The 55384-nt window shown below is 74.5% G+C and carries 52 protein-coding genes, 1 tRNA gene and 1 pseudogene (2 of these 54 only partly in view); 39 read left to right on the plus strand and 15 right to left on the minus strand.

What is annotated here, in order from left to right; genetic code table 11:
• Positions 1 to 923 carry the 3' portion of an EAL domain-containing protein gene (locus LPA42_RS09415; RefSeq protein ID WP_077935696.1) on the plus strand. It extends 979 nt beyond the left edge of the window, so the window shows 923 of its 1902 coding nt (coding positions 980-1902); its start codon lies off the left edge, out of view; it ends in the stop codon at positions 921 to 923.
• Between the two features lie 329 nt (positions 924 to 1252).
• Positions 1253 to 2710 (plus strand): endo-1,4-beta-xylanase, encoded by a 1458-nt coding sequence (locus LPA42_RS09420; protein ID WP_198956419.1) that lies wholly within the window; start codon positions 1253 to 1255, stop codon positions 2708 to 2710.
• A gap of 56 nt (positions 2711 to 2766) precedes the next feature.
• On the opposite strand, the gene LPA42_RS09425 is transcribed toward LPA42_RS09420, so the two are convergent.
• Positions 2767 to 3651: a hypothetical protein gene (locus LPA42_RS09425; RefSeq protein WP_077935698.1), complete on the minus strand. Its 885-nt coding sequence runs from the start codon at positions 3649 to 3651 to the stop codon at positions 2767 to 2769.
• Positions 3652 to 4055: 404 nt separating this feature from the next.
• Between LPA42_RS09425 and ssd the strand changes: the two genes are divergently transcribed.
• The 8 genes from ssd (at position 4056) to LPA42_RS09465 (ending at position 10913) form a co-directional block, all read left to right on the plus strand.
• Complete coding sequence (gene ssd, locus LPA42_RS09430) at positions 4056 to 5111, plus strand: septum site-determining protein Ssd (RefSeq protein WP_198956422.1); 1056 nt, start codon at positions 4056 to 4058, stop codon at positions 5109 to 5111.
• A complete protein-coding gene (locus LPA42_RS09435) occupies positions 5108 to 6358 on the plus strand; it encodes a TadA family conjugal transfer-associated ATPase (RefSeq protein ID WP_077935700.1) in 1251 nt (416 codons plus the stop codon). Before ssd ends, LPA42_RS09435 begins: the two co-directional genes overlap by 4 nt.
• On the plus strand, positions 6355 to 7503 hold the full coding sequence (locus tag LPA42_RS09440) for a type II secretion system F family protein (protein ID WP_228986489.1): 1149 nt from the start codon (positions 6355 to 6357) through the stop codon (positions 7501 to 7503). The genes LPA42_RS09435 and LPA42_RS09440 overlap by 4 nt, the downstream gene beginning before the upstream one ends.
• Positions 7503 to 8240 (plus strand): type II secretion system F family protein, encoded by a 738-nt coding sequence (locus tag LPA42_RS09445; RefSeq protein ID WP_077935701.1) that lies wholly within the window; start codon positions 7503 to 7505, stop codon positions 8238 to 8240. Before LPA42_RS09440 ends, LPA42_RS09445 begins: the two co-directional genes overlap by 1 nt.
• A gap of 50 nt (positions 8241 to 8290) precedes the next feature.
• Complete coding sequence (locus LPA42_RS09450) at positions 8291 to 8458, plus strand: DUF4244 domain-containing protein (RefSeq protein ID WP_077935702.1); 168 nt, start codon at positions 8291 to 8293, stop codon at positions 8456 to 8458.
• A gap of 128 nt (positions 8459 to 8586) precedes the next feature.
• Entirely contained in the window at positions 8587 to 8904 is a 318-nt protein-coding gene (locus tag LPA42_RS09455) for a TadE family type IV pilus minor pilin (protein ID WP_077935703.1), read from the plus strand.
• 92 nt (positions 8905 to 8996) lie between these two features.
• On the plus strand, positions 8997 to 9356 hold the full coding sequence (locus tag LPA42_RS09460; RefSeq protein WP_228986490.1) for an Rv3654c family TadE-like protein: 360 nt from the start codon (positions 8997 to 8999) through the stop codon (positions 9354 to 9356).
• A gap of 186 nt (positions 9357 to 9542) precedes the next feature.
• On the plus strand, positions 9543 to 10913 hold the full coding sequence (locus LPA42_RS09465) for a DUF4157 domain-containing protein (RefSeq protein ID WP_077935704.1): 1371 nt from the start codon (positions 9543 to 9545) through the stop codon (positions 10911 to 10913).
• A 398-nt stretch (positions 10914 to 11311) separates the two neighbouring features.
• Here LPA42_RS09465 and LPA42_RS09470 read toward each other — a convergent pair whose 3' ends face one another.
• The 3 genes and pseudogenes from LPA42_RS09470 to LPA42_RS09480 form a co-directional block, all read right to left on the minus strand.
• A complete protein-coding gene (locus tag LPA42_RS09470; protein ID WP_077935705.1) occupies positions 11312 to 11890 on the minus strand; it encodes a hypothetical protein in 579 nt (192 codons plus the stop codon).
• 143 nt (positions 11891 to 12033) lie between these two features.
• Positions 12034 to 12240, minus strand: coding sequence for a hypothetical protein (locus tag LPA42_RS09475; RefSeq protein ID WP_043961488.1), 207 nt, complete (start codon positions 12238 to 12240; stop codon positions 12034 to 12036).
• A gap of 140 nt (positions 12241 to 12380) precedes the next feature.
• Positions 12381 to 14755: pseudogene (locus tag LPA42_RS09480) on the minus strand (DEAD/DEAH box helicase); the annotation flags it as partial.
• 184 nt (positions 14756 to 14939) lie between these two features.
• On the opposite strand from LPA42_RS09480, the gene LPA42_RS09485 reads away from it, so the two are divergent.
• The 7 genes from LPA42_RS09485 (at position 14940) to LPA42_RS09515 (ending at position 24033) form a co-directional block, all read left to right on the plus strand.
• The gene (locus LPA42_RS09485) at positions 14940 to 15296 is read left to right on the plus strand and encodes an STAS domain-containing protein (protein ID WP_043961490.1); all 357 of its coding nucleotides are present in this window, start codon (positions 14940 to 14942) and stop codon (positions 15294 to 15296) included.
• Complete coding sequence (locus LPA42_RS09490) at positions 15296 to 15730, plus strand: ATP-binding protein (protein ID WP_043961491.1); 435 nt, start codon at positions 15296 to 15298, stop codon at positions 15728 to 15730. The genes LPA42_RS09485 and LPA42_RS09490 overlap by 1 nt, the downstream gene beginning before the upstream one ends.
• A gap of 376 nt (positions 15731 to 16106) precedes the next feature.
• Positions 16107 to 18491: a sodium-translocating pyrophosphatase gene (locus LPA42_RS09495; RefSeq protein WP_077935707.1), complete on the plus strand. Its 2385-nt coding sequence runs from the start codon at positions 16107 to 16109 to the stop codon at positions 18489 to 18491.
• 125 nt (positions 18492 to 18616) lie between these two features.
• Entirely contained in the window at positions 18617 to 19159 is a 543-nt protein-coding gene (locus LPA42_RS09500; RefSeq protein ID WP_077935708.1) for a hypothetical protein, read from the plus strand.
• The gene (locus tag LPA42_RS09505; protein ID WP_077935709.1) at positions 19150 to 19773 is read left to right on the plus strand and encodes a hypothetical protein; all 624 of its coding nucleotides are present in this window, start codon (positions 19150 to 19152) and stop codon (positions 19771 to 19773) included. Before LPA42_RS09500 ends, LPA42_RS09505 begins: the two co-directional genes overlap by 10 nt.
• 362 nt (positions 19774 to 20135) lie before the next feature.
• Positions 20136 to 22964, plus strand: a complete 2829-nt coding sequence (topA, locus tag LPA42_RS09510; RefSeq protein ID WP_077935710.1) for a type I DNA topoisomerase — start codon at positions 20136 to 20138, stop codon at positions 22962 to 22964.
• Between the two features lie 103 nt (positions 22965 to 23067).
• Positions 23068 to 24033, plus strand: a complete 966-nt coding sequence (locus tag LPA42_RS09515; RefSeq protein WP_228986491.1) for an endonuclease domain-containing protein — start codon at positions 23068 to 23070, stop codon at positions 24031 to 24033.
• An 86-nt stretch (positions 24034 to 24119) separates the two neighbouring features.
• On the opposite strand, the gene LPA42_RS09520 is transcribed toward LPA42_RS09515, so the two are convergent.
• On the minus strand, positions 24120 to 25436 hold the full coding sequence (locus LPA42_RS09520; RefSeq protein WP_077935711.1) for a D-arabinono-1,4-lactone oxidase: 1317 nt from the start codon (positions 25434 to 25436) through the stop codon (positions 24120 to 24122).
• A gap of 225 nt (positions 25437 to 25661) precedes the next feature.
• Here LPA42_RS09520 and LPA42_RS09525 point away from each other — a divergent pair, with 225 nt between their 5' ends.
• On the plus strand, positions 25662 to 26258 hold the full coding sequence (locus tag LPA42_RS09525; protein ID WP_091279391.1) for a TetR/AcrR family transcriptional regulator: 597 nt from the start codon (positions 25662 to 25664) through the stop codon (positions 26256 to 26258).
• 16 nt (positions 26259 to 26274) lie between these two features.
• Here LPA42_RS09525 and LPA42_RS09530 read toward each other — a convergent pair whose 3' ends face one another.
• Complete coding sequence (locus tag LPA42_RS09530; protein WP_077935722.1) at positions 26275 to 27483, minus strand: amino acid deaminase/aldolase; 1209 nt, start codon at positions 27481 to 27483, stop codon at positions 26275 to 26277.
• Positions 27484 to 27662: 179 nt separating this feature from the next.
• Here LPA42_RS09530 and tmk point away from each other — a divergent pair, with 179 nt between their 5' ends.
• The 6 genes from tmk to LPA42_RS09560 all read left to right on the plus strand — a co-directional run bounded on the left by tmk (position 27663) and on the right by LPA42_RS09560 (position 33554).
• Positions 27663 to 29948, plus strand: a complete 2286-nt coding sequence (tmk, locus tag LPA42_RS09535) for a dTMP kinase (RefSeq protein ID WP_255378716.1) — start codon at positions 27663 to 27665, stop codon at positions 29946 to 29948.
• Positions 29948 to 31222, plus strand: a complete 1275-nt coding sequence (locus LPA42_RS09540) for a DNA polymerase III subunit delta' (RefSeq protein ID WP_077935723.1) — start codon at positions 29948 to 29950, stop codon at positions 31220 to 31222. Before tmk ends, LPA42_RS09540 begins: the two co-directional genes overlap by 1 nt.
• A 123-nt stretch (positions 31223 to 31345) precedes the next feature.
• Positions 31346 to 31675 (plus strand): YbaB/EbfC family nucleoid-associated protein, encoded by a 330-nt coding sequence (locus LPA42_RS09545; RefSeq protein ID WP_043961499.1) that lies wholly within the window; start codon positions 31346 to 31348, stop codon positions 31673 to 31675.
• Position 31676: 1 nt separating this feature from the next.
• A complete protein-coding gene (locus tag LPA42_RS09550) occupies positions 31677 to 31982 on the plus strand; it encodes a hypothetical protein (protein WP_043961500.1) in 306 nt (101 codons plus the stop codon).
• Entirely contained in the window at positions 31982 to 32659 is a 678-nt protein-coding gene (locus LPA42_RS09555) for a hypothetical protein (RefSeq protein ID WP_043961501.1), read from the plus strand. Before LPA42_RS09550 ends, LPA42_RS09555 begins: the two co-directional genes overlap by 1 nt.
• Positions 32660 to 32714: 55 nt before the next feature.
• Complete coding sequence (locus tag LPA42_RS09560; protein WP_077935724.1) at positions 32715 to 33554, plus strand: regulatory iron-sulfur-containing complex subunit RicT; 840 nt, start codon at positions 32715 to 32717, stop codon at positions 33552 to 33554.
• Positions 33555 to 33560: 6 nt separating this feature from the next.
• Here the strand turns inward: LPA42_RS09560 and LPA42_RS09565 are convergent, their stop codons facing one another.
• Entirely contained in the window at positions 33561 to 35378 is a 1818-nt protein-coding gene (locus LPA42_RS09565; protein ID WP_228986502.1) for a metallophosphoesterase, read from the minus strand.
• Positions 35379 to 35535: 157 nt separating this feature from the next.
• Here LPA42_RS09565 and LPA42_RS09570 point away from each other — a divergent pair.
• From LPA42_RS09570 to LPA42_RS09600, 7 genes are all read left to right on the plus strand, one after another.
• Positions 35536 to 35609, plus strand: a tRNA-Thr gene (locus LPA42_RS09570).
• Between the two features lie 406 nt (positions 35610 to 36015).
• Positions 36016 to 36294: a hypothetical protein gene (locus LPA42_RS09575; protein ID WP_144082520.1), complete on the plus strand. Its 279-nt coding sequence runs from the start codon at positions 36016 to 36018 to the stop codon at positions 36292 to 36294.
• 220 nt (positions 36295 to 36514) lie between these two features.
• Positions 36515 to 37438: a hypothetical protein gene (locus LPA42_RS09580; protein ID WP_077935727.1), complete on the plus strand. Its 924-nt coding sequence runs from the start codon at positions 36515 to 36517 to the stop codon at positions 37436 to 37438.
• Between the two features lie 6 nt (positions 37439 to 37444).
• Positions 37445 to 37759 carry a hypothetical protein gene (locus LPA42_RS09585; RefSeq protein WP_043961506.1) on the plus strand — a complete coding sequence of 105 codons (315 nt, stop codon included), beginning with the start codon at positions 37445 to 37447 and terminating at the stop codon, positions 37757 to 37759.
• Complete coding sequence (locus tag LPA42_RS09590; protein WP_228986492.1) at positions 37756 to 38406, plus strand: hypothetical protein; 651 nt, start codon at positions 37756 to 37758, stop codon at positions 38404 to 38406. The genes LPA42_RS09585 and LPA42_RS09590 overlap by 4 nt, the downstream gene beginning before the upstream one ends.
• Positions 38407 to 38445: 39 nt before the next feature.
• On the plus strand, positions 38446 to 38706 hold the full coding sequence (locus tag LPA42_RS09595) for a hypothetical protein (RefSeq protein WP_077935728.1): 261 nt from the start codon (positions 38446 to 38448) through the stop codon (positions 38704 to 38706).
• Between the two features lie 52 nt (positions 38707 to 38758).
• On the plus strand, positions 38759 to 39298 hold the full coding sequence (locus LPA42_RS09600) for a DUF4240 domain-containing protein (RefSeq protein WP_228986493.1): 540 nt from the start codon (positions 38759 to 38761) through the stop codon (positions 39296 to 39298).
• Here the strand turns inward: LPA42_RS09600 and LPA42_RS09605 are convergent, their stop codons facing one another.
• A complete protein-coding gene (locus tag LPA42_RS09605) occupies positions 39299 to 39784 on the minus strand; it encodes a GNAT family N-acetyltransferase (RefSeq protein WP_077935730.1) in 486 nt (161 codons plus the stop codon).
• A 127-nt stretch (positions 39785 to 39911) separates the two neighbouring features.
• Between LPA42_RS09605 and LPA42_RS09610 the strand changes: the two genes are divergently transcribed.
• Complete coding sequence (locus LPA42_RS09610; protein WP_144082521.1) at positions 39912 to 41183, plus strand: serine hydrolase; 1272 nt, start codon at positions 39912 to 39914, stop codon at positions 41181 to 41183.
• A 66-nt stretch (positions 41184 to 41249) separates the two neighbouring features.
• Here the strand turns inward: LPA42_RS09610 and LPA42_RS09615 are convergent, their stop codons facing one another.
• Complete coding sequence (locus tag LPA42_RS09615; RefSeq protein WP_077935732.1) at positions 41250 to 41867, minus strand: pyridoxamine 5'-phosphate oxidase family protein; 618 nt, start codon at positions 41865 to 41867, stop codon at positions 41250 to 41252.
• Positions 41868 to 42078: 211 nt separating this feature from the next.
• On the opposite strand from LPA42_RS09615, the gene LPA42_RS09620 reads away from it, so the two are divergent.
• From LPA42_RS09620 to LPA42_RS09630, 3 genes are read left to right on the plus strand one after another with little or no spacing between them, the layout of a single operon-like run.
• Positions 42079 to 42585 (plus strand): DUF2231 domain-containing protein, encoded by a 507-nt coding sequence (locus LPA42_RS09620; protein ID WP_077935733.1) that lies wholly within the window; start codon positions 42079 to 42081, stop codon positions 42583 to 42585.
• Positions 42582 to 43181: an Hsp20/alpha crystallin family protein gene (locus LPA42_RS09625; RefSeq protein WP_077935734.1), complete on the plus strand. Its 600-nt coding sequence runs from the start codon at positions 42582 to 42584 to the stop codon at positions 43179 to 43181. Before LPA42_RS09620 ends, LPA42_RS09625 begins: the two co-directional genes overlap by 4 nt.
• A gap of 14 nt (positions 43182 to 43195) precedes the next feature.
• Positions 43196 to 44329: a glycosyltransferase family 9 protein gene (locus tag LPA42_RS09630; protein WP_077935735.1), complete on the plus strand. Its 1134-nt coding sequence runs from the start codon at positions 43196 to 43198 to the stop codon at positions 44327 to 44329.
• 45 nt (positions 44330 to 44374) lie between these two features.
• Here LPA42_RS09630 and LPA42_RS09635 read toward each other — a convergent pair whose 3' ends face one another.
• Complete coding sequence (locus tag LPA42_RS09635) at positions 44375 to 45313, minus strand: glycosyltransferase family 2 protein (protein WP_255378717.1); 939 nt, start codon at positions 45311 to 45313, stop codon at positions 44375 to 44377.
• Positions 45310 to 47280, minus strand: a complete 1971-nt coding sequence (gene rfaE2, locus LPA42_RS09640; protein ID WP_077935736.1) for a D-glycero-beta-D-manno-heptose 1-phosphate adenylyltransferase — start codon at positions 47278 to 47280, stop codon at positions 45310 to 45312. The genes LPA42_RS09635 and rfaE2 overlap by 4 nt, the downstream gene beginning before the upstream one ends.
• 101 nt (positions 47281 to 47381) lie before the next feature.
• Here rfaE2 and LPA42_RS09645 point away from each other — a divergent pair, with 101 nt between their 5' ends.
• Positions 47382 to 47933 carry a type 1 glutamine amidotransferase domain-containing protein gene (locus LPA42_RS09645; RefSeq protein ID WP_043961515.1) on the plus strand — a complete coding sequence of 184 codons (552 nt, stop codon included), beginning with the start codon at positions 47382 to 47384 and terminating at the stop codon, positions 47931 to 47933.
• A gap of 61 nt (positions 47934 to 47994) precedes the next feature.
• Positions 47995 to 49665 carry an MDR family MFS transporter gene (locus LPA42_RS09650; RefSeq protein ID WP_077935737.1) on the plus strand — a complete coding sequence of 557 codons (1671 nt, stop codon included), beginning with the start codon at positions 47995 to 47997 and terminating at the stop codon, positions 49663 to 49665.
• Positions 49666 to 49752: 87 nt separating this feature from the next.
• On the opposite strand, the gene LPA42_RS09655 is transcribed toward LPA42_RS09650, so the two are convergent.
• The gene (locus LPA42_RS09655; RefSeq protein WP_077935738.1) at positions 49753 to 50244 is read right to left on the minus strand and encodes an NUDIX domain-containing protein; all 492 of its coding nucleotides are present in this window, start codon (positions 50242 to 50244) and stop codon (positions 49753 to 49755) included.
• Positions 50245 to 50300: 56 nt separating this feature from the next.
• Here LPA42_RS09655 and LPA42_RS09660 point away from each other — a divergent pair, with 56 nt between their 5' ends.
• Positions 50301 to 51950 carry a fatty acid--CoA ligase gene (locus tag LPA42_RS09660; RefSeq protein ID WP_077935739.1) on the plus strand — a complete coding sequence of 550 codons (1650 nt, stop codon included), beginning with the start codon at positions 50301 to 50303 and terminating at the stop codon, positions 51948 to 51950.
• Between the two features lie 220 nt (positions 51951 to 52170).
• Here LPA42_RS09660 and LPA42_RS09665 read toward each other — a convergent pair whose 3' ends face one another.
• On the minus strand, positions 52171 to 53196 hold the full coding sequence (locus tag LPA42_RS09665) for an NADPH:quinone reductase (RefSeq protein ID WP_077935740.1): 1026 nt from the start codon (positions 53194 to 53196) through the stop codon (positions 52171 to 52173).
• Between the two features lie 140 nt (positions 53197 to 53336).
• Here LPA42_RS09665 and LPA42_RS09670 point away from each other — a divergent pair, with 140 nt between their 5' ends.
• Entirely contained in the window at positions 53337 to 53516 is a 180-nt protein-coding gene (locus tag LPA42_RS09670) for a hypothetical protein (protein WP_144082522.1), read from the plus strand.
• A 55-nt stretch (positions 53517 to 53571) separates the two neighbouring features.
• On the opposite strand, the gene LPA42_RS09675 is transcribed toward LPA42_RS09670, so the two are convergent.
• The gene (locus LPA42_RS09675; protein ID WP_077935742.1) at positions 53572 to 54708 is read right to left on the minus strand and encodes a glutathione-independent formaldehyde dehydrogenase; all 1137 of its coding nucleotides are present in this window, start codon (positions 54706 to 54708) and stop codon (positions 53572 to 53574) included.
• An 88-nt stretch (positions 54709 to 54796) separates the two neighbouring features.
• On the minus strand, positions 54797 to 55384 hold the 3' portion of the coding sequence (locus LPA42_RS09680) for an HAD family phosphatase (RefSeq protein ID WP_077935743.1). The gene runs 75 nt beyond the window's last position; 588 of the gene's 663 nt are visible here — the last part of the coding sequence; the start codon falls outside the window, past its right edge; it ends in the stop codon at positions 54797 to 54799.

Genomic DNA, 55384 nt, shown 5'->3' on the forward strand with positions numbered 1-55384 from the left:
GCTTCGGCAGCGGCGTGCTCGCCACTGGCTTCGACCTGCTCGTCGACGGCGAGCACGCGGCCCGGGACGCGCGCCGCGACACCGCCTCCGTCGTCGTGCTCGACCAGCCGGTCGCGGACGGCGAGCGGACGGCCCGGTGCCGCTCCCGTGTCCGGCACGCGGTCTCGGCCAGCAGGTTCGCCCTCTACGCCCAGCCCATCGTCGACCTCAACCTCAACCAGGTCACCCGCCACGAGATCCTCCTGCGGGTGCGCAGCGACACCGGGGAGCCGGTCGCGCCGGTGGCCTTCCTCGACATGGCCGAACGCGTCGGCGAGATCCTCGCGGTCGACAAGTGGGTCGTCGACCACGCCCTGGAGTTCATCGGCCGGGGCGCGCAGACCTCCCACTACCAGGTCAACATCTCGGGGAAGTCCCTCGCCGACCCGGGACTGCTGACCTTCGTGACGGAGGCGATCGACCGGTACGGGGTCAAGCCGGAACGCCTGACGTTCGAGATCACCGAAACGGCGCTCATCGAGAACCGAAACGAGGCGCTGGCGTTCGCCCGGGGGATCAGGGCGGCGGGCTGCCACCTGGCGCTCGACGACTTCGGCACCGGATACGGCGCGCTCGCGCACCTGAAGTACCTTCCGGTGGACCTCGTCAAGATCGATGGAACGTTCATCGTCGACCTCTGCCGGTCGCCGGCGGACCAGGCCGTGGTGTCGAAGCTCGTGGAGCTGTGCCAGACGCTCGGCATCCGCGTCGCGGCCGAGTACGTGCAGGACGACGCGACCGTCGAGCACCTGAAGAGCTACGGCGTCGACTTCGCCCAGGGCTACTGGACCGGCCGACCCGAGCCGATCACGGTGAGCCAGGACGCGGTGCAGACGGTCGAACTCGAACTGCGGTTCCCGCCGCAACACACCGCTCTCGGCTGAGCCGAGGCGCGCGGCCCCGTGCCTTGCGCCGCGCCGCGCGGCCTCGCCCTTGCCCCGCGCCGCGCGCCGAAAGTTTCGGCTTCTGGCGGCGGGATCGCCGTGCCCGGCAGGGGTCGTGCCGCCTGGCGGGCTTCCGGCGTGCCGTGAGCACGGTGGAGCGGTGGGACCGTGCTGGCCTTGCGCCGGTTGGCCATCGACGTTGACCGATCACCCGGTTGCGGGTATGTTGCAGTCCAGTTACGGCAGTTTCCGAAAGTTTCGGAAATGGGCCGTGAATCCGCGCTTCCTTCCAACTTTGCGCATCGTCGATGGATATGCAAAGGAGTGTCATGAAACGTCTACTGAGCAACGGCCGCCGCCGCGCGGTGGTGGCCACCGCCGCCAGCGCGCTGGTGCTGGCCGGTGCGGCGCTGGTGGTGCCCAGCCTGGCCCAGGCCGCCACCACGCTGGGGGCCGCGGCGGCGCAGTCGGGCCGCTACTTCGGCACCGCCATCGCCGGGGGTCGGTTGAACGACTCCACGTACAGCACCATCGCGGCGCGTGAGTTCAACATGATCACGGCCGAGAACGAGATGAAGCCGGACGCGACGGAGCCCAACCAGGGCCAGTTCAACTTCTCGGCCGGCGACCAGATCTACAACTGGGCCACCCAACGTGGCCTGAAGGTCCGGGGGCACACCCTGGCCTGGCACGCCCAGCAGCCGGGCTGGATGCAGCGCCTGAGCGGCAGCGCGCTACGCACCGCCATGATCAACCACATCAACGGCGTGATGGCCCACTACAAGGGCAAGCTCGCCGCGTGGGACGTGGTCAACGAGGCGTTCAACGAGGACGGCAGCCGCCGCAGCTCCAACCTCCAGGGCACCGGCAACGACTGGATCGAGGTGGCGTTCCGCACCGCCCGGGCCGCCGACCCGTCGGTCAAGCTCTGCTACAACGACTACAACATCGAGAACTGGAGCTACGGCAAGACGCAGGGCGTCTACCGGATGATCCAGGACTTCAAGTCCCGTGGCGTGCCGATCGACTGCGTCGGCCTGCAGACCCACTTCACCGGCGGCAGTTCCCTGCCGAGCAACTTCCAGACCACCCTGTCCAGCTTCGCCGCGCTCGGCGTCGACGTGGCGCTGACCGAGGTCGACGTCACCAACGCCTCCACCACCCAGTACGCCGGCCTCACCCAGGCCTGCCTGAACGTGCCCCGCTGCATCGGCATCACCGTCTGGGGCGTCCGCGACAGCGACTCCTGGCGCTCAGGCGAGAACCCGCTGCTGTTTGACGGTGGAGGCAACAAGAAGGCCGCGTACACCTCGGTCCTCAACGCCCTCAACGCCGCCGGCCCCGGCCCGACCGGCGGCCCGACGTCCACGCCGACCGCCACGCCGACCACGCCGCCGCCGTCCGGCGGCGCCAACCGGATCGTCGGCAGCCAGTCGGGCCGGTGCATCGACGTGCCCAACGTGTCGCAGAGCGACGGCACCCGCGTGCAGCTCTACGACTGCCACGGCCAGAGCAACCAGCAGTGGACGTACACCGCGAGCAAGCAACTGACCGTCTACGGCAGCAAGTGCCTGGACGCCAACGGCTCCGGCAACGGCGCGGCGGTCCAGATCTACAGCTGCAACGGCCAGGCCAACCAGCAGTGGAACGTCAACTCCAACGGCACCATCTCGGGTGTCCAGTCCGGCCGCTGCCTCGACGTGTGGGGCACCGGCAACGGGCAGCAGGTCCAGCTCTACGACTGCCACGGGCAGGCCAACCAGCAGTTCCGCCTCGTCGCCAACTAGCGAGGTGCGGTGGCTCACCGCCGTGGCTGATGCCGCGACGGTGAGCCACCGTCGTTTCAGCGCACCACGGCCCGACGCGTCTCGGGCTCCGGCTGGAAGCAGGCCAGCGCCCACCCCCGGTCGTTCGTGACCACCCACGGGTGCCCGACATAGGTCTGCTGCCGGTACGACTCGCCCGGCCCCAGCGTCCGGTACTGCCGGCGGCGGCCGTCCCAGTCGAGCCAGTACACGACGACCCGCTCGCGCCGGGCGTTGACGAAGTCGACGTACGTCGAGCGACCGCCGCTGGTCGACCGCAGGCGCGACTCCGCAGACGGCGGAAGCGCCTGCAGCTCCGCCGTACCCGCCTGGGTGGGCTGCGGCCGCGGCCCGGTCGTCGCCGGGGCGGGCCGGCTCGTGGTCGCGCGGGTGGTCGGGGTCGGGCCGGTGTCGCGGGGCCGCCCGGTCGACGGGCGGCTCGACGCGGAAGCCCGGGCCGACGACGAGGCACGGTTCGACAGCGACCCCAACGCCGGCGAGAGGGTGGGGGTGGGCGTCGCGCTGTCGGTGGGCAGGCCCACCCGGATCGGCTCCTGGGCGATCGGCCCCGGCTGGTACGGCTGGTAGGCGTTGAACAACGGAAGCAGCGTGATGACCAGCGTGGCCACCAGCCCGACCGCCACGGAGGTCAGCACGAGGGCCAGCTGCGGCCCCTCGCTGCCGTAGGCGCGTCTCGACGGCGCGGACGCCGGCTGGGCGGCCGGTGCCGCCCCCGGCCCCGCCCCGGTCCAGCCGTCCCCGACGGAAAACGCCTGGTAGGGCGCGGACGGCAGAGCCGCGCGCTCCACCGACGGCGGCACCCAGCCGCCGATGCGCAGGCGCGCCGCCGTCCCGGCGCCTTCCCCGGTGCCCCTGGAGATGTCGAGCCTGCGCCGATCGTCGAAATCGTTTGAGTGGGTCATGGCCCCGATCCGCGCACGGTGCCGCTCGAAACAGCGGCACGGAGGACCGAATTATGCGAAATGGGTTCCCCAAGGTCAATGGTTGCCGGGGGGAATTCTGCCCCGGCCGTCCATCGGGCACCCGGGCCGGCGGCATATTCGGGCGCGGGGCGCGCGACGGAACCCACGCGCCTGCCGCGGCCGACCCCTCCGACCTGCGCCGCTCCGGCCCGCCATAGCAGATCCACTGGGCTTTCGGGCGTTGTCCACAGTGCCCCCGGTTGTCCACAGGGAAGCCATCGTGGGCGGCCGGTCCGGGCCCCACCCGGCACGCTCTCCGGCAGCACCCCCGAGCCCAACTGCTGGAGGCCGCGATGCCACCACCCCGTACCCCGCTCCCACCGCGCCGCCGACTGCCCCTGGTGGTGACCTCGGACGACGGCCTGCTCGACGACCTGCTCCGGCTCGCCGCCGCAGGCGGCACCGAGGTCGAGGTGGCCGCGGACCCGGCCGCCGCCCGGTCCCGGTGGTCACCGGCGCCGCTGGTGCTGGTGGGCGACGACCAGGCCCAGCCCTGCCTGCGGGCGCGACTGCCGCGCCGGTCGCGCATGGTCCTGGTGGGCCGGACGGGGCAACTGGACCCCGGCTGGGAGATCGCCGAGCTGATCGGTGCCGAACACGTCGCCACGCTGCCGGCCGCCGAGCCGTGGCTGGTGGACCGGTTCGCCGAGTGCGCGCCGGACCGCGCCGGAGACGGCGTGGCCCGGGTCGTCGCGGTGCTCGGCGGCCGGGGCGGCGCCGGAGCCAGCATCCTCGCCGGCGGGTTGGCCGTCACCGCCGCCCGGGCCCGGCTGCGCACCCTCCTCGTCGACGCCGACCCGCTCGGCGGCGGACTCGACCTGGTGCTCGGCTGGGAACAACTGGACGGGCTGCGCTGGCCGGCGCTGACCGACGCCGACGGCCGGGTCGACCCGCCGGCACTGGTGCGGGCCCTGCCCAGCCGCGGCGACCTGGTGGTGCTCTCCTGGGACCGGGGAGACCCCCTGCCGCTGCCCGCCCCGGCCATGGCGGCCACCCTCGACGCGGCCCGACGCGGGCGCGACTTCGTCGTGGTCGACGTGCCCCGGCACCTCGACGACCCGGCCGTGCTCGCGTTGCAGGCCGCCGACCAGGCGTTCCTCGTCGTGCCGGCCGAGCTGCGGGCCACCGCTGCGGCGGCCCGGGTGGCGGCGGCCGCCGCCCCGCACTGCGCCCAACTGTCCGTCGTCGTGCGGGGCCCGGCGCCGGGCCGGCTCAAGGCCGTCGAAGTCGCCCGCGCGCTGGGCCTGCCGCTGGCCGGCACGCTCCGCCCCGAGCCGGGGCTGTGCCGGGGACTGGAGCGCGGGGAGGCCCCCGCCGCCGACGGGCGCGGCCCCCTCGCCGCGCTCTGCCAGCGGATCGTCGGCGAGCTGACCGGCGTCCCGATGCCGGGTGCGGCGTGAACGGCCACGCCGACGGTGAGGAGATCGCCAGCCGGGTGCGGCAGCGCTTCGCCGCCACGGCCGCCCCGGTCACGCCGGCGGCGGTGGTCTCCGCCGTCCGCGCCGAGCCGGCGGCGGCGGTCCTCGGCGACACCGCCGTGCTGCGCATCGCCGGCCGGGTGCACGACGACCTGGTCGGCGCGGGCCCGCTGGCACCCCTGCTCGCCGACCCGGAGGTGACCGACGTTCTCGTCAACGGCAACCGGGTGTGGGTCGACCGGGGCCAGGGCCTGCACCAGGTCGCGGTGCCGGTGGGCACCGTCGACGACGTACGCCGCCTGGCGCAGCGCCTCGCCGCCGGAGCCGGCCGTCGCCTCGACGACGGCTCCCCGTACGCCGACGCCCGGCTGCCGGACGGCACGAGGTTGCACGCCGTGCTGCCCCCGGTGGCCACCGACGGGCCCTACCTGTCCCTGCGCACCTTCCGGCAGCGCCCGTTCACCCTGGACGACCTCGTGCGGCAGGGCACCGTGCCCCGGCCGGTCGCCCCGGTGCTCGCCGCCGTGGTGGCCGCCCGGCTCGCGTACCTGGTGGTGGGCGGCACCGGCTCCGGCAAGACGACCCTGCTCAACACCCTGCTCGGGCTGGTCCCCGGCAACGAGCGGATCGTGCTGGTCGAGGACGCCGCCGAGCTGCGCCCCCTGCATCCGCACGTGGTCGGACTGCAGGCCCGCACCTCCAACGTGGAGGGTGCCGGCGCGGTCGGGCTCAGCGACCTGGTGCGGCAGGCGCTCCGGATGCGCCCCGACCGGCTCGTCGTCGGGGAATGCCGGGGCGGGGAGGTCGTCGACCTGCTCGCCGCGCTGAACACCGGCCACGACGGCGGCGCGGGGACGCTGCACGCCAACGCGCCCTCGGACGTACCGGCCCGGCTGGAGGCGCTCGGCATGCTGGGCGGGCTGCCCCGGGCCGCGCTGCACGCCCAGGTCGCCGCCGCGCTCCAGGTGCTGCTCCAGGTCCGCCGGGGCGCGCGGGGCCGCGTCCTGGAGTCGGTCTGCCTGCTGCTTCCGGACGGCCCGGACCGCCTCGTCACGGTCGTCCCCGCCTGGGTACGCGGCCACGGCCCCGGTCCCGCCGCGCAGGCCCTCGGCGTGTTGCTGCGGGAGCGGGACGTGCCCGTCCCGTCGGTCCTGGGTGAGGCGTGGCGGGGCGGCACCGAACGGGACGGCCGGGCCGGGGCCCCTGCCCGCCACGGGGAGCCCGGGTGAGCACGACCGAGTGGCTGGTGGCCGCCCTCCTCGTCGCCGCCGCTGCGGCCGTGGTGTGGCCGATGCGCAGCAGCCGGGCCAGGAGACGCGCGCTGCTCGGGCAACCGCCCCCGCACCCGGCGGGGGGAGCCGGCGCGCCGGACGCCGGTCGGCCGGTGCGGGACCCCGCGCCGTCCGGTGCCCGACCGGCCTGGGCCACCGTCGGCCCCTGCACCCCGGGCCCGCCCTCCAGCCGGTCCGGCCCGACGGGTCACCGTCCCTCGTCCGGCCCGGCGGGTCACCGTCCCTCGCCCGGTCCGACCGGTCACCGTCCCTCGGTCGGCCCCGCTGGCGCTTACGGTCCGGCGGAGCCCGGCGGACGGTCCGGCCCGCCCGGTCGGCGTGATCCGCGCAGGCCGGCAGGCGCCCTGCTCCGATCCGAGACGCCGCCCCACCCGGGCCCGTCCACGGTTCCGCCGCGCGACGGGGCGGGCGGCGGTGGGCGTGCCCGGCTGTCGGTGGCCGGTCTCCGGTCGCTGCACGTCCCGGCCTGGCTGTCGGCCTCGCCTCGGCGGACCCCGCTGGTCGGGGGCGTGGCGGGTGCGGCGTCCGGTGCCGTACTGGCCGGGCCGGTGGCCGCCGTGGTGGTCGGCGCGTACGGGGCGCTGGCCGTACGTGGTCTGCTCCGCAGGCGGCTGGTCCGGCAGGCGCAGCTCGCGCGGCGGCGCAGCCTGGACCAGCTCTGCGCCCTCGCCGCGGACCTGCGTGCCGGCGTTCCGGTGCTGACGGCCGCCGCCTCGCTGCCCGTCGACCCCGCAGCCGCCGACCGGCTCGGGCGGCTGGCCCGCGCGGCGGTTCAGCTCGCCGACCGGACCGGGGCACCCCTCGCCGACCTGCTGGAACGCATCGAGGCCGACGCGCGGGCCACCGATCGGGGACTCGCGGCCGCCGCAGCGCAGGCGGCCGGGAGCCGGGCCACCGCCTGGCTCCTCGCCGCGTTGCCCCTCGGCGGCATCGGGCTGGGGTACGGGGTCGGCGTCGACCCCGTCGCGGTCCTGCTGCACACCCCCGTCGGTGGTGGCTGCGCGGTGGCGGCCGTCGTTCTCCAGCTCGCGGGCCTGTTCTGGGCCGAACGGCTCGGCGCGGCACCGGACGGGAGCCGCTGATGTCCCGCCATGCGCTGGCCGCCGGCTGTCTCGCCGTGGCGGCCGTGCTCGCCCTGTCCGTCCGTACGCGGGCCGACCCCGCCCGGCGGCTGCGCGGCCTGAGCCGGCGGAACGAGCCTGCCGGGCGGTCGCGCCCGGCGTGGTGGCCCGACCCGGTACGCCTCGGGGCAGGGCTGGCCGGGGCGGCGGTCCTGATCGTGCTGGGCGGCTGGTCGGGACTGCTCGGCGGCGCCCTCGCCGCCGTCGTGGCGGACCGGGGACTGCGCCGGATCGAGCCGCGCGTCGCCCGGGAGCGGCGGCTGCGGGAGGCCGCCGACCTGCCCCTCGCCGCGGACCTTCTCGCGTCCGCGATGCGGGCCGGGGCACCCGTCGACCGTTCGGTGCTCGCGGTGGCCGAAGCGCTCGGCGGACCGTTTGGGGACCGCCTCGGCCGGGTCGGCCGGACCCTGCTCCTCGGCGGCGGCTCCGAGGAGGCGTGGGCGCATCTCGCTGCGGTACCGGGGGCCGAGCGGCTGGCCGCGGCGGCGCTGCGCTCGTCGAGCAGCGGTGCCGCCCTCGCCGGCGCGCTGACCCGCCTGGCCGACGACCTGCGCGCCGACCGCTCGACCGCCGCCGAGGCGTCCGCCCGCCGGGCCGGTGTCCTCATCGTGCTGCCGCTGGGGCTCTGCTTCCTGCCGGCCTTCATTCTCGCCGGCCTGGTGCCGGTGATCGTCGCCGTCCTCGGCGACGTGCTCTGAGCGCCGTCGGCCGACCGGCCGCGCGGCGACAAGTCGAGAAAGGAACACACATGCGAAAGCTGCTCGTCCGCCTGCGCGGCGACGCCGGCATGAACACCGCCGAGTACGCCGTCGGCACCCTCGCCGCCGTCGCGTTCGCCGGCATCCTGCTCAAGGTGCTGACCTCGGGCAACGTCCAGTCCGCGCTGACCGCCGTGATCGACCGGGCACTGAAGTGACGCCCCGCCGGCAGGCCGTGCGCGATCGGGGTACGCCGGAGCGGCAGCCAGCATCCGGTCGACGTGGTCGTCGGGCGCGGCGGCGTCGACTCCGGCGGCCCCGGGAGCGTGGGTCGTTCACGGCCGAAATGGCCGCCGGCCTGCCGGCGTTGCTGCTGCTCCTGCTCGCCGGTCTCACCGCCGTCAACGCGGTGGCGACGCAGGCCGGCTGCCTCGGGGCGGCCCGGGAGGCGGCGCTCGCCGCCTCCCGGGGCCAGCCCGGCGTCGCGGCGGGCGAGGCGGCGGCACCCGCCGGAGCCGACGTCTCGGTCTCGGTGGGCGGCGAAAGGGTCACCGCGTCGGTACGGGCACCCGTGCGCGCCCTCGGCGCTCGGCTGCCCCTCATCACCGTGACCGCTACGGCGGTGGCCGCCGTCGAGCCCGGCGCCCCGGGCCCGCAGTCGTGAGGACCCGCTCAGTCACCCTGGGCGCACCGGCCCGCGCAGCGAGCGCTCCGGGCAACGGGCGGTCCGGCGGGGCCGAGACGAGCGGGACGACCGTGGGTCGGCGGTGCGGCGGCGATCGGGGCGGGGCGACCGTGTGTCTGCTCGCCGTCGGGCTGGTGTTCGTGATCGTCGGCGTCTTCGGCGCGGCCGTCGAGGCTGCCCGGGTCGCGCGCCAGCGGGCCGCGGTGGCGGCGGACTTCGCCGCGCTCGCCGCAGCGGCGCAGGCGCTCACCGGCGGCGAGGTGGCCTGCGCGTCCGCCGATGCCGTCGCGCGGGCCAACGGGGCGCGGCTGACCGGCTGCCGGCTCGACGGGCTGGACGCCGTGGTGGCGACGGAGGTGACCGTCACGCCGGTGCCCGGCCTCACCCGGGTCGCCATGGCGACCGCCCGCGCCGGCCCGGTCAGGGCATGACGCATCGACAGCGCGGCGCGCGCCCTCAGGGGCAACGGGTGTGCCCCGGCGGCTCTCGCGGAGCGGTCTTCCGCGCGCTTAGGTGGGATGACGAAGATCGCCCGGCTCGTCCCGGCCGGCTCGTCGCCCGAGCCAGGCCCCACCCGTCCGAACCGGTCCCGCGGAGCCCGTCGAACGGAGACGATCATGCACGCACGGCAGGACCCGGATCGGCAGCGCCGGCTGGGCTCAGCGTCCCTGACGGGACCCGTCCGGGACGCGGAACCGGCGGCAGCCCACCCGGCCTACGCCGACCTGGGGCCGGACGCCCTCACGCCGGCCGCGCTGCCGGCGCTCCAGCGCGCCATCGGCAACGCCGAGGTCGGCCGCCTGCTGGCCGGAGGGCAGCCGGTCCAACGGTCGACGGTGCCGGAGGTGCTGCGTTCCGCGGGGACACCGCTCGACGAGACGACCAGGGCCGACATGGAGGCCAGGCTCGGCGCCGACTTCTCCGACGTCCGGCTGCACACCGGCACGGCGGCGGAGCAGTCGGCCGGCGAGATCGGGGCACGGGCCTACACCTCGGGCAACCACGTGGTGATCGGCCAGGGCGGTGCCGACCGGCACACCCTCGCCCACGAGCTGACCCACGTCGTCCAGCAGCGCCTGGGCGCGGTGGACGGCACGGATCACGGCGACGGGCTGCGGATCAGCGACCCGTCCGACCGGTTCGAGCGGGAGGCCGAGGAGACCGCGGCCAGGGCGCTGTCAGCGGCACCTCCGTCCCCCGCCGCCGAATCGGAGCAGCACGACGCGGACACCGGCGGGCACGAGGTCGGAGCGCCGGCGGTCCAGCGGATGATCGCTGCGGGGGACCCGGCGGACCCCACCCTGCTGGAGTCGAACGATGTCCCCACCTATCCGGCGTTCGCGGGCCTTCCCCAGACGATGATCGCCCAGTTGCAGACGCTGGCCGACGACGACGAGTGGTACCACGTCGAGGAGGCGCTGGCGGTGGTGCGGAACACGTTGACCGGTGGGATCAACGTGGTCAGCCGGGGAGAGGCCAACTTCCTGCGTGACCTCGCGAGCCAGCGCGGCCAGGTGTCGGCCTACGACCCGGACATGACGCCGACGGCGCAATCCACGCTTGCGAGCGTCGGCGTGCCCGCCAACGCGGTGATGCTTCACCAGGCGTCCATCACCGCGTTCGGCAACCACGTGCCGCACACCGACATCTTCGTGCCGCACCCAGGGCCGTGGACGAAGCTGGCGCCGCCGAACGACCTCGCTTCCTGCCTCGACGAGGTGATGGGGGCCGCAAGCCATGCCTATGTGCTGACCGACAACGAGCCCGGCCAGGGGTTTGCGCAGGGCGTCATCGACGGCATCAACAGGGTCAACAGCGGCAACGCCAGCCTGCCCGGCTACGTGCCCCTGACCTTCACCGTCAGGGAGTTCAACGTGCCGGAGGGCACCGAGGTCGAGCTCGGAAACCCGGACTTCGACCGGACCCGAGTGCCGCTCCAGACCCGGCACAGCCCCAACTACCGGCTGATCCACATCTCCCGCGCCTGAGCGCCGGCCTGCCGGTGCTCGTCTTGCCGGAGTCGGCCCACCGATCTGCATGAGCGCCCGCTGACCTCCTCCTGGCACCTGTGCCAAAGTCGCTCACCCGGCCTCGGCGTAGGTGTGAGCGGGCGGGCAGGCAACAAGATCGTGCTCGATCAGGGAAGGAGTGGCCTCCCACCCCGCCGGCGGAGCGTCGCGTTCCCGCCTGCTGCCGTGGCCCTGGACCCGGCCCGGCCGACGTCCTGCGCCTGGCCGAGCAGATGGGAGTGGTGGTGTGGGCCGTCCCGGCCCGGCCCCGGCCGCTCAGCGGAGCCGGGACCGAAGGCCGGCGGCGGGGCCGAAAGCCAGCGGCGGGGCCGAAGGCCGTCGGACCGGGATGACGTCGGGCCAGCAGCGTCCCCGGGTCAGCGGCCCTGGAGAGCGTCCAGGCCGATCGCCATGGCGATCACGAGCCGCCGGTCGATCTGCGGGTTGTGCACCTCGACGACGTACCGGTCGCGCAGGCCCCACTTCTTGATGACCGAGAACACCGGCTGGCCGCCGGCGGTGAAGTCGAAGTGGTACGGCAGCCAGGACAGCGAGTCGACGAACCGGCGCAGCAGCGCCACCGGCATGCTGCGTTCCTGGCCGGTGATCTGCGGCAGGCCGGCCTGCTCGACGTGCCACGTGGACCGCAGCAGCGACTGGGCGAAGTCCTTGCGGAACAGCCCGATCGGGGTGCCGGCGTGGTCGGTCACGTCGTACGTGGCGCCGAGGTCCAGCCGCTGCCGGGCCTTGAAGCCGAGCAGCGGCTGCTGCTTGCTGTCGTCGGTGTAGATGGTGACCTGTTCCTTGAACGCCAGCCGCTTCTGCTGGGCGAACGCCAGCAGTCCGCCTTCCGAGCCGTCGGGGGCGACGGAGTGGACCTCGTACTGGTTGACCATCATCCGGATTCGCTGCCGGACGTGGAACTGCTGCTGGTGCTGCAAGGTGTCGAGCTGCATGAGATTTCCTCCAAAGGGTCGCCGGAGTCTCGCACAGCCCGCCGACAACCGCCCGGCGGCCGACAACCGCCCGCGAACCGACACTCGCACAGCCCGCCGGCACCCGCCCCGCCGGCTGACGGCCGCCGGCCCGCTGGCAGCCGTCAGCGCCCGCCGTCGACGGTGGCCTTGAGCGCCCACGCGTTGAGCACCTGGTGGATGCCGCGCAGCCGCTCGTTGATCTGTTCCAGCCGCTCCGCCTGGGCGAGCGTGGCCATGGCGGCACCGAGGGCGATCTGCTGGTCGGGGGTGAGGTGTTCCTGGTCGATGGTGTAGAGCAGGTCGACGGTCTCGGCGATGGTGTCGGCCACGACTCCTCCTCCGGCGGCTGGAAACGGCGATCTCAGGGTAGTGGGGCGGGTGCCTGACATGGAAGCGCTCCCATGCATCAATGCCCACTAGGCCTTTCGGTCATGCACGCCTTCCGATACCGGCCCGTCCGGCACGCCGGCTATTCGGAGCGTCGGTCACCCTGCCGGGGCAGCGCGGCCCCCGGCGCGGGCAGGTTGGCCAGCACCACGTCGAGCACCCGGAGGGCGCCCGGCTTGGACAGCGGGTTGTTGCCGTTGCCGCACTTCGGGGACTGGACGCAGGACGGGCACCCCGCCTCGCAGCCGCACTCGGCGATCGCGTCGCGGGTGGCCCGCAGCCACTGTGCGGCCGTGCCGTACGCCCGCTCGGCGAAACCCGCCCCGCCGGGGTGCCCGTCGTAGACGAAGACGGTGGGGGCCTCGGTGTCCGGGTGCAGCGCCGTCGACAGCCCGCCGATGTCCCACCGGTCGCAGGTGGCCATCAGCGGCAGCAGCCCGATGGCGGCGTGCTCGGCGGCGTGCAGCGCCCCGGGCACGTCCGCCGGCTCGACCCCGGCCGCCGCCAGCGACTCCGGGGAGAGGGTGAACCAGACGGCGACGGTGCGCAGCTCGCGGGCCGGCAGGTCCAGCGGGCGGGTGTCGATGACCTCGCCGGAGGAGATCCGGCGTCGCTGGTACGACACGACCTGGCTGGTCACGTCCACCTCGCCGAGGAAGAGCCCGACGGGCCCGGCGTCGACGTACGAGCGGATTGACGCCACGGTGAGGGAGGTGACGTCCCTGGCGTGGGTGGACCAGTCGGGCTCCTCCGGGTGCACCAGCGCGCACCCGTCGTCGAGGTCCAGCGAGTCGACCACGTAGGACACGCCCTGGTGCAGGTGGACCGCGCCGGCGTGGACGAGGAAGTGGGCCGATCCGCCGTCGACGGTGCCGAGCAGCCGCCCGGTGGCCGCCTCGACCACGCAGACCGGGGCGCCGCCCTCGCCGCGCAGGTCCACGTCGGGGCGTTCGCGGTGCCGCCAGTACCAGCCGGTCGGCCGCTGCCGCAGCGCGCCCGCCGCGACGAGCGAGTCGACGGCCTCCTTCGCGCCGTCGCCGAAGAGGTCCAGGTCGGCGGGGGTGAGCGGGGCCTCGGCCGCCGCGCAGGCGAGCTGCGGGGCGAGCACGTACGGGTTGGCCGGGTCGAGCACGGTGGCCTCGACGGGGCGGCCGAACAGGGCCTCCGGGTGGTGCACGAGGTAGGTGTCCAGCGGGTCGTCCCGGGCGACGAGCACGGCGAGCGCCTCGTCGCCGGAGCGCCCCGCCCGCCCGGCCTGCTGCCACAGCGACGCCCGGGTGCCCGGCCAGCCGCAGATCAGCACGGCGTCGAGGCCGACCAGGTCGACGCCGAGTTCCAGGGCGTTGGTCGAGGCGAGGCCGAGCAGGTCGCCGTGCAGCAGGGCGCGTTCCAGCTCGCGCCGCTCCTCGCGCAGGTAGCCGGCCCGGTAGGCGGCCACCCGGTCGCCGAGCCCGGGGACGGCCTCGTCGAGGGCGCGGCGCGCGGTGGCGGCCACCACCTCGGCGCCCTTGCGGGACCGGACGAAGGCGAGGGTGCGCACGCCGGAGGCGACCGCGTCGGCGAGCAGGTCGGCGGTCTCCCGCAGCGCCGACCGGCGCACCGGCGCGAGGTCGCCGGCCCCGCCCGCCTGGCCGCCGGCCCCGGGAGCCTGGTCGCCGGGCAGCAGCGGCGGCTCCCACAGGGCGAAGGTCACCCCGCCGCGCGGCGAGGCGTCGTCGGTGACGGCCGCGACGGGCAGGCCGGTGAGCCGCCCGGCCGCCGTCGCCGGGTCACCCGACGTGGCCGAGGCCAGCAGGAACACGGGGGTACGCCCGAAGCGCGCGCACTGGCGGCGCAGCCGGCGCAACACGTGCGCGACGTGGGAGCCGAACACGCCCCGGTAGGTGTGGCACTCGTCGACGATCACGTACGCAAGCCGGCGCAGGAACCCCGACCAGTGGGCGTGCCCGGGGAGGACGCCGTGGTGCAGCATGTCGGGGTTGGTCAGCACGAACCGGGAGTGCCGGCGGATCCACTCCCGCTCGGCGCGCGGGGTGTCCCCGTCGTAGGTGGCGGGGCGTACCCCGTCGAGTTCCAGGCCGGCGACGGCGCGCAGCTGGTCGGCGGCGAGCGCCTTGGTCGGCGCGAGGTAGAGCACGGTGGCCCGGGGGTCGGCGAGCAGGGTGGCCAGCGCGGGAAGCTGGTAGGCCAGGGACTTGCCGGACGCCGTGCCGGTGGCGACGACGACGTGCGTGCCCGCGTACGCCAGGTCGGCGGCCTCGGCCTGGTGCCGCCACGGCGCGACGACGCCGCGGCGGGCGAACGCCGCGCGCAGTTCCTCGGGGGTCCACTGCGGCCACGGTGCCTGTTCGCCGGGCCGGGCCGGCACCCGCTCGACGTGGGTGACCGGGTCGGTGTCGCCGCCGGTGCGCGCGCGCAGCCGACGCAGCAGCTCGGCCGGGGCCGCACCGGGTGGGCGGTCGGGGCCGTGGCCTGCGGCTACGGTGGCTGCGGGGGGCATGTCTGCACTCTCGCACAAGTGTTCGGAGTTGACCGGCGGGGGTGTGGGTATGGGGGAGCCCTTCGCCGGTGACCTCGCGGACGGCCCCGGCGGGGATGGTTAGATGCCCAGGAGAGTTTACGACTCTTGCGAGGAGGACCGATGGAGCTGTCGCTGGCGACCCGTGCCGTGGGGGAGCACACGGTGCTCGAGGTCGGCGGTGAGGTCGACGTCTACACGGCCCCTCGGCTGCGGGAACGGCTGCTGGAGCTGATCGACGGCGGGGACCGGCACGTCGTGGTGGACCTGGGCCGGGTCGACTTCCTGGACTCCACGGGGCTGGGCGTGCTGGTGGGCGCGCTGAAGCGGCTGCGCGCGGCCGGCGGCAGCTTCGCGCTGGTCTGTGGCAAGGAACCCCTGCTCAAGATCTTCCGGATCACCGCCCTGGATCAGGTCTTCCCGCTGTACCCGACCGTCGACGCGGCGATCGGGGCCGATCCGACCGGCTCCGGCGCCTGATGGCGACGGTCCGGCTCTCCTTCTCGCCGGCCCCGGTGCACGTGCGCACCGCCCGGCTGGTCGGTGTCGCGGTGGCTCGCCGCGCCGGCGTCCGCGAGGACCTGCTCGACGAGGTGCGGCTGGCCATCGGTGAGGCGTGCACCCGGGCGGTGGCGCTGCACCGGCAGTACAACGTGCCGGATCCGGTGCTCGTGGAGATGTCCGACAGCGGTGCGTACGCGGTGCGGGTGGTGGACCGGGCGCCGATCGAGGCGAGCATCGGCCTGGCCGCGCTGGACGCCGACCAGCTCGCCAACGAGTCGCTCAACGAGGACGACCTGACCACCGGCGTGGGCTTCGCGCTGCTGGCCGGTTTCGTCGAGGATCTTCAGGTGCGCCCCGTCGAGGAGGGCGTCGGCACGGAGGTCCGCATGGTGTGGCCGGTGGGTCGCTGACTCCCGGATCAACCCCCGCTGATCGCATGGTCAGTCGTCCCGACTGACTCGGCGCTCAACCCATTGATTGGCTGCTCAGGGCCGCACTCCCGACCGGGAGGGCGGCCCGTTCGTCGTGGTCGGGGCTTATATCAGAATTCTTCTCGTAACACAGCGACGAAGATCATCCGAACACGGTGCCCCTCAATGTGACCTCTGGCACTACAGAGGGCTACAGTACGCGGGTTGTCAGCAAGTGATCCTTCCCGCAGCCAGCGGGTATGGGTGTTCATCGCTGGTCCGCTGGAGTGGGTTGGCGCGCTTGCGAGTCCGCATCCAGGCGTCGGTCCGTGCGTCTCCACCGGCCGGCGCGAGTGTTCGGTACAGGAGGACACAGATGTCCGGGACCATGGCCGCCGACGGCGGCGCACTGTCCCTTACCGGAGCCAACCTGACGTACGTCGTCATCGCCGCGGTCATCGCGCTGGTGGCACTCGTCTTCGCCGCCGCCTTGACCAAGGCCGTGCTGGCAGCCGGTAAGGGCACCACCAACATGCAGGAGATCTCCGGAGCGGTGCAGGAGGGGGCCTCGGCCTACCTGCTCCGGCAGTTCAGGACCCTCGCGATCTTCGTGGTGATCGCCGTGGTGCTGCTCTTCCTGCTGCCGGTGCACGACACCGACGGCAGCGAGATGGCGGTGAAGATCGGCCGGTCCGCCTTCTTCGTGGTGGGCGCCCTGTTCAGCGCGTTCATCGGCGGCGCCGGCATGTGGCTGGCCACCCGCGCGAACCTGCGGGTCGCCGCCGCGGCCCGGGAGGCGACCGGCGGCCGGGAGGGCGCCATGAAGATCGCCTTCCGCACCGGCGGCGTGGTCGGCTTCCTCACCGTCGGTCTCGGCCTGTTCGGCGCGGCGCTGGTCGTCCTGCTGTTCAAGGGCGACGCGCCGACCGTGCTGGAGGGCTTCGGCTTCGGCGCGGCCCTGCTCGCCATGTTCATGCGGGTCGGCGGCGGCATCTTCACCAAGGCCGCCGACGTCGGCGCCGACCTGGTCGGCAAGGTCGAGCAGGGCATCCCCGAGGACGACCCGCGCAACGCCGCCACCATCGCCGACAACGTGGGCGACAACGTCGGCGACTGCGCCGGCATGGCCGCCGACCTCTTCGAGTCGTACGCCGTCACCCTCGTTGCCGCGCTGATCCTCGGCCGCGCCGCGTTCGGCAACGACGGTCTCGTCCTCCCGCTGATCATCTCCACGATCGGCGTGCTGGTGGCGATCGTCGGCGTCTTCATCACCCGGCTGCGCGCCTCCGACCGCAACGGTCTCACCGCGATCAACCGGGCGTTCTACCTCTCCGCCCTGTTCTCCGCGGTGCTGGTGGCGATCGCCTCCTTCGTCTACCTCAAGCCGACCTGGGCCGACCTGCTCGGGCCGGAGTGGCGGGCCAGCCTCGGCGTCGACGGCGGCGACCCGCCGCTGGGCCCGCGCGGCGTGACCATCGCCGCCGTGATCATCGGCATCGTGCTGGCCGCCGCGATCCAGGCGCTCACCGGCTACTTCACCGAGACCAACCGCCGCCCGGTGCAGGACATCGGCAAGAGCTCGCAGACCGGCCCGGCGACCGTCATCCTCGCCGGCATCAGCGTCGGCCTGGAGTCGGCCGTCTACTCGGCGCTGCTGATCGGCGCGGGCGTCTTCGGCGCGTTCCTGCTGGGCGGCGGCTCCATCACGCTGTCGCTGTTCGCGGTGGCGCTGGCCGGCACCGGCCTGCTCACCACCGTCGGCGTGATCGTCGCGATGGACACCTTCGGCCCGATCTCCGACAACGCGCAGGGCGTGGCCGAGATGTCCGGCGACATCGACGAGAACGGCGCCCGGATCCTCACCGAGCTGGACGCGGTCGGCAACACCACCAAGGCGATCACCAAGGGCATCGCGATCGCCACCGCCGTCCTCGCGGCGACGGCGCTGTTCGGCTCGTACACCGACACGCTGCGCACGGCGTACTCGGACGCGGGCGTCGGCGACGTCGGCGCGGAGATCCTCAACTCGCTGAACGTGGCGAACCCGCGCAACCTCGTCGGCCTGATCATCGGCGCGGCCGTGGTGTTCCTCTTCTCCGGGCTGGCCATCAACGCGGTGTCCCGCTCGGCGGGCGCGGTGGTGATGGAGGTGCGCCGGCAGTTCCGCGAGCTGCCCGGGATCATGGACCGCACCCAGCGCCCCGAGTACGGCAAGGTCGTCGACATCTGCACCCGGGACGCGCAGCGCGAGCTGATGACCCCCGGCCTGCTCGCCATCCTCGCCCCGATCGCCGTCGGCTTCGGCCTCGGGCCGGGCGCGCTGGCGGCGTACCTGGCCGGGGCGATCGGCGCCGGCACCCTGATGGCGGTCTTCCTGTCCAACTCCGGCGGCGCGTGGGACAACGCCAAGAAGCTCGTCGAGGACGGCGCGTTCGGCGGCAAGGGCTCCGACTCGCACGCCGCCACGGTCATCGGCGACACCGTCGGCGACCCGTTCAAGGACACCGCCGGCCCGGCGATCAACCCGCTGATCAAGGTGATGAACCTGGTCTCGCTGCTGATCGCGCCGGCCGTCGTGGCGTGGAGCGTCGGCGACGACCGCAACGTCGGCCTCCGCGTCGGCATCGCGGTGGTGGCCACGCTGATCGTCGTGGCGGCGGTGGTGTTCAGCAAGCGCAAGGGCATCGCGATGGGCGACTCCGACGACAGCGGCACCGGCGCCGGCAGCGCCGACCAGCGGCCGGAGACGGTCAACGCCTGAGCGGTGACACAGCGGGTTCCCGGCCGGTCCACCACCGCCGGCCGGGAACCCGCACACCCCGTGGCGGGCCCGGGGCGGCAAACCGACCCGTGGCACAACGGCGCTGAGGCCGTACGCTGCAACGCATGCGCACGTGCCGGGCGGCGACCGCCGGAAAGCTGACGGCGGTCCTCGCCACGCTGGTCCTGGCGCTGGCCGCGTGCGGCGGCGGCCCCAGCCCCCGGGCGTGGGCGGCGTCGGTCTGCGAGGCGCTCACCCCGTGGCGGGCCGAGATCAACAAGCTGACCAGCAGCACCCAGCAGCAGATGACCGCGCAGACCACCCCGGCGCAGGCGAAGGAGAACCTGGTGCGGCTCTTTGCCGGCGCGGAGGACGCCAGCGAGACCGCCCGCCGCAAGATCGACCAGGCCGGCGTCCCCGAGACCGAGAACGGCGAGGAGGTCTCGGCCCGCTTCCAGGCGTCCCTGGGCAAGGTGCGCGACGCGTACGGCCGGGCCCGGGACACCATCGACGGGCTCGGCACCGGCGAGGCCACCGCCTTCTACGACGGGGTGCGCACGGCCGTGGAGACCCTCAACAAGGAGTACGACGCCAGCGCGCTGGACACCAGCCGGCTCGACTCCGAAGAACTCAGGCAGGCCTTCGACGAGGTCCCGGAGTGCCGCTGACGTCCCCCGACCGACCACCCGACCCGGTGCGGCAGCTCTCCCTGTTCGGCGCCGAGGCGGCGGACCCGTCCGTCGCCGACCTGGCCGGGCTGCTCGCCGGTCCCGGTGAGGTGTCCCGGATGGGCGGCACCGCCCGGCTGTCGATCGTGCTGGACGCCGCCTGGCGGGTGCACGTGCTCGTCGCCGAGCTGTCCCGGCGCGGCGTCGCCGCGACCTGGGAGGCGACCGCCGACGGGCGGCACCTCGTGCGCACCTCGTACGCGAGCACCCTCGCGCCGCTCGCGCTGGCCTGGCTGCGCGGCCCGCCGACAGCGGGTGAGGTGAAACGGCCGCCCGCCGGGTTCCACCTCAACGGCCGCCGGCTGCGGCTCTGGGTCGCCGCCGCCGGGGCGGCCGACCCGCCCGGGTTCCTGCTCCGCCTCGGCGCGGCGGACGAGCACTGCCGGGAACCGGTCGGCGCGGCCCTGGCCGCCGTCGGCCTGCCGGCGGTGCTGCTCGACGCGCAGGCGGGCGGGCCGGCGTACCGGATCACGGGCCGCCGCCGGCTGGCCCGCCTCGCCGACCTCATCGGCGACCGCCCGCCCGCCGCCGCCGACTGGCCCGCCGCGCCCTGAGCCGGGTGCCGCGGCACGTCCTATGCCGGGCGGGGCGTCGCCGGTCGGCCTCCTCCGGGTGTCCGATCAAGGACACTCCGGCCGTCCGACGGCGGCGGCGGAGCGGCTGGTCGGACCTCCACCGAGAGGCGGCGTCGTCACAGTGGCCCGCCCGAGGGCCTACCCACGGTGTACGGTGGCGCCGTCCGGCAAGACCGTCGCCGGTGCCCGGGGAAGCGGCGTGGGCGGTTTGCCGCCCGCGAAACCCGGAACGCGGACGGCGCGTTACGTTGGACATCCGGACCGCCGGCGGTTCCGGCGGACCGCGGGTGGTCCGCGCCCCGGATCGGCCGGCCACGAGCAGGAGTGAGGTCGTAGGAGACGTGCCGAGCAACGCCAGGACCACCCGTCTGGTCATCGTCGAGTCACCGGCGAAGGCCAAGACGATCTCGGGCTATCTCGGCCCGGGGTACGTCGTGGAGGCCAGCTTCGGTCACGTCCGCGACCTGCCGCGCAACGCCGCCGACGTGCCCGCCAAGTACAAGGGCGAGCCGTGGGCCCGGCTCGGGGTGGACGTCGACAACGGCTTCCACGCCCTCTACGTGGTCTCGCCCGACCGCCGCCAGCAGATCAGCAAGCTGGTCAAGCTGGCCAAGGAGGTCGACGAGATCTTCCTGGCCACCGACGAGGACCGCGAGGGCGAGGCGATCGCCTGGCACCTGGTGGAGACGCTGAAGCCCAAGGTGCCGGTCAAGCGGATGGTCTTCCACGAGATCACCAAGCCGGCGATCCAGGCGGCGGTGGCCAACCCCCGCGAGATCGACCGGGACCTGGTCGACGCCCAGGAGGCCCGGCGCATCCTCGACCGGCTCTACGGCTACGAGGTCTCCCCGGTGCTGTGGAAGAAGGTCATGCCGAAGCTCTCGGCGGGCCGGGTGCAGTCCGTGGCGACCCGGATCGTGGTCGAGCGGGAGCGGCAGCGGATGGCCTTCCGCACCGCCGAATACTGGGACATCCTGGCCACCCTCGCCGTGGCGAAGCCGGGCGAGGGGCCGCGCACCTTCAACGCCACCCTCGTCGCGCTGAACGGCGACCGGATCGCCACCGGCAAGGACTTCGAGCCGACCACCGGCCGGGTGCGGCCGGGCGCGGGCGTCGTGCACCTCGACGAGGGCGGGGCGCGCGGCCTGGCGGCCCGCCTGCAGGGGCGGCCGTTCACGGTCACCCGGGTCGAGGAGAAGCCCTACCGCCGCCGCCCGTACGCGCCGTTCATCACCTCCACCCTCCAGCAGGAGGCGGCCCGCAAGCTGCGGTTCTCGTCGCAGCAGACGATGCGCACCGCGCAGCGGCTCTACGAGAACGGCTACATCACCTACATGCGTACCGACTCGGTGAACCTGTCGGAGACCGCCATCGCGGCGGCCCGCCGGCAGATCGTCGAGCTGTACGGCGAGCGCAGCGTGCCGCCGGAGCCGCGCCGCTACACCGGCAAGGTGAAGAACGCGCAGGAGGCGCACGAGGCGATCCGCCCGGCGGGCGACAACTTCCGCACCCCGGGCGAGGTGGCCCGGGAGCTGTCCGGCGAGGAGTTCAAGCTCTACGAGCTGATCTGGCGGCGCACCATCGCCTCCCAGATGACCGACGCGGTCGGCTCCAGCGTCTCGGTGCGGATCCGGGCCGTCTCCTCCGCCAGCGAGGAGGCCGACTTCGGCGCGACCGGCAAGACGATCACCGACCCGGGCTTCCTGCGCGCGTACGTCGAGTCGTCCGACGACGAGAACGCCGAGGCCGAGGACGCCGAGCGCCGGCTGCCCAACCTGGTCAAGGACCAGCCGCTGACCGCCGACGCGCTGGCCGCCCAGGGCCACCACACCCAGCCGCCGTCGCGCTACACGGAGGCGTCGCTGGTCAAGGCCCTCGAGGAGCTGGGCATCGGCCGCCCCTCCACCTACGCGTCGATCATGCAGACGATCCAGGACCGGGGGTACGTCAGCAAGCGCGGCCAGGCGCTCATCCCGTCGTTCCTGGCGTTCGCGGTGATCGGCCTGCTGGAGCGGCACTACCCCCGCCTGGTCGACTACAACTTCACCGCCAGCATGGAGAACGAGCTGGACGAGATCGCCGGTGGCGACCACGCCGCCGTCGACTTCCTCACCGCGTTCTACTTCGGCAGCGCCAACGGGGCCGGCGACCAGACCATCGCCCACGCCGGCGGGCTGAAGAAGCTGGTGACGGAGAACCTCAGCGAGATCGACGCGCGCAGCGTCAACTCGATCCCCCTGCACACCGACGACGAGGGCCGCGAGGTCGTCGTCCGGGTGGGGCGCTACGGGCCGTACCTCCAGCGGGGCGTGCCCGGCGAGGAGCCGGCGGTCCACGGGGAGGGCGAGGAGGGCGGTGCCCAGGGCGACCGGGCGCCGATCCCCGAGGGGCTGGCCCCCGACGAGCTGACCCCGGAGAAGGTGCACGAGCTGTTCCTCGGCGGGGGCGGCGAGCGCAAGCTCGGCGACGACCCGTCGACCGGCGAGCCGATCCTGCTCAAGTCCGGCCGGTTCGGCCCGTACGTGGCCAGCGGCGAGCGCAAGTCGTCGCTGCTGCGCACGCAGTCGCCGGACTCGCTCACCCTCGACGAGGCGCTGAAGCTGCTCAGCCTGCCCCGGCTGGTCGGGGTGGCCCCCGACGGCGTGGAGGTCTTCGCCAACAACGGCCGCTACGGCCCGTACGTCAAGCAGGGCGACGAGTTCCGCTCGCTGGACTCGGAAGACAAGATGTTCACCGTCACGCTGGACGAGGCGCTGGCCCTGCTGGCCGCCCCGAAGACCCGCCAGCGTCGGGCCGCCGCGCCGCCGCTGCGGGAGATGGGCAACGACCCGCTCACCGAGAAGCCGCTGGTGATCAAGGACGGCCGGTTCGGCCCGTACGTGACGGACGGCGAGTTCAACGCGTCCCTGCGGCGGGGGCAGACCCCGGAGGCGCTGACCGTCGAGGAAGCCTCCGAGATGCTCGCCGAGAAGCGCGCGAAGGGCCCGGCCCCGAAGAAGAAGGCGGCGGCGAAGAAGGCCCCGGCCGCGAAGAAGACGACGGCGAAGAAGACGACGGCCGCGAAGAAGACCACCGCCGCCACGAAGACGACGGCGGCTGCGAAGTCCACGACGGCTGCGAAGTCCACGGCGACCAAGAAGGCGACACCCCCCAAGAAGGCCACCACCTGAGATCTTGGAAGATTCAGGCCCCCGGAGGGGCCACATTCTTCCAAGATCTCGCCGTTGTCCACAGGGGCTGCGGGGGTGGCGGGCCGTGCGGCAGGGTTCTGTCGTGGGCTTTCGTGGCGGGCAGGGCTGGGCGGGGTGGCGGCGGGCGCTGCCGGGCGACGACGCCGACGAGTTGACCTGGCTGCTCTTCCATCAGGAAGAGGTGATCAGCCTCGGCCAGGCGCTGCGGCACCTGTCCCGCAAGGCGATCCGGCACCGGGTCGACAGCCGGCGGTGGCGGCAGGTGCACCGGGCGGTGTTCGTGACCCACAACGGTCCGGTGAGTGCCGATCAGCTCCGGTGGATCGGCGTGCTCGCCGCCGGCCCGACGGCGGTGCTCGGTGGGCTGACCGCCGCGCAGGCGGGCGGCCTGCGTGGTTTTCCCGGTCGCCCCGTCCACCTGCTGCTGCCAGCCGCCTGCCGGCGAGGACCGCTGCCGCCGGGCGTCCTGGCGCATCGGACGACCTGCCTACCGGACGAGGACGTGCTCGCCGTCGGGCAGCCCCGCCGCACGATGCCGGCCCGGTCGATCGTCGACGCCGCGCAGTGGGCCAGCAGCGACGACGAGGCCAGGGCGGTGATCGCCGCCGGCTTCCAGCAGCGCCTGGTCGGTGGCGACGACCTGCGACGGGTGCTTGACCGGCTGCCCCGGGCCCGCCGGCGGAGGCTGCTCCTGGGCACCGCCGCAGATGCGGCCGGCGGCGCGCACTCCCTCGCCGAGCTGGGCTTCCTGGGCCTCGTCCGGGGTGCGGGGCTGCCCGAGCCGACCCGGCAGAAGGTCCGGTACGACGCCACGGGTCGGCGTCGCTACCTCGACGCCTACTTCGACGAGTGGGGGGTGCACGTCGAGATCGACGGCGGTCAGCACCTCGACCCCCGTGCGGCGTGGGCCGACATGCGCCGGCAAAACGCGCTCTGGATCGACGGCGACCGAGTGCTCCGCTTTCCGTCCTGGGCCGTCCGCGACCGCCCCGAGGAAGTGGTGGACCAGCTACGCGCCGCCCTGCGTGCCGCCGGCTGGCCCGGCTGACGCCGTCGAGGAGATCTTGGACGATTCCGGCCCCTCCAGGGGCCATTTCCTTCCAAGATTCGCGAGGCCCGTTCGCGCGGGGCGCGTCAGGGGCCCAGGAGGGTGGTCAGGTGGGGGTTTGCGAAGACTTTCTGCGGGTCCAGGCGGTGGCGGAGGGACTGGAAGTCGGCGAACTTCGGGTACGCCGGGGCGAGCGACTCCGCGTCGCGCCAGTGCAGCTTGCCCCAGTGGGGGCGACCGCCCAGCCCGGCGGCGACCTCCTCGACGGCCCGGAAGTAGGGCTCGTACGGCGCGCCGACGTACTGGTGCACGGCGATGTACGCGGAGTCGCGCCCGTACCCGTGGGAGAGCCAGATGTCGTCGGCGGCGGTGAAGCGCACCTCGACCGGGAACTGCACCTTGAACGGGAGCCTGTCGACGATGCGGCGCACCTCGGCCAGGGCCTCGGGGAGGGCGGCGCGCGGCAGGCCGTACTCCATCTCCATGAAGCGGACCCGGCGCGGGGTGCAGAAGACCGCGTCGGAGCGGCCGGTGTAGGTGCGTTCGCTGAGCGCCCGGGCGGAGGCCGCGTTGATCGCGGGCACCAGGCCCGGCGCGGCGCGGCCGAGCCGGCAGAGGCCGGCGAAGACGGTGTTGGAGAGGAAGTCGTCGTCGAGCCAGGCCCGCCAGCGGGGCAGCGGCCGGTCGTCGGCGGGCACCCGGTCGTTGGTCTTGAGCTGCACCCGGTCGGTGTAGGGGAACCAGAAGAACTCGGCGTGGTCGTGCGCGGCGACCAGCGACGGCAGGTCGGCGAGGACGTCGTCGAGGGCGGCGGGGCGCTCGTGGGCGCGCAGCACGAAGGCGTCCACGACGCGCAGGGTCACCTCGGTCAGCACGCCGAGGGCGCCGAGGGAGACGCGGGCGGCGGCGAAGACGTCCGGGTGCTCGTCGGCGGAGCAGCGCAGCACATCCCCGGTGCCGGTGACCAGGGTGAGCGCCTCGACGAAGGTCGACAGGCAGCCGTACGCGGCGCCGGTGCCGTGGGTGCCGGTGGAGATCGCCCCGGCGACGGTCTGCGCGTCGATGTCGCCGAGGTTGGGCAGCGCCAGCCCGTGCCCGGCGAGCAGGGCGTTGAGTCGGTGCAACGGCATCCCTGCCGGTACGGTGACCAGGCGTCGGTCGCGGTCGACCCGGATTTCGGTGTCGAGGTCGGTCAGCTCCATCCGGTGGCCGTCGGCGCACGCCACGGCCGTGAAGGAGTGGCCGCTGCCGACGGGCCGGATCCGCTCGCCGGCGTCGGCGGCGGCCTGGACGGCGGCGGTGAGGTCGGCGATCGTACGGGGGCGGAGGATGGTGGTGGCGGTGCTGCGCTGGTTGCCGGCCCAGTTGCTCCAGTGGGGGCTCGGCGGGGTCGTGCTGCCCATGCGCGCTCCTCGACGTGAACGTGAGATGTCTTCATATCAGGAACGTTGTGCCTGGTAAATACCGCAATCCAGGTCCGCTCGTTGTACCGGTAGTCACGTACTCGTGACGTGCAGATATGTTCATCCGTCGAAGGGGGGTGGCGCCGAGTGTCCACACCAGCCGCCACGACCGGGCCGTTGCGCCGGGTGCCGGTCCAGGGTCGAAGCGTCGCGCGGGTCCAGCGGATGCTGGACGCCTGCGCCGAACTCGTCGACGAGGTGGGGTACGAGGGACTGACCACGACCCTGCTCGCCGAGCGCGCCGAGGTGGCGATCGGGTCGGTCTACCAGTTCTTCCCGGACAAGCGGGCGATCGTGCAGGCGCTGACCCTGCGCACGATGGAATCCTACCTCCAGCGGCTCGACGAGCGGTTCGCCTCGGACGACCTCACGCACTGGTGGGACGGCGTCGACGCGGGGATCGACGAATACATCACGATGCACCGCACCGTCCCCGGGTTCCGTACCCTGCACTTCGGCGACGTGGTCGACCTGCACCTGCTGGACGAGCAGCGGGACAACAACGGCGTGATCGCCGACCAGCTCGCCCGGGTGCTCACCGAGCGGTTCGGGATGGTCGACGAGCCGCGCCTGCGGTTCTGCCTGGAGATCGCCGTCGAGGCCGCCGACGCCCTGATCAAGCTGGCGTTCCGGCGCAACGCCGAGGGCGACGAGCGGGTGCTCGCCGAGGCGAAGGCGCTCATCCGCGAATACCTGCACCGGCACGTGGAGGCGTCGGCCGCCGCCGCCGGCACCACCCCGGCCCCCGCCCCCGCCTCCTGAACCGGCGGCGGCGAGGCTAGAGGAAGGCGTGGCCCTCCCCCCGGTAGGTGGGGACGGTCCCGACCACCCGGTCGCCGTCGACCAGGTGCAGCTCGTTGACGCGCTCGCACAGCTCGCCGGCCTTGGCGTGCCGGAACCACACCCGGTCGCCGACGCGCAGGCCGGCCGCCGCCGGGCCGGTCAGCGGGGTCTGCACCTCGCCGGCGCCCTCGGCGCCGAGGAGCTTGAGCCCGGTCGGCAGCCAGGGGGTGGGCAGCCGGCTGGCGGCGGGCGGGCCGGAGGCGATCCAGCCGCCGCCGAGCACGGTCGCCAGCTCCGGCGTCGGCCGGCGGACCACCGCGCAGGCGAAGAACGCCGCCGGGGTGGGCCGCCAGGCCCGGTACGCGTCGAACAGCGTCGGCCCGTACAGGCCCGATCCCGCGGTGACCTCGGTGACCGCGGGATCGGCGCTGGTCGCCGCCACGCTGCCGGTGCCGCCGCCGTTGACGAACTCCAGGTCGGCGTGCTCGCGTACCGCCGACACCGCCGCGCCCCGGCGGGCCAGCAACTCGCGGTACGACCCGCGCTGGGCGGCCCGGATCGCGGCGGCGAGGGCCGCCCGCCCCGGCGGGGCGTCGCCCAGCCCGGCGATCTGCGCCTCGTACGACATGAGCCCGACCAGCCGGAAGCCCGGCCGGGCGGCGATCGCGGCGGCGAGCGCGCCGGCCGCCCGGGCGCTGTGCACCGGTGAGCGGCGCACCCCGACGTGCACCCGCCTGCCCAGGGGCCGCCAGGACGCGTCGAGGTCGATGCAGACGCGCAGCGCGGGCCGGCGGCCCGGCGGGCACACCGCGTCCACGAGGTCGAGCTGGTCGGTCCCGTCGACCATCAGCGTGACCGCCCCGGCCAGCCCCTCGTCGGCGGCCAGCTCGGCGAGCGCCCCCCGGTCGGCCGTCGGGTACGCCACCAGCGCGTCGTCGGTCACGCCGGCGCGGACGAGCCAGCTCGCCTCGGGCAGGGTGAACGCCATCACCCCCCGCCAGCCGGGGCGGCCCAGCACGCGGCGGAGCAGCTCGCGGGACCGGACGGACTTGCTGGCGACCCGGATCGGCTTGCCGCCGGCCCGGGTGGGCAGCGCCGCCGCGTTGGCGTCGAACGCCGCCAGGTCGACCACCGCGTACGGCGGGTCGAGGTGGGCGGTCGCCCGTTCCAGGCGTACGCGCAGTTTGTCGCCTTCGCTGGTCACGTGTGCACGCTAACTGTCGATCGGTCAATTGTGAAAGAGCCTCGCGTCTGCCGGACCGTCTTCCTCCCGGCGGCCCGGGGACACGGGCGGCGGCGGGTGGCGTCTGCGGCCTAGGCTCGGCGAGCAGGCACTGTCACGGGCGGGAAGTCCCCCGGCCGGGACTAGAGTGTTGCACCGGGATGCCCAACGTTGGGCCGGCACGTGGAGGTACGGCCATCGAAAGCCAGAACAGCGGCGAGTCGCCCGGCGAGTCGCCGTCGGCCGGCCCGCCCGGCGCCGAGGACACCGGCCGCACCGGCACCCAGGCGGGCACGCAGCCGGCGGGGACGCAGCCGGCCGACCGGTCCGGGGCCGCCGCGATCCGTTCCGTGCTGCGCATCCGACCGTTCCGCCGGCTCTGGATCGTGCTCGGCGCCGCGTCCTTCGGCGACTGGCTCGGCCTGCTCGCCACCTCGGTCTTCGCCGCCGCCCAGGTCTCCGGCAGCACCGCCCAGGGCGCCGCGTTCGGCACCCTGATCGCGATCCGGCTGCTGCCCGCGCTGATCCTCGGCCCGGTGGCCGGCGTGCTCGCCGACCGGTTCGACCGGCGCTGGACCATGGTCATCTGTGACGTGCTGCGCTTCCTGCTGTTCGCCTCCATCCCGCTGTTCGCGCTCACCGGGGCCAGCGGCGGGCTGGTGGTCGGCTGGGCGGCGGTCGCCACCTTCCTGATCGAGACGATCACCCTGCTCTGGATCCCGGCCAAGGAGGCCGCGGTCCCCAACCTCATCCCGCGCGCCCGGCTGGAGGCGGCCAACCAGCTCACCCTGATCACCACGTACGGGCTGACCCCGATCGCCGCCGCGCTCGGCCTCGCCCTGCTCGACCGCAGCGTCCGGGCGGCCACCGGCGGCGAGATGCCGTCCTGGGCCGAGCCGGCGCAGCTCGCGCTCTGGTTCAACGCGTTCTCCCGGCTCGCCACCGCCCTGGTCGTCGCCTTCGGGATCAAGGAGATCAGCCAGGCGCAGGCCGGCGAGGCCGCGCGCACCGAACAGGGCGTCATGCGCCAGTTCACCGAGGGCTGGAAATACATCGGCCAGACCCCGCTCGTCCGTGGCCTGGTGCTCGGCATCTTCGGCGCGTTCGCCGGCGGCGGCATCGTGATCGGCACGGCCAAGTTCTTCGCCGCCTCGCTCGGTGCCGGTGACGCCGCCTTCTACCTGCTCTTCGGCGCGATGTTCATCGGCCTCGCCCTGGGCATCGGGCTCGGCCCGATGATCGTCCGGGACATGTCCCGGCGGCGCTGGTTCGGCATGAGCATCGTGCTGGCCAGCGCGTCAGTGCTGGTGCTCGCGTTCGCCGTGCACCTGTCCATGGCGATGCTCGGCGCGATCCTGGTCGGGGCGGGCGCGGGGATGGCCTTCCTCGCCGGCACCACGCTGCTCGGCGGCGAGGTCGCCGACGAGGTGCGCGGCCGGGTCTTCGCGGTGGTGCAGATCGGCACCCGGCTGGTGCTGATCCTCGCCATCGCGCTGAGCAGCCTCCTCGTCGGCGTCGGCGGCTCCCGCAAGCTGACCATCGCCGACCTCGGCATCTCCGTCTCCTCCACCCGGCTGCTGCTGCTCGCCGCCGGTGCCGCCGGCATCTTCGCCGGCATCAGCGCCTTCGGCCAGATGGACGACAAGAAGGGCGTGCCGGTCCTCGCCGACCTGTGGGGGTCGATCCGGGGCCGCCCCCTGATGCCGGCCGAGCACTTCGTCTCCAGCGGGCTCTTCGTGGTCTTCGAGGGCGGCGAGGGGGCCGGCAAGTCCACCCAGCTCGCCGCGCTCGCCGAGCGGCTGCGCGGGCAGGGGCGCGAGGTGGTGGTCACCCGGGAGCCGGGCGCGACCGAGGTCGGCGCGCGGATCCGCGCCCTGCTGCTCGACGCGACCGCCGAGGGCCCGTCCCCGCGCGCGGAGGCCCTGCTCTACGCCGCCGACCGGGCGCACCACGTCGCCACCGTCGTCCGGCCGGCGCTCGTCCGGGGCGCGGTGGTGATCAGCGACCGGTACGTCGACTCGTCCCTGGCCTACCAGGGGGCCGGGCGGACGCTCCCCGTCGACGAGGTCTCCTGGCTCTCCTCCTGGGCCACCGGCGGGCTCAAGCCCGACCTGGTGGTGCTGCTCGACGTGGAGCCGCACACCGGCCTGTCCCGGGTCGCTGCCCGCAACGAGGGCCCCGACCGGCTGGAGGCCGAGTCCGTCGCCTTCCACGAGCGGGTCCGGTACGCCTTCCTCGACCTCGCCGCGAACGACCCGAAGCGCTACCTGGTGCTGGACGCCTCCCGCCCGGTCGAGGAGACCGCCGCGCTGGTCGCCCGCCGGGTGGAGGAGTTCCTGGTCGACCCGGCCGGGATCGTGCACCCCCGGCCCGCCCAGGGGCCCGACACCTCGGTGCAGCCCGAGTTATCCGACTCGGAGCTGGTGACGATGGAGCACCGCACCTGATGCCGGACGTCTCCGCAGCCGCCGCGCCGGAAACCGCCGCCCCGTCGGGAGCCCCCGCCAGCCCGCCGGGCGTCTTCGCCGACCTCGTCGGGCAGGACGACGCGGTCGCCACGCTGCGCCGGGCCGCCGCGGCGGCCGCCGCCCAGCTCCGGCAGGCCACCCCCGGCGGTGAGCCCGCCGCCGACCCCGGGGCCGGGATGACCCACGCGTGGATCTTCACCGGGCCGCCCGGCTCGGGCCGCTCGCTGGCCGCCCGCGCCTTCGCCGCCGCCCTCCAGTGCGCGTACGGCACCGGGTGCGGCACCTGCCCCGGCTGCCACACCACGATGGCCGGCACCCACGCCGACGTGCGGCTCGTCGCACCCGAGGGGCTCAGCATCGGCGTCGGCGAGATGCGTGCCCTGGTGCTGCGGGCGGCCAGCACCCCGTCCGGCGGGCGCTGGCAGGTGGTGATCATCTCCGACGCCGACCGGCTCACCGAGGCGGCCGGCAACGCGCTGCTCAAGGCCGTCGAGGAGCCACCACCGCGCACGGTGTTCCTGCTCTGCGCCCCGTCCACCCACCCCGACGACGTGTCGGTGACCATCCGGTCGCGCTGCCGGGTCGTACCGCTGCGGCAGCCCGCGCCCGAGGCGGTGGCCGAGGTGCTGGTCCGCCGGGACGGGATCGCGCCGGATGTGGCGCGGTGGGCGGCGGCGGCCGCGCAGGGGCACGTGGGCCGGGCCCGGCGGCTCACCGGCGACCCGCAGGCCCGCAGCCGGCGCGACGCCGTGCTCGCCGTGCCCCGCCGACTCACCGGGGTGGGCGCCGCCTTCGACGCGGCGTCCGCGCTGATCGAGGCCGCCGAGGCGGAGGCCGCCGCGTCCGTCGCCGAACTCGACGAGGCGGAGAAGGCCGCGTTGCAGACGGCGCTCGGCGCGGGCGGCACGGGCCGGGGCGCGGCCGGCGCGATGCGCGGCGCCGCCGGCCAGCTCAAGGACCTGGAGAAGCGGCAGAAGTCGCGGGCCACCCGCGCCCAGCGCGACGCCCTGGACCGGGCCCTGGTCGACCTCGCCGGCTTCTACCGCGACGCCCTCGTCGCGGCGCTGCGCGCGCCCGTCGCCCCCGTGCACACCGACACCGCCGCGCTGACCGAGGCGGGCGGGCAGAAGTGGCACGCCGAGGGGGCGCTGCGCCGGCTGGAGGCCGTGCTGGAGTGCCGGTCCGCCATCGAGTCCAACGTCAAGCCGCGCATCGCCGTGGAGGCGATGATGCTGGCCCTCTGGAAGGGCTGAACCGCCCACCCCTGCTCCGTCCACAGGGCATCGACAGGCCCGATTGGTGTGCGGTACGGTCCGGTGATGCCGTGGTGACCGTGGCGGCACACTCAGTGAGTGCACTGCCGGGAGGAGTCCGCGATGCCTCGGGGGGAGATCGACGAGGCCTGGATCGAGGAGGCGGTGCGGCGCTACCGCCGCATCGAGGCGTTGCAGGCCGAGTTCGACCAGGCGGTGGCGACCGTGGAGGTCACCGTGCGTTCCCCGGACGGCCTGGTCGAGGTCGCGGTCACCGCCGACGGCCGGATCACCGACGTGCGCTTCCTCGGCCCGCTGCACCAGCGCCACCACCGCGACGTGGCCGCCTCCGTGCGCGCCGCCGTGGCCGCCGCCGCCGACGCGGCCCAGTGGGCCCGGGAGAAGCTGCACAACGAGACGTTCGCCGCCTACCGGCCCCTCGCGGGGGCCTGACGTGGACGAGCTGCGCGCCCTCGCCGCCCGGCTGGACGAGGCCGGCGCCACCCTGGAGGCGCTGGCCCGCGCCGTGACCGCCACCGACCCGCCGCACCCGGCGTTCGGCGCGCACGTCCCCGGGCGACCCGGCGAGATCGGCCGGGCCCTGCACCGGCGGTGGACCGACGCCACCGGCGACCGGGCCCGGGAGGCGACCGTCGCCGCGTCCCGCCTCGCCGCCGCCGCGTCCGCGGTGCGCACCGCCGCCGACCGCTACTCGGGGGTCGACGACGCCGTCCGCCGCCGGCTGGGCCGGGAGTTCTGATGGACGCCCTCGACCGCCTCGCCGAGCCGGGGCTCGACCTGCTCGACCGCGTCGACACGCTGCTCGCCGGCGGGGCACCCGAGGGGCACCGGCTCTGGCCGCTGCTGCGCCGCATGCAGGTGCTTCCCGGCGACGCCGTGCGGGGCTTCCTCGACCTGCACCCGGCCCCGCTGGCCGGCGCCGGCCACGCGGTGCGCGGGCTCGTCCGGGCGTACGACGAGGTCAGCCGCACCCTCACCGACCCCGCCGCCTGGTCCGGGCCGGCGGCCTCGGCGTACGACCAGGCGCGCGCGGTTCTGCTGCGCCACCTCGACGAGGGCCCCGAGAGCCTGGTGGGCCGGCTGGAGGCCACGGCCGGCTACGCCGACGCCCTCGCCGACTGGGTGGAGGGTAGCCGCCTCGCGCTGGCCCGCGCGCTCGCCGACGTGCTCGGCTCCGCCGAGGCGGTCCGGGTGCGCGCCGCCACCGCCACCGCCACCACAGGCGGGGCCGGGCCGGGCGGGGCGGGGCTGCTCGCGGCGGCCGACATCGCCCACCGGGTGCTGGCCGTGCTCGGCGTGGCCTACGACGGGGCGGAGACGCTGCTGCGCCAGTGGTCGCCGAGCCTCGCGGAGACCACCTGGCGCGGGTCGACGGTCGGCGGGCCCTACCACGGCTCCCCGCTGCGGGTCCGGTGACCGGGCGGTGACGCGGGGGTGGGTATCGGGCCGCACCGCGTCGTAGGGTGAAGGCATGGGCATGCTCTGCGCGGTCAGCTTCAACCGGTACGGGCGCCTCTACTACCTCGACCCGGGCGAGTTCCGCCCGCAGGTGGGCGACCGGGTGCTGGTCCCCACCGACGACGGCCCCGAGGTGGCGGAGTGCGTCTGGGCCGCGCAGTGGGTCGGTGAGGACACCGACGGCTTTCCCCGGCTCGCCGGCCTCGCCACCGACGACGACCTGCGCCGCGACGAGCTGCTGCGGCGGCGCAAGGCCGAGGCGAAGGTGGCCGCGAAGCGGCTGATCCGCGAGCACGGCCTGCCGATGAAGGTGGTCGCCGTCGACCACGTGCTCGCCACCGCCGACGGCGGCGGTGACCGCACCACCGTCTACTTCACCGCCCCGCACCGGGTCGACTTCCGGTCCCTCGTGCGCGACCTGGGGGCCACCCTGCACTGCCGGGTCGAGCTGCGCCAGCTCTCCGCCCGCGACTCCGCGCGGGTGCAGGGCGGCATCGGCTCCTGCGGGCGCGACCTGTGCTGCGCCACCTTCCTCACCGACTTCGAGCCGGTGACGATCCGGATGGCGAAGGACCAGGACCTGCCGCTCAACCCGCTGCGCATCTCCGGGGCCTGCGGCCGGCTGATGTGCTGCCTGAAGTACGAGCACCCGCTCTACCAGAAGTTCCAGGAGTCGGCCCCGCCCGTCGGCAGCCGGGTGTCGACCCCCGAGGGCGACGGCCGGGTCGTCGGGCACAGCGTCCCCCGCGACGCGGTCACCGTCCGGCTGGACGCCGACGGCTCGCGTTCCATGTGCTCCCGCGCCGCCGTCTGCGGCTCCCGCCAGGCCCACGACCAGCGCTACAACGCCTGAGCCGGCTCAGGGCTCCAGCACGATCGGCGGCTCGGCCAGGCGCGGGGTCAGCGGCTCCTTCGGGGTCAGCCAGGACGCGGTCGGGGACCCGTCGGGGTTCGGCCGCCAGTCGCGGGCGACCCGGTCCACGGCGACCGGGTAGACGGTGAGCGTGCCGTCCGGGTCGATGCGCATCCGCAGGAACGCCTTCGCGTCGTCGATGCCCTGACCGGCGAACAGCTCGTTGACGTTGACCCCGAACGCCGCCGCCACCAGCAGGTACGCCGCCACCAGTTCGGTGGCGAGGAAGCCGATCAGCGGGCCGTACACCACCGCCGCGGCGGCCACGGGCAGCGGCCACGGCCAGTCGTGCAGGGGCACCGACAGCCAGGCCCAGGTGCCGGCGGCGGCGAGCGCCACCTGCGCTAGCCCGTGCGTGACGCCGAGGATCCAGTGCCGCACGTGCCGCTTGCCGCCCGCGCTCGGCGGCTTCGCGAAGAAGACCGCACCGAGCATCGTCACCAGCAGCATCGCCACCAGGGGGACGCTCAGCAGCCGCTGCTCGGTGCCGCCGGCCCGGCCCGCCGCCACCCCGGCCATGGCCAGCATGAGCAGGGTGTGCACGGTGCCCAGCAGGGTGCCGAAGCCCGGGTTGCGTCTCGGCAGCCGGGCGAAGACGCCCCAGCCGTACCGGCGGGAGCGGGCCCGGTCGGGGAAGGTGGCCGCGAGGTCGTACGGGAGGCTGCGGCTGGCCCGCCGGGACAGGGTGTCGCGCGGGGGCACCTCGATCCGCTCCGGCAGGTGGTGGGTCGGGTACAGGTAGGCCCCGCCGCTGCCGCAGGTGACGAGCTGCCGGTCCGGGCCGGCGTACCGGGCGTAGTGGTGCAGGTCGCCGGAGACCAGCAGCCGCACCCGCGCCCCGGTCGGCGCGACGATGGTGCGGATGAAGTAGTCGATCGAGTCGTACGCCGTCGGGTGGTCGACGGCCTTGACCCACGTCGGCGCCGGCACGGCCAGGATCACCCGGCTGCCCGGCCCCAGCCGCTTCGCGACCGTGTCGAAGTAGGTGAGCTGCGGGTCGTCCAGGTACGAGCCGGACTGGTCGTCGAGGCCCAGCAGCCACCAGTCGGCGGGCAGCTCGACGGCGAAGTACGAGCGGGACTGGCCGGTGCCCCAGCCGCCGAAGTGCCGGTCCCGGGAGCGGACGAACAGCCGCAGGAAGGCGGTCAGCCCGTCGTACCAGTCGTGGTTGCCGGGGACCGCGAACAGCGTGGGCCGCTCGGGCGGCGTGACCGGCAGCGCGGCCTGGTACGGCCCCTTGCAGCGGTCCTCGTACGCCTCGTAGGAGGCCGACGGGTAGACCTGGTCGCCCCCCATCACCAGGGTCTGCGCGCGGGGCAGCCGGTGCCCGTCGACGGTCAGCTCCGGCTGGGCGAGCAGGTACGCGACCGAGTAGGTGGCGTCGAAGCCGTCGCCGAGGTCGGCCACGTAGTCCAGCCACAGCCCGCCGTCCGGCCCGACCTGGCGCTCGATGCGGGCCTCCAGCGAGTTCTGCAGCTCCCGCTTGTCCAGGTACGCCCCGAACAGCATCGCCAGCAGCGTACGCAGGCCGGTGCTGATCAGCAGGAGCGGCGCGAGCCACGGCACGGGCCTGCGCGGGGTGAAGCCCAACTCCGGCGGGTCGATGCTGCGCGGCCGGCGGGCCGTGCGGGCGAAGGCGCGCTCGTCGTCGGGATCATCGAGAGGGGCCGGGCCGTCGACGGGGGTGCGATCGTCGGTCACCAGCCGCAGCGTAGTCCGGGTGGGGCCGATCCGCTGTCGGGTGTGAGCAGGGACGGGCCGGATGTCCGGTTGCCGGGCCTGGGTGCCGGGGTCCGGGTGCCGCTGGGCCCGGATGCCGGGCGCGGGTACCCGTCGCCGTGGCTGTTCCCGCCGTCGTTCCGTTACGGGAGGCATCCCGCTGTGGTGGAGGCGAGGGCGTGCCGTACACTTGACGATCGTTGCCGCCTTAGCTCAGTCGGCTAGAGCGACGCACTCGTAATGCGTAGGTCGACGGTTCGATTCCGTCAGGCGGCTCGGTGACGAAGCCCAGGTCAGATGGCCTGGGCTTCGTCGTTTCCGGTATCGGTCGCGCCGCGCCGCCGCCCGGGCCGGGCCCTGCCGGGTGCGGCCGCCGCGCCGCAAGCTCTCCCGCCCGGCGTGACACGGGTTCGCCTCCACCGGGCGGCGCCACCCGTCCCGCTCCCTTTGCTCTGCACCCAGATACGCAACGGCTTACCCAACGTGATCGGCCGTCCCTCGCCGCGCACTGCGTCACCGTGGCGGAGATGCAGGTCGGCGCTGGTGCTGCGGATATGGGTGCAGAGCAAAGGGGGCGCGAGGTGTGGGCGAGGGCGGGCGCGGGGTCACCGTGGGTGGCGGCTGCCCCGCGCCCCGCGCACCGGCTGGTCCGGGGGTGGGCGGGCTGTGGGAGCCTGTCGTGATGTCCCGTAGCCGCGTGGCGATGTCCGTCGGGGTTCTCCTGCTCCTCGCCTCCTGCCTGCTGCCGTGCCTGCCCCTGCTGCAGGTGGCCGGGACGTCACTGCCCTATCAGGACCCGACGCCCGAGATGCTGCAACAGCACGCCGCGAACGTCGCGGCGGCCGAACGCCGGCTCGCCGTGTGCGCGGCCGTCGCCGCCGCTCTGGCTCTCCTGGGTCTGGCCGCCCTCGTCCTCGCCTACGTCTGGAGGCGGCGACGCCCGCCGGCGATGTCGGCCTAGTGGCGGATCCGGCCCGCCGGTCCGGGTGTTCGGGCAGGTCAGGGCTTGGATTGCACTATCCGAAGCTGGGGCGTTTGCCCTGGTGAAAGCGTGATTATCTAGTTACCCTTGGGTCAACTGCCCGCCGTTGTGCACCACTTGGTCGGGCTTGTGCCTAACGGAGGGTATGCGTACTCGGTAGTCATCTGGCCCGGCTCCCAACTACCCGAAGGGAGCGCCCATGACCCGGGCCCCGGCGAACCTGATGGCCGTCCGAAGCCTGCTCCTGACCCACCTGGACGTCGACCCGAAGACCTCACGCCCGCAGGACCTGGAACCAGCGGAGGTCGGCATCGTGGGCGACGCCTCGCACCGGGGCGGCTACCACTGTGGCTCCGACCGCGTCGTGCCCGGTGACTACTCCGTGGTGGAGTCCACCCGGGACAGCTCGGGGCTGACCCTCGACGCGTCAGCCCTGGACGTCGGCGGCTTCAGCGTGAAGTCCGGCGGCCGCACCCACGACCTGCGTTCGTTCTCGGTCTGGTGTGTGCAGCAGTGCACCGCCGGCACGGCCGACACGCGGGACATCAGGGAGATCATCTATTCCCCCGACGGCAAGACGGTCAAGCGGTGGGACCGGCTCGGCAAGCGCAGCACCGGCGACAGCTCCCACCTCTGGCACACCCACTTCAGCTTCTTCCGCGACTCGACCAAGGCGGGCCGGGACCAGACTCCGCTGTTCCGCCGCTACCTGACCGAAATTGGGCTGATCAGCCCCCCGACACCGGAGGACGACATGAGCGAGAAGGCCGAGAACGAAATCCACCAGGTCTACCTAGGCACGTTCTACGGCGGGAGCAGCATGGGCCGAGCCGTCGACCCGGACGGTGCCGGTCCGGCGGCGGCCAGCAACAGCCTCGTCGCCAAGCTCGACTACCTGATGGCCCGCCTGGACGGCGTCGTCGCCGGGGTCACCACCCTGCAGGGCAAGGACTGGACGGACGAGCCCGCCATCGTCGCCGGGGTGCTCGCCGGCCTGTCCCCGCAGCGGCTCGCCGAGGCGCTGGCGACCGCCGGGCTCACCCCGGCGGCCATCGCGGCGGCGGTGCCGCAGGACATGGCCCGCAAGGTCGTCGACGAGTTGACCGCCCGGCTGTCGAGCTGACGTCGTGTGGACCTGGCGACTCTCGTCCCGCCCGGTGGCCTCGGCGCGGTCGGAGCCGGCGGGTTGCTCGTCATGGTCGTCCTGTACCTCCTCAACGCGAACCGGGCCGACCGCAAGGAGTACCAGGAGGCCATCGACCGGGCCGAGCGGCGTGCCGACGAGGCGGAGGTGCGCCGCTCGGCCGCCGAGGCCCGGCTCGACACCCTCCAGCAGGCCGTGGACGAGGCGCGGTCCGCCCGGCGGGCGGCCGAGGACCATGCCGACTCCCTGCTGCGGGAACTGACGAGACTGCGTCCGCACGAGCCAGGCGGTGATGCGTGACCGACGAAACCCTTCAGCTACGGCTACGGATGAACCGCCTCGGCCGCCGCCGCGCGGTGATCGCCGTCGCGGCCACCGCCCTCATCGCCGCCACGATCGGCTGGTGGGCGGCGTCGATGGGGCGGCAGACCGTCCAGCAGCAGCAGCGGGCGGCCACCGCCGTGTCCGGCGCCGAGCAACTGTGCCAGCAGGTCCGGCAGCTCGGCGGGACGTGCGTCGTCGACCCGGAGGACCTGAAGGGCGTACCCGGGGATCCCGGCCCGGCCGGTCCGCCAGGGCCACCGGGGGTGCCCGGCCTCGACGGTGCCGCCGGTCCCACCGGCCCGCCGGGACCGCGCGGTGAGCAGGGCCCGCAGGGGCCGTCCGGCCCCGCCGGATCCGCCGGCCCGGCTGGCCCGGCTGGCCCGGGTGGTCCGGCTGGTCCGGGTGGTCCCGTGGGCCCGCCGGGGCCGTCCGGGCCGGAGGGGCCCAGGGGCGAGATGGGGCCGCAGGGCGAGGCCGGCCCGGACGGCCCGGTCGGCCCAGTCGGCCCGAGCGGTCCGAGCGGTCCGCCGGGGCCCTGGTGCCCTGACGGTACGACCGCACAGGTCGTCACCGTCGTCACCGCCGACGGCCCGCAGCGCATCGTCGCCTGCGTGACCGAATGAACGACCGATGTCCGCGACCGAGCCCTTAGGAGGCCCGTCATGCCCGAGTCCGTTCCCGTTCCCCTTCCCGCGCACGCGGCGGCGGCCTCCGAGCCGCTGCTGACCGTCGGCGGGGTCACCGCCGCCGGTGCCGCCGTGCTCAGCCTGCTGGTCGCCTTCGGGCTGCCGGTGTCGGCCGACCAGCAGACCGCGCTGCTCGGCCTGGTCGCGGTGCTCGCCCCGCTGGTCGTGGCGGTGCTTGCCCGTGGCCGGGTGTACTCGCCGGCCACCGTGGCCGACCTGCTGGCCCGCCACCGGTAGCCGCTCCGCCCGCCCGGGGAGGATGTCGGTGCCGCCCGCTAGCCTGCGGCTCATGAGCGTGTCGGTGGATGGTGTCGCGAAGCTGCCCGGTGTCGAGGACGAGGCCCGGTTCTGGGCCATGGTGGAAGCCGCGTGGGAGCGGCTGGGCCCCGAGCCGGCGGCGCTGCGCCGGGCCCTGCGGGAGCGGGACCCGGCGGCCGGCGACGTCGACCCGGACGCCCTCGACGAGTGGTTGGACCCGTTCGTCGACCAGTTGCGCGCCCTCGCCGCCGACCTGTCGAGCGAGGAGCTGACCGCCCTGGACCGGGTGGTCGAGCGGAAGCTCTACGACCTCGACCGCGCCGACATCCACGCCGTCACCGACGGCTCCGACGACGGCTTCCTCTACGCCCGGGGCCACATCGTCGCCCTCGGCCGCGAGTTCTACGAGGCGGTGCGGGCCAACCCCGACCTGGCGGTCACCGACGCCGAGTGCGAGAGCATCTGCTACCTGTTCGCGCACCTGCACGACAAGCTGTTCGGCGACTGGCCGCACACCGGGTCGGGCATCTCCCGGGAGTCGTTCGGCAACGCCGACGGCTGGCGGGAGTAGTCAGAACGCGCAGTACATGACGTGCAGGCCGACCCGGCCCAGGGTCGGGTGCGCGAACGCGCCGGGCACGGTGCCGACCACCTCGAACCCGAGCCGGCGGTAGATTGCGACCGCCGCGTGGTTGGACTCGGCCACCGCGTTGAACTGCATCCCGGCATAGCCGCGCCCGCGCGCCCAGTCCAGCGCGTGCCGGCACAGGGCCGTGCCGACCCCGTGCCCGCGGGCGGCGGCGGCCACCATGAAACTCGCGGTGGCCACGTGCGATCCCGGCCCCGGCCGGTTGGTGCCCATCTTGGCCGTGCCCAGCACCCGGTCACCGTCGACCGCCACGACGGTCCGCCCGGGCGGGTGCTCCACCCAGATGTCGTACGCCTGCTCGGCGGTCGTCGCCGGGTCGTACGTGAAGGTGTCCCCGGCCCGGACGACCTCGGCGACGATCTCCCACACCCGGGGCCAGTCGGCGTCGGTGAACTCCCGGATCAGCACGCCCGCGACGCTACCGCAGCGCGGCGCGGGTAGTGCTGGCACCACCGTGGACGGTGGTGTGCCCTGGACGACGGTCGGGCAGTGGGCGGCAATGACCCGACGCCGGAAGGTCGACATGCTCGAATGCATGACGACGACGCGGAACACCACCCCCAAGCAGTCCCGCCTGATGCGCGCCACCGCGATCCTGGCGACCGCCGCGGCCGTGCTGGCCGCCCCCGGGGTCGCCACCGCCGCCGGGGCCGACGGGCACCCGGCCGCGTCCGCCCCCGCCCAGCGGGGCGGCAACCCCGTGCTGGAGGACGTCGCCCGCCGGATGATGGCGGTCGGCCCGCCCGGGTACGCGGCCCGGATCAGCGACGGCCCCCGGGTGACCCGTACGGCCGCCGGGCTCGCGGACATCTCCACCGGGCGACGCATGGCCGCCCGCGACCAGTTCGAGGCGGGCAGCAACACGAAGACGTTCACGGCGGTGCTCGCCCTGCAACTGGTGGACCGTGGGCAGCTCAGGCTGGACGCGCCGGTCTCCCGGTATCTGCCGCAGGTCGTGCCGAACGGCCGGAACATCACCGTCCGGATGCTGCTCAACCACACCAGCGGCCTGTTCAGCTACACCGGCGACGAGGCGTTCATGGCCGGCCTGGCGAGCGACCCGCAGCGGGTGTGGACCGAGGCGGAGCTGCTCGCCGTGGCGTTCGCGCACGAGCCGAACTTCGCGCCGGGCACGGGCTGGTCCTACTCGAACACCAACTACACGCTGCTCGGAATGATCATCGAGAAGCTGACCGGCAGGGGCCTGCCGGAGCTGGTGCGGCAGCGCATCGCCGCGCCGCTGGGCCTGCGGCACACCTACTTCGCCGACCCGCGCGCGGTCCACACCGGGCCCGGCTACGCCCACGGCTACGGGGTCAGGCTCGCCGGCCCGCAGCCCAGCTACGTCGACACGGCCACCTGGCCGATCGGCGGCTGGGGCGGCGCCGCCGGGGCCGTCATCTCCACCACCGACGACCTCGCCCGGTTCTTCTCCGCCGTGCTGCGGGGCGAGCTGTTCTCGGCCGAGCAGCTCAGGCAGATGACGACCACGGTCGAGCTGCCGGCGGACTTCCCCATGAAGGGCGGCTACGGCCTCGGGCTGATCAGGCTCGACTCGGCGTGCGGCACGGTGTGGGGCCACGGCGGCGACACCCTCGGCCACCACAGCATCGCCCTGGCGACCGCCGACGGCCGGCGCACCGTGGTCAGCGTCGCCAACGCGGAGCCGTTCGACGCCCAGCCCAACGCCGGCTGGGACCGCTACTACCGGGTGGCCATGGCCGCCACCGATGCGTCCGTCTGCGCGATGCTCGGCAGGCCGGTGCCGGCCTCCGTGCTGGAGGACCTGCACAGCGTGGGTGGCTGACGAGATCGTGTCGGGGAGGTGGCGGTGTCCGGAGCCGGGGATACCGCCACCTCCCCGACATTCGCGTCAGCCGTAGATCTTGCGCTCGTATGCCGGGCCGTAGTAGACCTCCAGGTCTTCCAGGCTCTCCGTCGGGACCTCGAGCTCCTTGGCCAGCCGGGCCCGGGACGGCAGCGCGTCGGGCTGCCAGGTCTCCGGCCGCCACAGCTCCGAGCGGAGGAACGCCTTCCCGCAGTGGAAGAAGATCTGCTCGATCTCCACGACGATCGCCAGGACGGGCCGGTGGCCCCGGACCACCATGTCGTCGAAGAACGGGGCGTCGCGCACCAGGCGGGCCCGGCCGTTGATCCGCAGCGTGTCCGTCCGGCCGGGGATCAGGAAGATCAACCCGACGTGCGGGTTGTCCACGATGTTGTGGTAGCCGTCCGCCCGCCGGTTGCCCGGGCGCTCCGGGATCGCGATCGTCGTGTCGTCCAGGACCAGGGCGAAGCCGGGCGGGTCGCCCTTCGGCGAGACGTCGCAGGCCCCGTCCGCCCCGGCCGTGGCGACCAGGCAGAACGGCGAGGCCGCCAGCCACTGCCGGTCCCGCTCGTGCAGGGCCCGCCGCTCCTTGGTCACCGCCCGGGGCATCGGCGCCCCCAGCAGCTCGCGCAGTTCCTCGTGCGAGGTGATCTCCACCGTCACGTCAGCCTCCCCGTAACCGTTGATTCCGGTGGCGGCCCGCGGCGGCGCTGCCCGGCCCGTCGGGTCGAGCCTAGGCGAAGCGCCGCGAGCGCGAGGTTTGTCACCCGGCGTCCCGGGTACGGCCCCACGCAGCCGCCGAGCCCCACGAGCAGCCCAGCCGGAACAGCAGCCCAGCCCGCAACCGTGCACGGACCGACCAACGGAGGCCGCGATGGAGAGCCGACTCAAGGTGCTCGGGCACCCCGTGCACCCGATGCTGATCACGTTCCCCGTCGGCCTGCTGGTCACCGCCGTGATCTTCGACGTCGTCGACACCGTCGGCGGCCCGGCCTTCCTCGGCGAGGTGGCGTACTGGAACATCACCGTCGGCCTGATCGGCGGCCTGCTGGCCGCGGCGGCCGGCGCGTTCGACCTGCTGGCCATCCCCACCGGCACCCGCGCCAAGCGGGTGGGCCTCACCCACGCCGCCGCGAACCTCGCCGTGATCCTCCTCTTCGCCGCCGTCTGGGTGGTCCGGCTCAACGCCGAGTCGCGGGCCGCCGGCGGCGCGCTGATCGCCATCGAGGTCGTCGCGCTGGCCATCCTCGGCGCGAGCGCCTGGCTCGGCGGCGAACTGGTCGACCGGCTCGGCGTCGGCGTCGACACCGACGCCGACCTCGACGCGCCCAGCTCGCTGCGGCCCCGGGCGGCCGGCCAGCGGATCGGAGACGTGCGATGAGCCAGCAGCCCGACGGCCGTGGCTGGCGCGGCCGGCAGCAGAGCTGGGACCCGATGGGGGAGCTCCAGTCGCTGCGCGCCGAGCTGAGCCGCCTCGTCGGCGGCGGCCGGTCCGGCCCGCCCGAGGTGGAGCTGGGCGAGACCGCCGACGGCTGGGAGGTCGTCGTCCGGCTGCCCGGCGTCGCCCCCGAGGAGGTGGCCGTCGAGCTGGACGACCAGGAGCTGTGCGTCCGGGCCCGGTCGGAGGCCGAGGTCAACGCCGACCAGGGCATCCCCGGCGGCTTCGAGACCCGGGGCTTCGAGTACCGCGTCGGCCTGCCCGCCCGGGTGGACCCCGACCGCATCGACGCCGTGATGGACCACGGCCTGCTCCGGGTCCGGCTGCCCCGGGCGGCCCGGCCCACCCCGCGCACCATCACCGTCGGCCGCACCGGCTACCGGGGAGCCGACGGGGGCCCGGCACACCGGGGAGCCGGCACCGGCCAGGGCCACCGGACGAGCACCGGCTCGACGGGCACGCCCGCCCCCGTCGATCCCGCCGCCGACCGGGAGCTGCACCACCCGGACACGGCCGTCGACGAGATCGACCGGCCGTAGCGGGTCGGGCAGAGATGGTCACCCCGTCGACGTCCGGCCCGCAGGGCGGTGCCGCCGCACCGGCCGTGCTGGGCGAGCGCGTCCCCGACGTCGCGCGGATCGCCGTGCTGCGCGCCAACGCGCTCGGCGACTTCATCTTCATCCTGCCCGCCCTGGAGGCGCTGCGCGCCGCGTACCCGGAGGCGGAGATCGTGCTGCTCGGCGCGCCGTGGCACGCGCAGCTCTGGCGCGACCGGCCCGGCCCGGTGGACCGGGTGCTGGTGGTCCCGCCCGCGCCCGGCATCCGCGAGCCCGGCGCGGGCGAGCCGGAGACGTCGATGGGCGACTTCCTCGCCGCCGCCCGCGCCGAACGCTTCGACCTGGCCCTGCAACTGCACGGCGGCGGGGGCAACTCCAACCCGATCGTCGGCGGCCTCGGCGCGCGGGTCACCGCCGGGCTGCGCGCCGAGGACGCCCCGCCGCTGGACCGGTGGATCCGCTACGTCTACTACCAGCACGAGGTGCTGCGCTACCTGGAGGTGGTCGGCCTGGTCGGCGCGCCGCCCGCCGGGATCGTCCCCGTGCTGGCGGTCACCGACGCCGACCGGGCCGAGGCCGACGCGGTGCTCGGCCCGCCGGGGCGGCCCCGGGTGGCCCTGCACCCCGGGGCCACCGACACGCGGCGGCGCTGGCCGGCCGAGCGGTTCGCCGAGGTGGCCCGCGCCCTGGCCGGCGACGGCTACGAGGTGCTGGTCACGGGCACCCCCGCCGAACGGGACGTGGTGGACCGGGTGGTCGCGGCGGCCGGCGTGCCGGTGCGCCCGCTCGTCGGCGCGCTCGGCCTCGGCGGGCTCGCCGCCTGCTACGCCGGCTGCGCGCTGGTGGTCTCCAACGACACCGGCCCGCTGCACCTGGCCGCCGCCGTCGGCACCCCCACCGTGGGCGTCTACTGGATCGGCAACCTGATCAACGGGGGGCACCTGCTGCGCGGCCGGCACCGCCCGATCGCCTCCTGGACGGTGCGCTGCCCGGTCTGCGGCGTCGACTGCACCCCCGGGATCTACCCGCACCGCCCCGGCGACGGCGAGTGCCCGCACCGGGACTCGTTCGTCGCCGACGTGCCGTCGATCGAGGTGCTGGAGGCGGCGCACGACCTGCTGGCCGGGTAAGGAAGGGCCCCCTGTTAACGCATACGGTCGAGAAGGGTCCCCTTCTCACACCCGCTCGGGGGAGTCGGCGAGCACGACCTCCCACGCCTCGACGTCCCGCTCGGTGACCGTGGTCGGCGATTCCAGGTGATAGGCGCCGCTGGGCAGGACGCCCGCGCCGCCGTGGCGCTCCAGCACGGCGAGCTGGGCGGCCACGTCCTCGCCCTGGTGGTTGGGCTGCACCCGCCGCCAGAAGTCGAAGCCGCCCGAGTCGACCAGCGCCGCCCGGTCGTACAGCACGCACCCGCCGACCCAGGAGACCTTGTACGCCCGCCACGCCCCCGCCGGCAGGCGCAGCCCCTCGGTGACGTGCAGCAGGTTCGCCGCCGAGTGGATCGCCGCCCGCTCCCACTGCGGCGTGCCGGGACGGACCCGCTCCGGCACCGGCCGGCCCGCCCACTCCTCGTAGTGCCGGTGGGTCTGCGGCCGGACGTCGTCGACGTACGACAGCCCGTGCACCGCGTTGCCGACGAAGCCGCAGCCCAGCTCGCCGATCGCGGTGACCAGCCGGCGCAGGGTGCCCGGCTCCAGCCAGACGTCGTCGTCGAGACAGAGCACGTAGCGGGCGACCGAGGCGTCCAGCAGGTACGCCCGGTGCTCGGCCAGCCCGCGCCGGGGCAGCCGGCGGGTCAGCAGCACCGGGTGGCCCCGGTGGCGCAGCGCCCGCACCATCGTCGCGGCGGCCGGATGGGCGTACGCGGGGTCCCCGTCGGACTGGTCGCTGACCACCACGCCGAACCCGGCGACGCCCTCCTGGGCGGCCAGCCCGGCGAGGGTGACCGCCAGCTCGGCGGGCCGGTTGCGCGTCGGGATCAGCACGTCGAGCTGCCGCGGGAGGCGGAAACCGTCGGCCGTGCCGGGGTCGAGCGGTCGGCCGACGCCATCCGAGGCGGGGGCACGCGGCCGGTCGACGCCACCAGCGCCGGGGTCGAGCGGTCGGTTCACGCCGGCCGGCCCGGCGTCGACGCCGTGGAACCGTGGGCGTCCACCTGCTCCGGCTCGCCCGGGACAGCCGATCGGCCGCGCGCGTCCACCCGCTCCGGCCCGCCCGGCACGGTCCCGTGGCCGTGCGCCCGGATGCGGTCGATGATCGCGGAGGTGGAGCGGTCGGGCACGTACCCGAGGGTGCGGACCTGCCCGCCGAGCCGGCGCACCAGCGGGGCCTCCGGCACCATCTCCGGCGGGTAGTCGCCGCCCTTGACGTACACGTCGGGGCGGACGACCTCGATCAGGTCCGCCGGGGAGTCCTCCTCGAAGATCACCACGTGGTCCACGCAGGCCAGCGCGGCGAGCAGCGCGACCCGGTCCTCCACCGGGTTGACCGGCCGGTCCGGGCCCTTCAGCCGGCGTACGCTGCCGTCGGAGTTGACCGCCACCACCAGCAGGTCCCCGAGGGCCCGTGCCTGCTCCAGGTAGCGCACGTGCCCCGGGTGCAGCACGTCGAAGCAGCCGTTGGTGAAGACCACCGACCGGCCCGCGCCGCGCTGGGTCTCCACGATGGCCGCCAGCTCGTCCGGGGCCACCAGCACGGGGTGCCCGGCGTCGTCGCCGCGCGCGCCGAGTGCGTGCAGCAGGTCCTCCCGCCGGCACACGCAGGTGCCGGTGTCGGACACGGTGATGGTGGCGGCGAGCTGGGCGAGTTGCGCGGCGGTCGGCAGGGGCGCGGTGGCGGCCAGCGCCAGCGTCATCGCGGCCAGGTAGGCGTCGCCCGCGCCGACGGCGTGGCTCGCCGGGACCGGGGTGCTGTGGCTGCGCCGGGAGGCGCCGTCCGCGCCGCCGACCACCGCGCCCTCGGTGTCCAGGGTCACCGCGACCACGTCCGCGCCGGTGTGCGCGCGCAGCTCGGCGAGGCGGGCCTCGGCCAGTACGGCCCGGTCCACCCCGGCGCCGGCCAGGGCGCTCACCGTCACGCCGGTGCCGGTGACGCTGAGCCCGTCGCCGGTCATCGCCACCCGGTCCTCGCCGGGCGTCGGCTCGCCGGTCCCGCCCGTGGGCGGGCCGAGCGGCACCCCGGCCGGCGGCGGCGTGGCTCCCGGCGCTCCGGCCCCCGGTGCTCCGGCTCCCGGCACTCCGGCCCCCGGCGCTCCGGCCCCCGGCGCTCCGGCCGGTGCGGCGGCCGCCGGGGATCCCGCCGCGCCCGGCGCGGTGCCCACGCTCAGCTCCGAGGGGCCGTCCGCCGGGTCGGCCGCCGGGTGGTCCAGGTGCAGGTGCGAGTCGGTACGCGAGGCGGCGCGGGCGAGCAGCCGGGTCGCCTCCGCGAAGCTGGGGGTGACCACGGTCGGCGCGAGCCCCCGCCAGTCGGCCAGGTCGTGGGCGTCGAGGGCGATCGTGGCGTACCGGTCGCGGGCGGCGACCAGCCAGGCGCGGACGGGCGCGGGCAGCGCGCCCAGCCCGTAGTCGCAGACCACCAGGGTCGGCGCCTCGCCCCCGGCGGCGGCCCGCAGCTCCTCGGTGGCGCACTCCAGGGCGGTGAGCAGCCGCTGCACCCCGTCGCCGTCGAGCGCGTCGTCGGGGTCGCCGGAGTCCTCGCGCAGCAGGATCTGGTTGCCGGCGAGCATCCGCCGCTTCACGGGGGTGTGCCGGCCGGGCTGGGCGACGGTGCGGTCCCAGACCCCGGCCCGGTCGAGGCAGTCGTGCAGCTCGTCCCCGGCGACGTCCGCGCCGACCGGGGCGACCAGCACCGCCCGCCCGCCGAGGGCGGCCACGTTGACGGCGGTGTTCGCCGCCCCGCCGGCCGCCGAGATGCGCCGGCGCAGGGTGAGGACGGGGGCCGGGGCCTCCCGGCAGAGCCGGTCGGACTCGGCGAACCGCCACTCGTCGAGCATGGCGTCGCCGATCACCAGCACGGGGCGGCCCAGCCAGCTCTCCACGACGGTGGCGAGCCGGCGCTCTTCCGCTGCTGCTCCTGCCATGCCACCCGGGTCCCCCGGCCCTGCGGGATCAAACCTGGGCCGGTTTCGGGCGGCGGGCCCCGGGAACCGTCCAGAGGAACCCCGGAGAGGAGAGACACGACATGGCAGGCACGACACTGCAGGGCAAGCGGATCGCCTTCCTGGCCACCGACGGCGTGGAGGAGGTCGAGTACACCCGGCCGCGCGAGGCGGTCGAGAATGCCGGTGCGACGGCGGAGCTGGTCTCGCTCAAGCCGGGCAAGATCCAGGCATTCGACCATCTGGACCACGGCGGGACGTACGACGTCGAGGTGACCGTCGCCGACGCGGACGCCGGCCGGTACGACGGCCTGGTGCTGCCCGGCGGGGTGGCGAACCCGGACTTCCTGCGCACCGACCCGGACGCGGTCCGGTTCGTGAAGGCGTTCTTCGACGCCGGCAAGCCGGTCGGGGTGATCTGCCACGGCCCGTGGACCCTGGTCGAGGCGGACGTGGTGCGGGGCCGCCGGATCACCTCGTGGCCGAGCCTGCGCACCGACCTGACGAACGCGGGCGCGACCTGGGTCGACGAGCCGGTCGTCACGGACGACGGGCTGGTCAGCAGCCGCAAGCCGGATGACCTGCCCGCCTTCTGCGCCAAGATCGTCGAGGAGTTCGCCGAGGGCCGCCACTGAACGGGGAACGCTTCTTCCCGCCCGGCCCGCATGATCCGCGCCGGGCGGGAAAGAAGGCGGGATGACCACGCAAGAAAGCCCGGTGTTGCACCCCCGGCAGCTACGCCTGCTCATGTTCGGCCTGATGACGGGCATGCTGCTCGCCGCGCTGGACCAGACCATCGTCGGCACGGCGCTGCCCACCATCGTCGGCGAGCTGGGCGGGATCGACCACTACTCGTGGGTGGTCACCGCCTACCTGCTCGCCTCCACCGCCTCCACCCCGCTGTACGGCAAGATGGCCGACCTGTACGGCCGCCGCCCGGTGTTCCTCTTCTCGATCGGGACGTTCCTGCTCGGCTCGCTGCTGGCCGGGCTGTCGCAGGACATGACCCAGTTGATCGTGACCCGGGGCGTGCAGGGCCTCGGCGCGGGCGGCCTGATGACGCTCGCGTTCACGATCATCTCGGACGTGGTGTCGCCCCGGGAACGCGGTCGCTACCAGGGCCTGTTCGGGGCGGTGTTCGGCATCGCCTCGGTGGCCGGGCCGCTGGTCGGCGGCTACTTCGCCGAGGCCAACTGGCGGTGGATCTTCTACCTGAACGTGCCGCTGGCGATCCTGGCCATCGTGGTCTGCTACCACGTCATGCGGCTCATCCCGTTCCAGCGGCGGGAACATGCGATCGACTGGCTCGGGGCGGCGCTGCTGGTCGCCGGGGTGAGCTGCCTGCTGCTCGCGCTGAGCTGGGGCGGCAACTCGTACGCCTGGGGCTCCGCCGTGATCATCGGGCTGTTCGTGGCCGGGGCGGTGCTGGGCGGGCTGTTCCTGCTCCAGGAGGCGCGGGTCGCCGAGCCGATCCTGCCGCTGCGGCTGTTCCGCAGCCGGACGTTCGCCCTGGCCAACGGGGCCGGCTTCGTCCTGGGCCTGGTGATGTTCGGGTCGATCATCTTCATCCCGCTGTATCTCCAGATCGTCAAGGGCGCCTCGCCGACCCGCAGCGGCCTGCTGATGCTGCCGATGATGGCCGGCATCATCGTCACCTCGGTCCTCACCGGCCGGGCGATGACCCGGATCGGCCGGTACAAGTGGTTCCCGGTCGCCGGGTCGGCGGTGCTGCTCGCCGGCATGCTGCTGTTCACCCGCCTGGCCGTCGACACGTCGCTGTGGGTGGCGTTCGGCTATCTGACGGTCATCGGCGTCGGGCTGGGGCTGTCCATGCAGTCGCTGATCCTCGCCGTGCAGAACTCGGTGGGCCCCCGGGACCTCGGCGCGGGCACCTCCTCGGCGACGTTCTTCCGGTCGCTGGGCGGCTCGTTCGGGGTGGCGATCCTCGGGGCGGTGCTGTCGTCCCGGCTCGCCGACCAGCTCGCCGCCCGGATGCCGGCCGCGCTCGCGCAGCTCCCGCCGCAGCAGCGGGCGGCGGTGCTGGCCGGCGGCGGCAACAACGTGTCGATCAACGACCCGGCGACGATCCTGGCCCTGCCCGGCCCGGTCCGCGCCGCCATCCAGGCCGCCTTCGTGGAGTCGCTGCACCTGGTCTTCCTCACCACCGGGCTGGTCGCCGTCGTGGCGGTGCTGGTGACCCTGGCGCTGCCCGACGAGAAGCTGCGCGGGGCCGGGCCGCGCGGCGCGTCGGGCGGGGCGGACCCGCTGGGCGGGAAGGCCCCCGCCCCGGGCGGCAAGCCGCTGGCGAAGGAGTCGCGGGACGAGGCCGCCGCCGAGATGGAGGCCAAGAGCCAGACGATGCTGTGAGCCCCGCCCCGCCCCTTCCCGGGCGGGCTGGGGCCGGGCGGCCGGGCCCAGGCGGGGTGGAGCCGGGCGGCCGGGCCCAGGCGGCGGCTACTTCAGGATCATCCGGTTGGCCTGCTCGAAGACGTCCAGGTCGGCGAGGGTCTCGGTGACGGAGGCCGACAGCGGGGTGGGGAACCGGTCGCGGTGGAAGAAGCCCGCGTCGGTGGTCTCGTCGGTGGCCCGGACCAGCTCGCCGTCCCAGTCCTCGACCCGGAAGGCGACGGTGAAGACCTGGTAGGTGTGGCCGTACATGTTGGTGGTGATCCGGTCGGGGCCGGTGTAGAGGGCGAACGCGCCCACCCGCAGGGCGCGCAGCCCGGTCTCCTCGCGCACCTCGCGTACCGCGCAGTCGGCGATCGACTCGCCCAGCTCCATCGCCCCGGCCGGCATGGCCCACTGGCCGTTGTCGGAGCGCCGGATCAGCAGCACCCGGCCGGCGCTGTCGCGGACCACCGCGCGGGCGCCGACGAACATCAGGGTGCGGTCACCGGCGAGGGCGCGAAGCTGCCCCACGTACGAGTCGGCCCAGGAGATGCTCACCCGGACAACCTAACGGGGGTTCCCAACGGATGACCGCCGACACTAGCTTGTTACCCATGCGTAGCACGATGATGGACGCGCCGCTCCAGGTCGCCCGGATCCTCGAACACGGCGCCACGGTGCACGGCACCGCCGAGGTGGTCACCTGGACCGGCGGCGAGCCGCGTCGCATGTCGTACGCCGAGGTGGGGCGGTCGGCGGCCCGGCTGGCCCACGCGCTGCGCGACGAGTGCGGGGTGACCGGCGACGAGCGGGTCGCCACGTTCATGTGGAACAACAACGAGCACCTCGTGGCCTACTTCGCGGTGCCCAGCATGGGCGCGGTGCTGCACACGCTCAACCTGCGGCTCTTCCCCGACCAGGTCGCCTACATCGCCAACCACGCGCAGGACCGGGTGGTGCTGGTCGACTCGACGCTGATCCCGCTGCTGGCCCGGGTCATCGGCGACCTGGCCACGGTGCGGCACGTGGTGGTCGTCGGCGGGGGCGACCCCGCACCGCTGGTGGCGGCGGCCGGCGACCGGATCGCCGTACACCATTGGGACGCCCTGCTGGCCGGCAAGCCGGAGGTCTTCGACTGGCCGGAGGTCGACGAGCGCGACGCGGCCGCCCTCTGCTACACCTCCGGGACCACCGGCAACCCCAAGGGGGTCGCCTACTCGCACCGGTCGATCTACCTGCACTCGTTGCAGATCTGCATGCCGGAGGGGTTCGGCCTCGGGCCGACCGACCGGGAGCTGGCCATCGTGCCGATGTTCCACGCCATGTCCTGGGGGCTGCCGTACGCGGCGTTCCTCTCCGGCGCGTCGCTGATCATGCCGGACCGGTTCCTCCAGGCCGCCCCCATCGCCGCGATGATCGCCGCCGAGCGGCCCACCCTGGCCGGCGCGGTGCCGACCATCTGGAACGACCTGCTGGCCTACCTCGACGCGCACGACGTGGACACCTCCTCGCTGAAGGAGGTCATCGTCGGTGGCTCGGCCTGCCCGCCCGCTCTCATGCACGCGTTCGACGAGCGGCACCACATCGACGTGATCCACGCCTGGGGGATGACCGAGATGTCCCCGCTGGGCTCGGTGGCCCGGCCGCCGGCGGGGGCGACCGGCGAGGACGCCTGGCGCTACCGGTACACGCAGGGCCGCGTCCCGGCCGGTGTCGCCGCGCGGATCGTGGGCCCGCTGGGCGAGCCGCTGCCCGCCGACGGGGCCTCCGTCGGGGAGCTGGAGGTCCGGGGGCCGTGGGTGACCGCCCGGTACGTCGGCGACGACGCCCCGGACGAGGAGAAGTTCCGCGACGGCTGGCTGCGCACCGGCGACGTCGGGACGCTGTCGCCCGACGGGTACCTCACCCTCACCGACCGGGCGAAGGACGTGATCAAGTCCGGCGGCGAGTGGATCTCCTCGGTCGAGCTGGAGAACGCCCTGATGGCCCACCCGGCGGTGCTGGAGGCCTGCGTGGTGGGCGTGCCGGACGAGCGCTGGGACGAGCGGCCCCTGGCCACGGTGGTGGTCCGCGAGGGCGCCGAGGTGACCGCCGAGGAGCTGCGCGACTTCCTGGCCGGTTCGGTGGCGCGCTGGCAGCTGCCGGAGCGGTGGGCGTTCGTCGACGCCGTGCCGAAGACCAGCGTCGGCAAGTTCGACAAGAAGGTCGTCCGGTCCCGGTACGCCGAAGGGGGCCTGAGTGTCCGGGAGCTGACAACGCCGTAACAATTTCAGGCGCATCGTCGCCTGAATGGGCAGGGATGTACTCCTAGACCTCCCTCCCCCCAAGGGCGGCCCCGGCGTTCGCACCGCGCCGGGGCCGCCCGCCCAGGGGCGGTTCATCCGCCCCTTCATTCTTGCGAAACTTGTTCGGCTCTGTCCTGGCGACGGGGAAAACAGCCGGTGAACGCGCCCGTTCGGTGCCGGTCCGGTCGGCGCTCGCGCCCTACCCGGCGCTCGCCTCCTCGGCCGTCGTGACCAGCACCTTGCCGACCACCGAGTTCTCCACCGCCTCGTGCGCCGCGGCCGTGGCCGCCAGCGGGTGGTGGTGCAGCGGCAGCCCCGCCTCCGGGCCAACCCGCACGCCGCCCTGCGCGGCAGCCGCCGACACGTCGGCGACGGCCTGTGCCTTGGCCACCGCCGGGGCGGTGTAGACCAGCACGAACTGCCAGCGGGCGTTCGGGGCCATCAGCGGCCGGATCGGCAGCGTCACCTCGCCCCCGCCGTCGTCGGCGTAGACGCAGACCGCCCCGCCGGCCCGCAGCAGCTGCACGTCGGCCGCCGCGTTGCGCGCCGCCGACACCTCGACGATCGTGTGTACGCCGTCCGGGGCGATCATGCGGACCTCCTCGACGACGTCCTGCTCCCGGTAGTTCACGACGAACGACGCGCCGGCCGCCGCCGCGAGGTTGGCCTTCTCCGGGCTGCTGACCGTGGCGACGACGGTGGCGTCGGCCCAGCGGGCGAGCTGGATCGCCGCGTTGCCGACCGCCCCCGCCCCGCCCTGCACCAGCACGGTGTGGTCGGCCAGCGCCCCGGCGTGCAGCTTGCCCGGCATCATCTCCCCGGCGGTCAGGCAGCGGTGCGCGGTGAGGAACGGGATGCCCAGGGCCGCCCCCACGTCGAAGGAGGCGTCGCCGAGGGGCACCGCCTGCCCGACCGGCACCACCGTGTACTCGGCGGCGGTGCCCCACGGGCGCTGCCAGGCGGCCTCCCAGAGCCACACCCGCTCGCCGATCAGGTTCCGGTCGACCCCCGCCCCGACCGCCTCGACCACCCCGGCGCCGTCCTGGCCGGGCGTCTGCCAGCCCGCCGGCGGCGGCGACGCCCGGCGGGCCTTCCAGTCGGTCGGGTTCACCCCGGAGACGGCCACCCGGACGAGCACCTCGCCGGGCCCCGGTTCCGGCACCGGCCGGTCCACCAGGCGCAGCACCGAGGTGTCGCCGTTGCTCTCGTACACGATCGCCCGCATCGCCGTCGCTCCTCACCCTCGCCTGCGGCGGGCCCGTCGCGGACCCGCCCCCGGTCCGCTACCCGGGTGATCTCGCTTCATTCCGATCCCACCCGCCACCGGAACCGTATAACCAGGTACACGGAGGTAGGGGAGTGCTGATGCGGGACAAACCGGTGGTGGGCGCGCTGCCGCCCCCGACGGGCCGGACCGGACCGGGCGCGGGCCGGGCGAGGCCGGACGCGGGCCGCGCCGACCCGCCGCGCGACGAACCCCCGCCGGCCCCCGGCGACCCGGCCGGGCGGCGGCTGCCGTGGACGAGCCGGAGCCGGGCGATCTGAGCCCTGCCCGAGCTGGCCGCGCGGTCGGCTTCAGCACCAGCCGCGCCGGGCCGGACTATGCGGCCGGCTTCAGCACCACCTTCGAGTAGCCCGCCTCCCGCTGGTCGAAGCGCTGGTACGCCTCCGGCGCGTCGGCCAGCGGCAGCTCCTTGCTCACCACGAAGCTCGGCTTCGCCCGCCCCGCCATGATCATGTTCCGCAGGTACTCGTTGTACGACTTCACGTTGGCCTGCCCCGTCCCCATCCGCAGGCCCTTCTCGAAGAACTTGCCGACCTTGAACACCAGCTCGCCCCGGCCCGCCCGCTCGTCCGGCGCACCCGGGTCGTGCGCCAGATACAGCCCGACCACCCCGAGCGACCCCGTCGGCCGCACGACGTCCACCAGGCTGTTCAGCACCGCCGCCGGGTGCTCCTCGCCGCCGGCCCCGGACGCCTGGTAGCCCACCGCGTCCACGCCCCGGTCGGTGCCGACCCCGTCGGTCTGCTCCCGGATCTGCTCGACCGGGTCGCCGGCGGTGAAGTCGACCGGGATCGCACCGATCGACTCGGCCAGCCGCAGCCGGTCCGGGACCTTGTCCACCAGGAACACCTCGGCCGCGCCCATCAGCAGCGCCGAGTACGCGGCCATCAGCCCCACCGGCCCGCCGCCCATCACGGTGATGTTCTCGCCGGGGCGCAGCCCGGTCATCGCCACCCCGTGGTATCCGGTCGGGAAGATGTCGGCCAGCATCGCGAAGTCGTTCTCGTGCTCCGTGCCGGGCGGCAGCCGCAGGCAGTTGAAGTCGGCGAACGGCACGCGCAGGTACTCGGCCTGCCCGCCCCGGTACGGCCCCATCGCGACGTAGCCGTACGCGCCCCCGGCGAAGCCCGGGTTCACCGTGAGGCAGAACCCCGTCTTCCCCTCCCGGCAGTTACGGCAGAACCCGCACGCCACGTTGAACGGCATCGAGACCCGGTCGCCCTTGCGGATGTGCACGACCCCGGGCCCGACCTCCTCCACCACGCCCATGTTCTCGTGGCCGAACACGATGCCCGGCTCGGCCAGCGTGCGGCCCTCGTACATGTGCAGGTCCGAACCGCAGATCGCGGTCGTGGTGATCCTGACGATCACGTCGTTCGGCGCCTCGATCCGCGGATCGGGGACCTCGTTGACCGCCACCTCGTGCGGCCCCTGGTACACCACAGCTCTCATGCCACCGACGGTAGGCGGGCAAGCCGGGTGAAGGCCGCGATTCAGGCAGACCGGCCGCCCGGCCCACCTGGCCGGGCTGCCCGCCCGGTCAGCCGAGGGCGGCGACGACCTCCGGGGTCAGGTCACCCACCGCCGGCAGCACCACGGCCGCGAGCGCCTCGGCGTCCGGATCCAACGGGTACGCCCCGTGCGGCACCGCCACCACCCGCATCCCCGCCGCGGCGGCCGAACGCACCCCGTTCGAGGAGTCCTCCACCGCCACGCAGCGCGCCGGATCGACACCGAGCCGCCGGGCCACCTCCAGGTAGACGTCCGGGGCCGGCTTGCCCCGCTCGGTCTCCTCCGTCGACAGCGTCGCGCCGAACGCCTCCGTGAGCCCCGTCGCCGCCAGCGCCGCCGCGATCAGCCGCGTCGGCGAGGAACTGGCCAGCCCCAACGGCCACCGCGCCGCCAGCCGGCGTACCACCTCGTCGGCCCCGTCGATCACCGGTACGCGCTCGGCGTACCGCCGGGCCATCTCGTCGACCACCTCGACGGCGACCTGCTCGGCCGTCCGGTCGACGCCCAGCTCGCCGCTGAGGTAGCGGGCCCACTCGCCCGTGCTCATCCCCATCAGCCGTCGCTGGGTGTCGGGCTGCCAGGTGCCGCCGTGCGTCGCCACGTACGCCCGGCGCAC

The organism is Micromonospora sp. DH13, from assembly GCF_020873825.1.
Classification (GTDB): Bacteria; Actinomycetota; Actinomycetes; order Mycobacteriales; family Micromonosporaceae; genus Micromonospora; species Micromonospora haikouensis.

Excerpts from the sequence above, each read along its gene's own strand:
- LPA42_RS09520 (WP_077935711.1), bottom strand. The coding sequence starts at position 25,436 with ATGGGCAGCACGACCCCGCCGAGCCCCCACTGGAGCAACTGGGCCGGC.
- LPA42_RS09625 (WP_077935734.1), top strand. The coding sequence starts at position 42,582 with ATGAGCCAGCAGCCCGACGGCCGTGGCTGGCGCGGCCGGCAGCAGAGC.
- LPA42_RS09485 (WP_043961490.1), top strand. The coding sequence starts at position 14,940 with ATGGAGCTGTCGCTGGCGACCCGTGCCGTGGGGGAGCACACGGTGCTC.
- LPA42_RS09645 (WP_043961515.1), top strand. The coding sequence starts at position 47,382 with ATGGCAGGCACGACACTGCAGGGCAAGCGGATCGCCTTCCTGGCCACC.
- LPA42_RS09600 (WP_228986493.1), top strand. The coding sequence starts at position 38,759 with ATGAGCGTGTCGGTGGATGGTGTCGCGAAGCTGCCCGGTGTCGAGGAC.
- LPA42_RS09495 (WP_077935707.1), top strand. The coding sequence starts at position 16,107 with ATGTCCGGGACCATGGCCGCCGACGGCGGCGCACTGTCCCTTACCGGA.
- LPA42_RS09545 (WP_043961499.1), top strand. The coding sequence starts at position 31,346 with ATGCCTCGGGGGGAGATCGACGAGGCCTGGATCGAGGAGGCGGTGCGG.
- LPA42_RS09425 (WP_077935698.1), bottom strand. The coding sequence starts at position 3,651 with ATGACCCACTCAAACGATTTCGACGATCGGCGCAGGCTCGACATCTCC.
- LPA42_RS09445 (WP_077935701.1), top strand. The coding sequence starts at position 7,503 with ATGTCCCGCCATGCGCTGGCCGCCGGCTGTCTCGCCGTGGCGGCCGTG.
- LPA42_RS09630 (WP_077935735.1), top strand. The coding sequence starts at position 43,196 with ATGGTCACCCCGTCGACGTCCGGCCCGCAGGGCGGTGCCGCCGCACCG.
- tmk (WP_255378716.1), top strand. The coding sequence starts at position 27,663 with ATGCCCAACGTTGGGCCGGCACGTGGAGGTACGGCCATCGAAAGCCAG.
- LPA42_RS09670 (WP_144082522.1), top strand. The coding sequence starts at position 53,337 with ATGCGGGACAAACCGGTGGTGGGCGCGCTGCCGCCCCCGACGGGCCGG.
- LPA42_RS09555 (WP_043961501.1), top strand. The coding sequence starts at position 31,982 with ATGGACGCCCTCGACCGCCTCGCCGAGCCGGGGCTCGACCTGCTCGAC.
- LPA42_RS09455 (WP_077935703.1), top strand. The coding sequence starts at position 8,587 with ATGGCCGCCGGCCTGCCGGCGTTGCTGCTGCTCCTGCTCGCCGGTCTC.
- LPA42_RS09595 (WP_077935728.1), top strand. The coding sequence starts at position 38,446 with ATGCCCGAGTCCGTTCCCGTTCCCCTTCCCGCGCACGCGGCGGCGGCC.
- rfaE2 (WP_077935736.1), bottom strand. The coding sequence starts at position 47,280 with ATGGCAGGAGCAGCAGCGGAAGAGCGCCGGCTCGCCACCGTCGTGGAG.
- LPA42_RS09665 (WP_077935740.1), bottom strand. The coding sequence starts at position 53,196 with ATGCGGGCGATCGTGTACGAGAGCAACGGCGACACCTCGGTGCTGCGC.
- LPA42_RS09575 (WP_144082520.1), top strand. The coding sequence starts at position 36,016 with ATGTCCCGTAGCCGCGTGGCGATGTCCGTCGGGGTTCTCCTGCTCCTC.
- LPA42_RS09500 (WP_077935708.1), top strand. The coding sequence starts at position 18,617 with ATGCGCACGTGCCGGGCGGCGACCGCCGGAAAGCTGACGGCGGTCCTC.
- LPA42_RS09660 (WP_077935739.1), top strand. The coding sequence starts at position 50,301 with ATGCGTAGCACGATGATGGACGCGCCGCTCCAGGTCGCCCGGATCCTC.
- LPA42_RS09470 (WP_077935705.1), bottom strand. The coding sequence starts at position 11,890 with ATGCAGCTCGACACCTTGCAGCACCAGCAGCAGTTCCACGTCCGGCAG.
- LPA42_RS09650 (WP_077935737.1), top strand. The coding sequence starts at position 47,995 with ATGACCACGCAAGAAAGCCCGGTGTTGCACCCCCGGCAGCTACGCCTG.
- LPA42_RS09560 (WP_077935724.1), top strand. The coding sequence starts at position 32,715 with ATGGGCATGCTCTGCGCGGTCAGCTTCAACCGGTACGGGCGCCTCTAC.
- LPA42_RS09675 (WP_077935742.1), bottom strand. The coding sequence starts at position 54,708 with ATGAGAGCTGTGGTGTACCAGGGGCCGCACGAGGTGGCGGTCAACGAG.
- LPA42_RS09540 (WP_077935723.1), top strand. The coding sequence starts at position 29,948 with ATGCCGGACGTCTCCGCAGCCGCCGCGCCGGAAACCGCCGCCCCGTCG.
- LPA42_RS09490 (WP_043961491.1), top strand. The coding sequence starts at position 15,296 with ATGGCGACGGTCCGGCTCTCCTTCTCGCCGGCCCCGGTGCACGTGCGC.
- LPA42_RS09620 (WP_077935733.1), top strand. The coding sequence starts at position 42,079 with ATGGAGAGCCGACTCAAGGTGCTCGGGCACCCCGTGCACCCGATGCTG.
- LPA42_RS09525 (WP_091279391.1), top strand. The coding sequence starts at position 25,662 with ATGCTGGACGCCTGCGCCGAACTCGTCGACGAGGTGGGGTACGAGGGA.
- LPA42_RS09465 (WP_077935704.1), top strand. The coding sequence starts at position 9,543 with ATGCACGCACGGCAGGACCCGGATCGGCAGCGCCGGCTGGGCTCAGCG.
- LPA42_RS09420 (WP_198956419.1), top strand. The coding sequence starts at position 1,253 with ATGAAACGTCTACTGAGCAACGGCCGCCGCCGCGCGGTGGTGGCCACC.
- LPA42_RS09580 (WP_077935727.1), top strand. The coding sequence starts at position 36,515 with ATGACCCGGGCCCCGGCGAACCTGATGGCCGTCCGAAGCCTGCTCCTG.
- LPA42_RS09450 (WP_077935702.1), top strand. The coding sequence starts at position 8,291 with ATGCGAAAGCTGCTCGTCCGCCTGCGCGGCGACGCCGGCATGAACACC.
- LPA42_RS09610 (WP_144082521.1), top strand. The coding sequence starts at position 39,912 with ATGACGACGACGCGGAACACCACCCCCAAGCAGTCCCGCCTGATGCGC.